Consider the following 53,999-nt stretch of genomic DNA (forward strand, 5'->3'; position numbering starts at 1 on the left):
GACCACCACAGGGTAACCCACATTCACGACAACGTCCAGCACCAAAACTACAGTCTGGGTTCCTTCTTCCGGTCGACCGGCGTCCCCAGCACCGACAGGGCCGTCGCGAGACCGGCGTAGTTCGTCACCAGCATCACCAACGCCACGATCTCTCGGTCGGAGAGGTAGCTCGCCAACGCCGACCACGTCGACTCCTCCACGTCTCCGTCCTGCACGATCTGGTCCGCGGCGTCGAGGATCACTCCCCGACGGCGCGTCTGCCCGTGCGACTCCCCCTCCATGGCCGCGATCTCCCCGGCGGTGAGCCCCACCGACGCCGCCAGCTTGCGGTGGTGCGCCGCCTCGTACTCCGAGCCTTTCAGGTGTGCGACGCGGAGAATCACCAGTTCGGTCTCCTTGCGCGACAGATAGCCGAAGGGCATCATCGTCGCCGAATACACCAGCCACGCCTTGAACAGGCGCGGCGCCCTCCCGATCGTGGAGAACACCCCCATGGTCTCCGTCCCCTGCACCTTCGCCCCGATGCGGGCGACCAGGTGGTTGACCACCCCGACCTCCCGCACCCCCGGAACCTTCTCACCGGGGCGCACGATCCGGCTCGGCCCCTCCGAGGACGTTGACTCCACGCGAGATATGTTCATACCCCAACACGCTACCTGAGCTCCGCCCCGGCGTCCGCCGGATCCGCTACTTCGCGGTCTGGTCCTTCTCGTCCTCCCGCAAGGTCAGCACGTCCACGCCGTTCTCGGTGACGACCATGGTGTGCTCGAACTGGGCGGACCATTTGCCGTCCCTGTTCTGCACGGTCCAGTCGTCGTCCCAGATGTCGTAGGGAAGCTCGCCGAGGTTGAGCATCGGCTCGATCGTCAGGGTCATCCCCGGCTCCAGCACCGTGTCATACGACGGCTCGTCGTGGTGCAGCACCACCAGACCGTTGTGGAACGTCGGCCCCACGCCGTGACCGGTGAAGTCGCGCACCACGGTGTAGCCGAAACGCTTGGCGTAGGCCTCGATCACCCGGCCGATCACGTTGATCTCCCGGCCCGGCTTCACCGCCTTGATGCCCCGCCACATCGCGGCGTAGGTCCGCTCCACCAGCAGACGGTGCTCCTCCGCCACGTCGCCGGCCAGGAACGTCGCGTTCGTGTCGCCGTGCACCCCGTTCTTGTAGGCGGTGACGTCGATGTTCACGATGTCACCGTCCTGCACCACTGTGGAGTCGGGGATGCCGTGGCACACGATCTCGTTGAGGCTGATGCACGAGGCCTTCGGGAACCCCCGGTAGCCCAGGCACGACGGGTAGGCGCCGTGGTCGCACATGTACTCGTGGGCGACACGGTCGATCTCGTCGGTCGTCACGCCCGGAGCCACCACTGCGCCGGCGGCGGACAGCGCCCCCGCGGCGATCCGGGACGACTCGCGCATGGCCTCCACGACCTCGGGGGTCTGCACCCACGGCTCACCGATGTTCTCCCGGACCGAGTCCTTCCACACGTACTCGGGACGTTCGATGCTGTCCGGGACCTTACGGACCGGGGTGGGTGTGCCGGGGGTCAGAAGCGCTCTACTCATGAGGTCCCAGCCTACTCCCCGTCCAGAGTGGCGAGGAACTGCTGGGTCACCGCCACCGAATGCTCCGAACCGCCGCCCAGGACAATCATCGTCGCGAAGGCCAGGTCGCCGCGGTAGCCCATGAACCAGGCGTGGGAACCTTCGTTGATCTCGGCCTCACCGGTCTTGCCGTACACCTCACCGGCACCGGAGATCGCCGTGCCGGACCCGCTGGTCACGACCGCGCGCATCATGTCACGCAGGTTGCCCAGGACGTGCGGGTCCAGCGGCTCCCCCTCGGTGGCCTTCTTCCCGTCGCCGTCCAGGGTGTGGGTGTCCTCGGTGTCGATGAGCTTCGGCACCGGGGTCCTCCCGTTGGCCGCGGTGGCCGCCACCAGTGCCATGCCGAAGGGGCTGGCCAGGTCGAGTCCCTGCCCGTAGCCGGCCTCGGTGCGGTCCAGCATGACCTCGCCCTCGGGTACCTGGCCGGTCACGGTGGTCAGTCCCGGGATGTCGTAGTCGCGGCCGAGCCCGAACTTCCTCGCCTCGTCCTTCAGCTCCCCCGGTGCCATGTCCGTGGAGATCCGGGCGAAGGTGGTGTTGCAGGACTGCGCGAAGGCGTTGCGCATCGAGGTCTCGCCCAGGGAGAAGGAGTTGTAGTTGGTGACGACACGTCCGCCGATGTCCTGGGTCGCCGGGCACGACACCGTCGAGTCGGCGGTGAGGTCCTCCTTCTCCAGCCCCGCCGCGGCGGTGATCACCTTGAACGTGGAGCCCGGCGGGTATTGGCCGGACAGTGCCACGTCCCCCTGCTTGTCGGCCTCCGCGGTCTGCGCGACGGCCAGCACCTGGCCCGTCGACGGCCGCATGACCACCATCATCGCCTGGTCGTCGGGGCGGGTGTCCACCGCCTTCTGGGCGGCCTCCTGCACCTGCCGGGACAGGCTCACCGTGACCGCGGGGGCGGGGTCGGCCGGGGTGCGTTCCATCGTGCGTACCACTGAGGCGTTCCGGTTCACCGCCACGACCTCCCACCCGGGCTCGCCGGCGAGTTCTGGTTCCACCAGCTGGGTCACCCGCGACATGATGTCGGGGGCGAACCCCGGGTCGGGACGGACCATGGCCGGCTCCTCGTTCAGCCGCACACCGTCGATGGCCTCCAGGTCGTCCTTCACCCGGTCGCCGAAGTCGCCCGGGATCATCGTCACCGAGTAGGAGCCCCCTGCGTCGAGGGCCTCCGTGGACGCCCGGGAGCGGTCGACGGTGGGGACCTCCTCGTCCCGGGCGTGGGCGACGTCGAGCACCCGGGCGATGCTGTCGACCGCCCCCTGCACGCCGCCGTTCTTCCGGGCCTCGTCGGTGTCCAGCAGCACGCGCCACCTGGTCCCCGGTGTCGCGAGCACCGCCCCGTCGGATCCGACGATGTCGGCGACCTGCGGCTCGACCCGGCGCAGCTCCAGGTGCTGGTCGGAGCCGAGGTCCGGGTGCAGGACGGAGGAGCGCCACCGCACCGTCCAGTCGCCGTCGGTGCGGGTGGCGGTCAGGGTGGCGTCGTAACGGAACGTCCGGTCCCCCGGCAGTGCCCACGCCATGGTGTAGTCGGCGGTGGCCACGTTGTCCTCGGTCCGGACGTCGTGGAGTTCGGCGTCCAGCGACTCCGCCTGCAACGCCGACCAGGAGTCCTCCAGCGCGGAGGACGCCGTGGTCGCGTCGTCGGTGAGCCCAGCCGCGGTGTCGAGGTCCCGCGAGCCGACGGCGGCGAGGAAGTCGCCGATGACGTCGTCGGCGACGTCGGGCCTGGGGGTGCACGCGGTGACGGCGACAGTAACCACCGTGAGGAGGAGGCACAGGACGGTGGCGGTGGTGGTGCGTCTCGGGGCCTGCGTCCCCGGAATCTGGATCATGCTCCGACGCTAGCAGCGTACGGCGCTGCTTCCGTGGACAAACACGAACGCGTCACCAGCCACGGGCCGACACCCCTCCCCCCGCGGAGTCGTGGCCGGTGAGGTGCGCAGCGGCGGTAGGCGACCTGGAGTCTAGCTGGTGACCTTGACCTGCGGTGAGCCGTTGCCCCCCGCCGCAGCGAGGACCTCGGGGTCCATCTCCTCGGCGATCTTCATGGCCTCCTCGATGAGCACCTCCACGATCTGGTCCTCGGGGACGGTGCGGATGACCTCGCCCTTGACGAAGATCTGTCCCTTGCCGTTGCCGGAGGCCACACCTAGGTCGGCGTCGCGTGCCTCACCCGGACCGTTGACCACGCAACCCATCACGGCGACGCGCAACGGCACCTCCATCCCCTCAAGGCCGGCGGTGACCCGCTCGGCGAGGCTGTAGACGTCGACCTGCGCACGCCCGCAGGACGGGCAGGACACGATCTCCAGCTTCCGCGGGCGCAGGTTCATCGACTGCAGGATCTGGTCGCCGACCTTGATCTCCTCCACCGGATCAGCGGACAGGGACGTACGGATCGTGTCACCGATCCCCTCCGCCAGCAGCGCACCGAAGGCCACGGAGGACTTGATGGTGCCCTGGAACGCCGGCCCTGCCTCGGTGACACCGAGGTGCAGCGGGTAGTCGCACTGCGCGGCGAGCTGACGGTAGGCCTCGACCATGATCACCGGGTCATTGTGCTTCACGGAGATCTTCAGGTCGCCGAAGCCGTGCTCCTCGAACAGGCTGGCCTCCCACAGGGCGGACTCCACCAGCGCCTCCGGCGTGGCCTTGCCGTACTTGTCCATGATCCGCTTGTCCAGCGAACCGGCGTTGACTCCGATGCGGATCGGGATACCCGCGTCCCCGGCGGCCTTGGCGACCTCCTTGACCCGGCCGTCGAACTCCTTGATGTTGCCCGGGTTCACCCGGACCGCCGCACATCCGGCGTCGATGGCGGCGAAGATGTACTTGGGCTGGAAGTGGATGTCCGCGATCACCGGGATCGGGGACTTGCTGGCGATCGCGGGCAGCGCCTCGGCGTCGACGGTCTTCGGACAGGCGACACGCACCATGTCACAGCCGGCCGCGGTAAGCTGGGCGATCTGCTGCAGAGTCGCGTTGACGTCGTGCGTCTTGGTCGTGGTCATCGACTGGACGCTGACGGGGTAGTCACTTCCGACGCCGACATTGCCGACCATCAGCTGGCGGGTCTTGCGACGGGGAGCCAGCACCGGCGGCGGGGCGTCGGGCAAACCGAGGGAAATTCCGGTCATGTGTGGTCTAGTCCTTCTTTCCTTGTGGATCGACGGCCCCAGTCTACGCCCGCGGCCTCTGACAGGGGAAAGCAGTGGCGCCGGCGGGACGCGTGAGGTGCCGTGGTCAGGGGAACAGCTGCAGTGGGTTCACCACGTCGGCGACGATCACGGTGAGGCCGAAGACCATCAGGACACCCGTGGCCACGTAGGTCACCGGCATCACCTTGACGTAGTCGACCGGGCCGCCTGGCTCCAGGCCGCGCAGACGACGCAGCCTGTCCCGCAGCTTCTCGTAGATCACGATGACCGCGTGGCCGCCGTCCAAGGGCGGCAACGGAACCAGGTTGAACACCGCCAGGAAGAAGTTCAGGTTCGCCAGCAGCACCAGGAAGGCCATCCACTGGTTCTGCTCCACCAGCTGCCCGCCCGCGTGGGAGGCGCCGACGACACTCACCGGACTGTCCGGCTGGCGCTCGGCACCGAAGATCGACTGGACCACCGGCCAGTAGCGCTGCGGCAGGTCGATGAGCGCCTCGACGGTCTGCCGGCCGAGGTTCCAGGTGAAGTCCGCCGTACCGCCGACAGCCGTGACCGGGTTGTAGTCGACCATCTGGCCGCTGCCGTCGAACTGCACGCCGATCGCGCCGACAGTCTCGCCCGCGCGCTCCACGACCTGGACCTGCAGGTCCAGGTCCACCCGCTGCCCGTTGCGGTCGACGGTGGCCGGCACGGTCACCGTGTCGCCCACCTGCACGCCGTCCTCCCCGGCGTCCCGGCCGATCGCCTGGACCGCCTCAATGACGTCGGGGATTCCCCCGGTCCGCTCCCCGTCGACACTGAGGAACGTGTCCCCCACCTGTACGCCGGACGACTCGGCCGACCCTTCGCCCGTGCAGGGCGGCGCGGTCTCCGCGTCCTCGTCCACCACGTCCGGGGAACACACCAGCTCCACGGCCTCCGCCTTCGGCGGCTCGGTGGACGGCAGACCGAAGCTCACGGCCACACCGAAGATGATCAGCACCCCGAGGACGATGTTGACGATGATCCCCGCCATCATCACCACTACCCGCTTCCAGGCGGGCCGGTGGATCATCAGGTAGGGTTCCTCCTCCTCGGTCCACGGGTCGTTGACCGTCATCCCGGCTATGTCGCAGAAGCCGCCCAACGGGACGGCCTTCAGACCGTACTCGGTGTGCCCGCGGGTGAACGACCACACCGTCGGTCCGAAACCGATGAAGTAACGGCGCACGCGCATCCCGCAGGCCCGGGCCGCGACCATGTGCCCGGCCTCGTGCAGGGCGATGGTGACACCGATCCCCAGGGCGAAAAGCACCACACCTAAGGCGAAACTCACAGGCCCATCCTCTCATGCGCCCTGGCGCGTGCCTCACGCTCGGCGTCGAGGACGTCACCGACATCGTGGGGACGCCCCACCCGGTCCGAGCAGTCCTCCATGACCTCGGCGATGGTGTCGACGATCCGGGGGAACGGAAGTGCCCCTGCGAGGAACTCCACCGCGGCCTCCTCGTTGGCGGCGTTGTAGACCGCCGGCATGCAGCCTCCGGCGGACACCGCCTCGCGGGCCAGCCGCACCGCCGGGAAGACCTCGTCGTCCAGAGGCTCGAACTCCCATGTGGACGCCGTGGAGAAGTCGAGGGCGCGCTGCGCCCCGGGCACGCGTTCCGGCCACCCCAGTGCCAGACTGATCGGCAGTTTCATCGACGGCGGCGACGCCTGGGCGATCGTCGCACCGTCCCGGAACGTCACCATGGAGTGCACGATGGACTGCGGGTGCACCGTGACGTCGATCTTCTCCGCCGGGACGCCGAACAGCAGGGAGGCCTCGATGAGTTCCAGCCCCTTGTTCACCATCGACGAGGAGTTCAGTGTGTTCATCTGCCCCATCGACCAGGTCGGGTGGTTCGCCGCCTGCAACGGGGTGACCTCCCGGAGCTGATCACGGGTCCACCCACGGAACGGTCCTCCTGAGGCCGTGAGCACCAGTGACTCCACGTCCTCGAAGCGCCCCGCCCACAGGCACTGGGCCATGGCCGAGTGCTCCGAGTCCACCGGGACTAGCTGGCCCTCAGCTGCGGCGCTGAGCACAAGCTCACCGCCGGCGACCAGCGACTCCTTGTTCGCCAACGCCAACCGCACCCGGCCGTTCAACGTGGCCAGGGTGGCGTCCAGCCCCAACGAGCCGACGAGGGCGTTGAGTACCACGTCGTCGGCCCCCAGCTCCAGGGCCCCGGTCAACTCCTCCACGAGCTGCCGTGCGGAGTCCACCCCGCGGACCACATGACCGTCGAGCTCACGGTCGATCTCGTCAGCCGTCCGGTCGCTGGCGACAGCCACCTGGCCCGCGGACAGGCCGAAGGTACGGATCTGATCAAGCAGGACGTCAGGCTTCGACCCGTGCGCGGACACCCCGACCAGGTCGAAGCGGTCAGGGTTCTGCGCGATGATCTCGAGCGCCTGGACACCGATCGAACCGGTGCTTCCGAGCACCACTACGCGTTTCTTCACCCGGCCCATTGTTCCACGGTGCCGTGGCCACGCGGTAGCCACGCCGTCGGTCGCCGCCCGTCCCCTGCCCCGGGCCACACAAACGGGGGAGTCCGGGCCGGGTCGCAAGTTCACGGAACCACACGGATGTGTCACAATGGGAGCGACAATTCGGCAGGTGACCACTGCCGTCCTAGTTCAGGAGGATATCGACGTGGCCGATCACGGAAATCATGGCACGAAGGTGGAAGTGTACAACGGGGTCTCCACCGAGGATGAGCCGTCGGCCGCCTGGGGCTGGCACCAGTTCCCCCGGCGGACGACGATCGTCTTCGGCTACCTCGGCGGCCTCTCCATGTTCGGCATGCTGTTCGGTAACCACCCCGGCCAGGTGGAGAACATCTGGCTCGTCGCCCTCGGCGTCCTGGTGATCGTGGGCACCTTCCTCTACGCCCGCCGCTCCTCCCCGAACTGGTCGCCGAAGCCCTCGCGCAAGACGGTGAGCGCCCACAACAAGCCCCTGGGTCACCAGGAGCCCGACTGGGCCACCGACCAGCGCAACCTCACCGGCGCCTACGCGAACCTGACCACCGCCGAGCTGCGGTCCTGGAATCTCCCGGGCGTCGGTTCCGACGGTGTCGAGCACGTCGAGACCCCGAAGCACGCGCTGCACCACTAGGTCCGCCGCGGCACACTCGAAACCCCGGCCCCACCACGAGATCGTGGTGGGGCCGGGGTTTCGCTTAGGTTCACCCACCGTCCTGCCCGGTCAACTGTGAGACCCGGGGGTGCGGTAGGTGCTAGCGCTCCTCCGCGGCGAGCTGGCCGCAGGCTGCGGCGATCTCCTGGCCGCGGGTGTCGCGCACGGTGCAGGCCACGCCCTGGGCGGTGACCCGGCGGACGAACTCGTCCTGCACCGGCTTGGGCGAGGCGTCCCACTTCGAACCGGGAGTGGGGTTCAGGGGGATCAGGTTCACGTGCACCTGGTTGCCGAGAGCACCGCGCAGCTTCTTGCCCAGCAGGTCGGCACGCCACGGGTGGTCGTTGATGTCCCGGATCAACGCGTACTCGATCGACACGCGCCGTCCGGACTTGTCGGCGTAGTAGCGGGCCGCCTCGAGCACCTCGTCCACCGACCAACGGTTGTTGACGGGGACCAGGGTGTCCCGCAGTTCATCGTCCGGGCAGTGCAGACTGACCGCCAGCCGCATGTGCATGCCCTCGTCGGCGAGCTTGCGGATCGCCGGGGCGAGCCCCACGGTGGAGACGGTGACATTGCGCGCGGAAATGCCGAAGCCCTCCGGTGACGGGGAGGTGATGCGCCGGATCGCCTTCACCACACGCTTGTAGTTGGCCAGCGGTTCACCCATGCCCATGAAGACGATGTTCGACAGGCGCCCCTCCCCGCCCTCGACCTCACCGTCGCGCATGGCCCGGGCCGCGGCACGCACCTGCTCGACGATCTCGGCGGTGGACAGGTTGCGGTCCAGCCCGCCCTGGCCGGTGGCGCAGAACGGGCAGGCCATCCCGCATCCGGCCTGGGAGGAGATGCACAGGGTGGCACGGTCGGGGTACCGCATCAGGACGGACTCGAGCATCGTCGAGTCGTGCAGCTTCCACAGGGTCTTGCGGGTCTGCCCCTCGTCGCAGGAGATGTTGCGCACCGACTCCATCAGCGTGGGGAACAGCGTCTCCTTCACCGTGGCGCGCAGGCCCTCGGGGAGGTCGGTCATCCGGGAGGGGTCCCCCTCGAGACGGCCGTAGTACTGACGGGCGATCTGGTTGGCACGGAAGCCGGGCAGACCGGCGTCGGTGACGGCCGACTTCACCTCGTCGTCGGTGAGGTCGGCCAGGTGGGTGGGCGGCATGCCCCTGGTGGGGGCACGGAACTGCAGTTGTACCGGTGTAGTCATGGTGTCGGCCATTATTGCACGTCGTGAAGGGCGTGAGCACATCGTGAGATCGCACTACACTGGAAGGCATGACGAAGAGCTCCGGTAGAGACCACGCAGACGACCTGGCCGTCCCCGCCACCGACCCCACGGAACTGTCCGGGAACGCCGAGGGCAGCCCCACCTCGGAGATCACCGCGACCACGTCGGCGGACCCCGGCCACTCCCCCTCCGACGAGGACCCCGCCGGGGACGCACGCCCACGGGGTGGTGCGAAACCCACGGTCGCCGGGTCCGTCGCCGGTTCGACCTGGGTCGCGCTGTCCATCGGCGCGGTCATCCTGATCCTGCTGCTCGTGTTCATCCTGCAGAACCAGGAGTCGGTGAAGCTGCAGATGTTCGCCTGGCAGTGGAACTTCCCCATCGGCGTGGGCATGCTCATCGCCGCCATCGCCGGGGCCCTGGTGATGGCCAGCGTCGGTGCGGTGCGGATCCTGCAGCTGCGCCGGCAGATCAACCACCCCGCCGACGGGAAGACCCGGCGCAGGGGCCGGGGCCGGAACCGCTGATCCCTCCCCCGGAGAGCGCGGCCCCCGGGGTGTCAGAAGGAGGCGACGGCCGTCATCACGATCCAGGTCAGCATCGCGGCCGGCAGCATCCCGTCCAGGCGGTCCATGATGCCACCGTGCCCGGGGATCATCGAGGACATGTCCTTGATCTTCAGGTCGCGCTTGAACTGGGACTCCACGAGGTCACCGACCGTGGCGCACAACGCCAGTCCCGCGCCCAGCGACAGACCCAGGACGTAGTGCACCGGGTCACGCAGGTCGAGCAGGAACAGCACCGACAGCGTCCCGACCACCGAGGCAAGCACCACCGAGCCGACGAACCCCTCCCAGGACTTCTTCGGGCTGATCGCCGGCACCATCGGGTGACTGCCGAAGAACACCCCGGCGGCGTAGCCACCGACGTCGGAGGCGGTGACGCACAGCATGAACGTGAGCACGAAGCTCTGCCACGGGACATCCCGGTAGCTCAGCTGCGAGAGCATCGCCGCGAAGGCCCCGCACATGGGGATCCAGACCAGGACGAACAGCGAGATGCCGATGTCCCGCAGCCAGTTGGTGGGCGGCACCGTCCTGCCGTTGTGGAAGAGCCTGGCGACGATGGTGGCCACCGCCGACAAGGCGAACGCCGAAGTCAGCCCTGTGACACCGAACGGCCACGACAACCAGATCATGGCCTGCCCGCCGACGACGAGGACGGGCAGGTTCAGCGCGTAGCCGTTCTCCCGGAGCCGGCTCCACACCTCATAGGTGGCCAGGCCCATGGCCACGGCGATCAGCGGGTACCAGACGAAGGGGATCGCGAGGCCGCCGACGACCAGTGCGCCGAGGACAACGGCACTGGCGATGGCGACGGGGAGGTTCCGCCCGGCGGAGTTCTTGGGCTGCGGCAGGCGGTGACCGTCCCGGCGTGCGGGTTTGGCGTCATTCACGGCGGCGTCTGGCTCTGATGAACGTCTAGCGGACACTAGACCTCCATCAACTCCTTTTCCTTCGACTCCACGACCGCATCGACCTGCCCCACGTACTGCTGGGTGATCTTGTCCAGTTCCTTCTCCGCGGCCTTGACCTCGTCCTCACCGGCGTCGCCGTCCTTCTGGATCTTCGCCAGGGCGTCCATGCCCTTCCGGCGGATGTTGCGGATCGCGATCTTGGCGTCCTCACCCTTGGACTTGGCGACCTTCACCAGGTCGCGACGGCGCTCCTCGGTGAGCTGCGGCACGGTGACGCGCAGCACGTGGCCGTCGTTGGTGGGGTTGACACCGAGGTCGGAGTTGCGGATAGCGTTCTCGATCTCCTGCATCGCCGACATCTCGTAGGGCTTGATGATCAGCATGCGCGGTTCGGGGACACTGATCGTGGCCATCTGAGTGATCGGGGTGCGCACACCGTAGTACTCGGCGAACACGCCGTTGAACATGGCGGGGTTCGCGCGGCCGGTACGGATGGTCGTCAGGTCCTCGCGGACGTGGTCCACCGAGCGGCTCATGAAGTCCTCGGACTCGAGCAGGGTGTCGTCAATCATTGCTGTCCTCTTGTCGGAGATGAAACTGTTGCGGGCAGGTCTTGCTGTTCCAGTGACGAATCTACCAGCCACCGGAGTGGAGTTTCCCGGAAGTTCACCACTACCGGGTGCAGTGGGCGGGTCGCCTCCGTCGGAGACGGCGCGGCGCGTCAGGAAGCGGGGGTCGCGACCAGCGTGCCGATCGTCTCCCCCGCCACGGCGCGGGCGATGTTGCCGTCGGTGAGGAGGTTGAACACCAGCATCGGCATGTTGTTGTCCATGCACAGGCTGAAGGCGGTGGCGTCGGCGACCTTGAGGCCGCGTTCGATGACCTCGCGGTGGCTGATCTCCGTGAAGAGCTCCGCGTCGGGGTTGGTGCGGGGGTCGTCGCTGTAGACCCCGTCGACCCCCTTGGCCATGAGGAGGACCTCGCAGCCGATCTCCAGGGCACGCTGGGCGGCGGTGGTGTCGGTGGAGAAGTAGGGCATGCCCATGCCGGCGCCGAAGATCACCACGCGCCCCTTCTCCAGGTGGCGGTCGGCACGCAGTGGAAGGTACGGCTCGGAGACCTGTGCCATGTTGATGGCGGTCTGCACGCGCGAGTCGATGCCCTGCTGCTCCAGGAAGTCCTGCAGCGCCAGGCAGTTCATCACCGTCCCCAGCATGCCCATGTAGTCGGAGCGGGCCCGGTCGAGACCGCGCTGCTGAAGCTCGGCGCCGCGGAAGAAGTTGCCGCCGCCGATGACGACGGCGATCTCCGCACCGGTGCTGGCCACCTCGGCGATCTGCCGGGCCACGTTCTCCACGACGTCCGGGTCGATGCCGACCTTGCCGCCGCCGAACATCTCACCCCCGAGTTTCAGCATGACCCTCTTGTAGCCGGTCGAGGCGTTTCCAGTGCTTGCAGTGCTTTCGGCCACCGTGGGATCTCCTTGTGGGGTGTGGGGGGGCGGTCTGTGTCCGATTGATCATCCTAGCGTGCCGTAGGGCTCCGGACAGCACTGAACCCGCCGACCCCGCGTGAGCGGGGATGCGACGGGTCCGGTGGGGGCCGGTGGGCTCCGCCTGTGAGGCGGGAGCCGGGGCGCGACCGGAGTCGGGCCTGAAGGCCGGTCCGGAGACTAGCTCTGGCCGACCTCGAAGCGCACGAAGCCGTTCAGCGTGACGCCGGCCTCGTCCATGACCTGCTTGACGGTCTTCTTGGACTCGGTGACGGACGGCTGGTCCAGCAGGCAGGCATCCTTGAAGTAGCCCTTGAGGCGTCCTTCGATGATGTTCGGCAGAGCCTTCTCGGGCTTGCCCTCCTCGCGGGCGGTCGCCTCGGCGATCTCGCGCTCCTTGGCGACGATCTCCTCCGGGACGTCCTCGCTGGACAGGTAGGTGGCCTTCAGTGCGGCGACCTGCATGGCGGCGGCCTTGGCCGCGCCCTCGTCGTCACCGGTGTAGGAGACGAGCACGCCGACTGCCGGGGGCAGGTCGGACGAGCGGTGGTGCAGGTAGACGGCGACCTTGTCGCCCTCGATGGTGACGGCGCGACGCAGCTCGAGCTTCTCACCGATCTTGGCGGACAGCTCCTGGACGACGGTCTCGGCGGACTTGCCGTCGACGTCGGCGGCAGCCAGCTCCTCCGGGCTGTTGGCCTTGGCGGCGGCGGCAGCCTCGGCGATGCGGTTGGCCAGCTCGATGAACTCGGAGTTCTTCGCGACGAAGTCGGTCTCGGAGTTGATCTCGACCATGGTGTTGCCGGAGACGGCGATCAGGCCCTCGGCCGCGGTGCGCTCAGCGCGCTTGCCCACGTCCTTGGCGCCCTTGATGCGCAGGATCTCGACAGCCTTGTCGAAGTCCCCTTCGGACTCTTCGAGGGCCTTCTTGCAGGCCATCATGCCGGAGCCGGTGAGCTCGCGGAGCTTCTTGACGTCGGCGGCGGTGTAGTTCGCCATGTGAGGCGATCCTCCTTCAGATGGTGGAAGTGAAAAGTACAGACGTGGGGAGAATTACTCTGCAGACTCGGCTGCGGGGGTCTCCGCAGCAGCGTCAGCCTTGGGAGCCTCGGCCTGTTCCATCTTCTCGGTCTTCTCTGCCTGCTCTGCCTTGTCGGCGGTCTTCTCGGCGTCGCCGGCGGCCTCCTTGGCTGCGGCGGCCTGGCGCTCGGCACGGGCGGCACGCCCTGCCTCGACGGCCGAGGAGATCACGGAGGTCAGCACCGTGGTGGCACGGATGGCGTCGTCGTTGCCCGGGATCGGGAAGTTGACGTCGTCCGGGTCACAGTTGGTGTCGAGGATGGCGACGACCGGGATGTTGAGCTTCTTCGCCTCGGAGACGGCGATGTGCTCCTTGTTGGTGTCCACGATCCACAGTGCGGAGGGGATCTTGGACATGTCGGAGATACCGCCCAGGACACGCTCGAGCTTGTTGCGCTCGCGGGTCAGCATCAGGACTTCCTTCTTGGTGCGGCCCTTGTAGCCGTCCTCGGCGGCCTCCATTGCCTGGAGTTCCTTGAGACGGTGCAGACGCTTGGCGACGGTCTGGAAGTTGGTGAGCATGCCGCCGAGCCAACGGTGGTTGACGTAGGGCATGCCGACGCGCTCCGCCTCGGAGGCGATGGCTTCCTGGGCCTGCTTCTTGGTGCCGACGTAGAGGATGTTGCCGCCGTGGGCAACGGTCTCCTTGACGAACTCGTAGGCCTCGTCGATGAAGGTCAGGGTCTGCTGCAGGTCGATGATGTAGATGCCGTTACGGTCGGTGAAGATGAAACGCTTCATCTTCGGGTTCCAACGACGGGTCTGGTGACCGAAGTGGACGCCGGCGTCCAGCAGTTCGCGCATGGTGACAACAGCCATGGTATTTCAGGGGAGTTCGCTGACCGGGACTGTTCCCGGCCGCCGCTCCCCTTCCTCGCTTTCAAAAGTTCAGGTTGACGGTTCTTTCACGGCCGACTCGCCGACGGGGTCCGTCAGTTCGTCGGTCGTCCTGGCAGGCATCCCCGGGTTGTCCCCGCCCAGTTAACCCCGCTCGTGGAGCGGGGACCGTTGACGGACGGGCCACAGTGTTCGGATCACGCGATACCTACGCGATGTCAGCACGCCCACCGACTCCCGCGCATCGGGCCACTCCCCCGCTCCTGGCACAGATCGCGTGTGACTGTGACATTCCCGGGAACCGTCTCCGGCAACCGACGTGGAACGCCGGCTGAGTGCCGCGCCAGACTGGCGGACATACTGCGGTAGTTGAATCTACCCGTCACCCTGGGATCCCACAACTCTTCGTCGCGCGCCTGTGCAGCGGGGACCAGCCGGAACACACCGTGGCACCACCACGTCACCACTGGCATCCCACACACCCCACACGCCCCAGTCGCCCCTTCGACGGTCCCGGCGCGCCCGGACGGACGGCGGGTTGTCCACAGGCCGCCGCCGGGCCCGGGCGCACAGGGCCCCGGTCGGCGATGATGAACCCTATGACAGGGGCAGGGATGAAAGAGTGGACGAGAACATGGGCCGGCAGGATCGCCGTGGCGACGGCAGTGGCCGTGACGGGGTCGGTGGGGGCGGTGGCGGCGGCACCCGCCACCGACGGCCCCGAGGGGAGGCCGCACACAACCGGCATCAGTACCGTCAGTGCTGTCGACCACCGGACAGCCGTCCCCCATCACCGTCCGGTACCCGGTGGGGTGATCCGGGCCGCTGACATCCCGGAGCACGACTGGCTTCCCGGCCACCGCGGGGTGGACCTGGCGGCCTCCCCGGGAGACGTGGTCGTCAGCAGCTCCGACGGCACCGTCCATTTCGCCGGGGTGGTCGCCGGGACGCCCGTGGTGTCCGTCACCCACGGGGACGGGGTCCGCACCACCTATGAGCCGGTGATCGCCGGAGTCTCCGCCGGCGACCCGGTACGGCGGGGCCAGGCCGTCGGCGTGCTGGCGGACGCCGCCAAGCTCCCGGATTCCGCCCGGCGCGACGCGGGCCTGTCCTGGGGCGCACGGACCGGCCCGGACCATGAGCGCTACATCGACCCGATGAGCCTGCTGGCCCCGGTACGGGTGCGGCTGTGGGGCTGAGGCGGTGTCACTCCTGGTATCCCGACCGGGGGTGTGCCCGGCGGTAGACCTGCCGTAGCCGTTCGGCGCCGACGTGGGTGTAGATCTGCGTGGTCTGCATGGAGGCGTGTCCGAGCAGTTCCTGGACGACGCGCAGGTCCGCCCCACCTTCCAGGACCGCGGTGGCACTGGTGTGGCGTAGGCCGTGCGGTGAGATCCCGGGCGTGCCGGCCGCTTCTGCGGCGGAGTGAACGATCTCGCGTACGCGCCGTTGGTCGATCCGTCCGCCGCGGCTGCCGAGGAACAACGCGGGGACGGTGGAGGTCTGCGCCTTCTTCCGTGCGGCGAGGTGGTGCCGGACGTCGAGCCAGGCGTCCAGCGCCTCGCGGGCGCTGGTGCCGAAGGGGACGACGCGGGTCCTGTTCCCCTTGCCTGTGACACGGAGGTCTCGGTCGCCGAGGTCGCCGAGGTCGGCGCCGCAGAGTTCCGAGACCCGGATCCCGCTGGCGTAGAGCAGTTCGAGGATCGCCCAGTCGCGTACCGCCACGGTGTGCCCGTCGGCGTCGGGACCGGCCTCCCCTCCGGGTCCGGTCTGCTGCGCCCTGCGTCGGGCGTGGTCCAGCAGGGCGTCCGCCTGCCTGTTGTCGAGGACCCGGGGCAGGTGCCGTTGCGGGGTGGGTGCCTGCAGCGCGGACACCGGGTTGAGCGGGAGTCTGCCGGTGTGGCTGAGCCAGCTGCCGAACCCGCGCATGCTGGAGACCAGCCGCGCCACAGACGCCCGGGAGGCTCCAGCCTCCAGGGCCCAGTCCAGGACGTCGCGTCCCCGCTCGAGGGTGAACTGGTCGACGTTCTCCAACCCCTCGCAGGCGGCGCGGAGGTCCCTGCCGTAGGCGGTGACGGTGTTGACGGAACGGCCCTTGACCAGTGCCAGATACTCGAGGTAGTCGTCGATGGCCTCGGCGACGGACGTCCGGTCCCCCTGTTCTACCGGGGTTGCCGGGACGCCGTCGTCTCCGGAAGGCCGCTGGCTGCTCATGACTCCGGAGTCTAACCTCACTCCCGGATCTTGATCCAGCGGTCGTGGGAGCGGGTGACCAGGTTCAGTGTCTCCAGCTCGGTGATGATCCGGACGACGGCGTTGACGGGCAGGGAGGTCTCCGCGCTGATGTGCTCCAGCGTCCCGAGGCTGTCGGAGTCGACCCCGCAGGCGTCGTAGACCCTGAGCTGGTCGGCCTTGAGCTGCTGTACCGGGGAGGCGCTGAACTCCAGACTGAGCTGCCGTTCGGCGTCGACGGTGCCCAGGGGTTCGAGGATCTCCCGTACGTCCGCGGCGCGGGTGACGAGGATCCCGGCCCCGTCGCGGATCCTCTTGTGACAGCCGATGTAGTCTGCCGAGTCGACCGGCCCCGGCAGCACCATCACCGGCCGGTACATCGTGTCGGCCCAGTTCGCCGTGTTCACCGCCCCCGAACGGTAGCCGGCCGCCAGCAGGACGGTGCCCCGGGACAGTGCGGCGACCAGCCGGTTGCGGGTGAGGAAACGGTGCCTGGCGGCCCGCTGGTGCGGCGGGTACTCGGAGATCACCAGCCCCCGCTTCGCCGCGGCCTCGAAGAGGCCCTCGTTGGACCTGGGGTAGACCTGCCCGGGCCCCGTGGCAGTGACCACCACGGTGCGCCCACCTGCACTGAGGGCCCCGGAGTGCGCCGCTGTGTCGATGCCCAGTGCTCCCCCGGAAATCACCGTGTAGCCGGCGGTGGCGAGCTCGCCGGCCATGGTGTGGGTGGTGCGGTTGCCGTAGGCCGTCGACAACCGCGTGCCGACCATGGCCACGCTGCGGCCCACGACGTCCGAGAGGCGTGCGGTCCCGGTGGCCCAGAACGCGAACGGTTGGGTCGCCTGGCCGCGGATCCCGTCGACCATCGTGTCCGGTCCGATGTTCATGAATGAGCCGGCGATGAGTTCCGTCGGCCATTCCGTGCTGTCCGGGGTGATCAACCGCCACCCGTGTTCCCGGGCGAAGGCGAGGTCCCCCCGGACCGAGGTGTCGGCCCTCCCGCTGGTCTTTTCCCGCAGCGCCGCCGGCAGGGCCGGATCACGGCGCCGGACCATGCCCGCCACCCGTTCGACGTCCGCCGGCGCACTGGTGTCCACCGAGGCCATCGCCCCGTCGGAGACGCCACCGGGCCACAGCATCTCCAGGAGCTCCATCTGGGAGGCCTCCACCACCCGGCGCAGGTACATCCACGCCGCCAACCGTGACGTCTGTGATCCTTCCCCGCCGTGCCCGCTGTGCCCGCCGTGCCCGTCTGACCCTGTCTCAGCAACCACCCTGTTCTCCCCCATCGTGCCCTCCCTCATGTTCCCCGTGTCCAGGTTCCCCGGGCCCGGTCACGGTCGACCGGGCCGGTGTACATCTCCAGTGCGTCCAGTACCGCCGAGACCCCAGGCCGGGCCGCGCCCTCCAGGTCCGCCATCGTCCAGGCGACGCGCAGGGTGCGGTCCACACCCCGGTGCGACACCACCCCCGACCGGAGTTTCTCCTGCAGCACGGCCATGCCGGCGTCATCGGCGGGATGGCCCCGTCTCAGGAACGGCCCAGGCACCGAGGCATTGGACGACCACCGTCCCCACCGGTGCACCGCGCGACGCCGGGCCTCGACCACCCGCTCCCGCACACGGTCGCTGGATTCAGGGGCCGGGCCCGCCCCGTCAGTCACGGGCACCAGTCCGGCCGTCGCCTCCGCCCTGGTGCACACCGACAGGTCGACCCTGTCCAGCAGCGGTCCCGACAGCCTCTGCAGGTAACGGTCACGGACCCCGCCACGGCAACGGCAGTCCGCCGGTTCCGCCGCACCGCAGGGACACGGGTTCGAGGCCAGCACCAGCTGGAACCGAGCCGGGAAGACAACGGTGCCGTGGTGACGCGCCACCTCGATCCGGCCGGTCTCCATCGGGGTACGCAGCAGTTCAAGCGTCCCGGCGGCCACCTCGGGGGCTTCGTCGATGAACAGCACACCGTTGTGCGCGATGCTCACCGCCCCCGGCCGTATCCGCCCGGCACCACCACCGGTCAGGGCAGCGCGGGTGACCGAGTGGTGCGGGGCGACGAACGGCCGTTCGCCCCGCCACACCCTCTCCAGCCGGTCCCGGGCGCCCGCCACCGAATGCACCGCCGCCGACTCCAGCTGTTCGCTCTCCTGCAACGGCGGGAGGATCCCAGGCAGCCGTTCCGCCAGCATCGACTTACCCGACCCCGGCGGCCCCGACAGCCACAGGTGGTGGCCCCCGGCGGCCGCGATCTCCAGGCCACGCCGGGCCTCCGCCTGCCCGCACACCTCCGCCAGGTCCGGGGGCGGGCACGACTGCGCCGCGTCCGGCAGCCCGTCCCGTCGCCCGTCCCGCCACTCACCGTCACATGAGAGGGAGTCACCGCCGTGCCCCTCCGGCAGCTCCCCGCGCAGCCACGGAACCAGTTCCCGCAGGTGCGACAGCCCCACGACCTCCAGGCCCGTCACCCGCGCGGCCCGGGACGCCTCCACGGCATTGGCCCGGGGTACCGCGGCCCGCAGGAAACCGGCGCCGTCGGCCGCCATCAGCATCGGGAGTACCCCGTCCACCGGCCGCACAGTACCGTCGAGACCGAGTTCCCCGACGACGACCGTGGCACGGGGATTCTCGGAGGGGACCACCCCCTGCGCCGCCAGAATCGCCATCACCATGGGAAGGTCGAATCCCGACCCCCGCTTCGGCACCGACGCCGGGGACAGACTCATCACCACCCGGCTCCTCGGCCAGTCCAGACCACTGTTGATCATCGCCGAACGTACCCGGTCACGGGCCTGGACCACCGCAGTGTCCCCGAGACCCACGATGCTCATCCCGGGGAGCCCCCGGCTGATGTCGCACTCCACCGTCACCGGGGTCCCGCTGACCCCGCTCAGGGCGATCCCCCGGGCCTGCCCGACCCGAACCGGCGAACGGTCGCTGAAGGTGGTCACCAGCCCACTCCCTCGTAGTGGGTGAGCTCCCCGGCCGTGATGTCCAGGACATCGAAACGCACTGTCGGCGCCCGGTGCCGCGGATTCCTGCGCAACCACTCCGCCCCGGCGTGCCGCATCGCCGCGAGCTTGGCGGGGGTCACCGCCTCCGCCCCGGAACCGAAACGGCCGTCGGTACGCCATTTGACCTCGACGAACACGATCACCCCGTCGCCGGAGAGGACGATGTCCACCTCCCCGCGGGCGGTGTAGAAATTGCGGTCCAGCAGGCGGTACCCCCGCTCGAGGAAATACCCGGCAGCCGTGTCCTCCCCGGCCGCGCCGACGTCCCTGAGATTCCTGGGCGCCTGTGGCCGCCGCTGCTGGCTGGAGCTGCTCCGCCGACCGTGGCCGGGGGTGTTCGTGGCTGCTGACATAGCTCACCACCCTGGCACGGTGGCCGGGGCCACCTGCCTGCACCGGCACCTGTTCCCCCTGGAGACTGTGGAGAACCCACCCCCTGTGGACAGGCCGCTTCCCAGGCGCCCACCACCGCACCGCCCCGCGGGGACGGACGTCCGGCACCTCCGCAGAATCAGTCAGGCATACGCAGGTCCGGCTTGTCCAGTTCCTCGATGTTGACGTCCTTGTAGGTGATCACACGTACGTAGCGCACGAAACGCGCCGGGCGGTACATGTCCCACACCCAGGCGTCGGACATCCGGACCTCGTAGTAGACCTCTCCGTTGGCGTTGCGCGGCAGAAGCTCCACGGCATTGGCCAGGTAGAACCGACGCTCAGTCTCCACGACATAGCTGAACTGGCTGACCACGTCCCGGTACTCGCGGTACATGGACAGCTCCACGTTGGCCTCGTAGTCCTCAAGCTCCTCGGCGCTCACGGTTGCTGGTCATCTCCCTTTTTGATCGGCGGTCCGGCCTGCCACCGCTGACGGGCGGCAGCCACATTGGAGTAAGTGTAACGGTGCTCGGGGGTCCCGCCGAGCAGACTCACCGAGGCCATGTGCGACGCGGTTCCGTATCCCTTGTGACCGGCCAGTCCGTAACCGGGGTACTCCCGGTCCAGTTCGACCATCAGCCGGTCACGGGACACCTTCGCCAGCACACTCGCCGCGGAGATGCACCGGGCGACCAGGTCGCCCTTCACCACCGGCAGATGCGGCCGGGGGAAGCCGTTGACCTTCATCGCGTCGGTGAGGATGTACCCGGGCCGCACGTCCAGACGCGCCACCGCCCGGCGCATCCCACCGAGGTTCGCGTGCTGGATACCCCAGGTGTCGACGTAGGACGCGGGCACGTGAACCACCGCCCAGTCCACGGCGACGTCCTTGACCACCTCGAAGAAGTGGTCCCGACGCTTCGCCGTGAGCTTCTTGGAGTCTGTCAGGCCGGACAGCTCCGGCACAGGGCCCGGTGGCAGAACGCAGGCGGCCACCGTCACCGGACCGCAGCAGGCACCTCGGCCGGCCTCGTCGACGCCTGCGACGGGACCCAGCCCCGCCTTGTGCACCGCCCACTCCAGCGTCCTGCCGTCCGGCATGGAGCGCACCGGAACCACCCCTCTACTGCTGGATGTCCGGGGAGCTGACGCCGCCGATGCGGTCCAGCGGCCAGATCTTCGCCGTGACCTTTCCGACGACGTTCTCCACCGGGACCGTGCCCTGGAGCTCGTCGCCGATGTGGAAACGCGAGTCGCCGGAGTTCGTCCGGTTGTCTCCCATGACCCACAGATTGCCCTCCGGCACGGTGACCGGCCCGAAGTAGGCGCCCTGGCAGGCGTCGGAACCGGTCATGGGGTCGACCTGGTAGGTCAACGGCGAACGGGTGTAGGAGTCGTCGACCTTCTTGCCGTCCACCATCACCCCGGGGTCACCGGCCTGACACTGCACGGTCTGACCACCCGTGGCGATGACACGCTTGACCAGGGCATTCTCATCCGGGGCGAGGATGCCTATATAGGAAAGCGCCGTCTGGACACCGCTGACGACACTGTTGTCGGACCGCTGCGAGACGTACTGGTCGTTCCAGGACTCCGGCCCGTTGAACACCACCACGTCACCCGGTGAAGGCTCACCGCCGAACCGGTAGGACAGCTTGTTGACGAAGATCCGGTCGCCGACACAGTCTTCGCACCCGTGCAGGGTCGGCTCCATCGACTCCGACGGGATCAGGTAGGGACGCCCCACGAAGGAGTTGAACAGGGCCAGCAGCACCAGCGCCACCACAAGGATGACCGGGAACTCGACCCACCAGGGGTACGTCCGCTTTCGCCTGCGCTCGGACTCCTTCCGGCGGGCGGCGACCTTCTCCCGTTCGCTCAACCGGGGCTCCTCCCCGTCGGCGTCGTCCGCCCCGCCCGGGTCCACCGCCGTCGGCGCCCCCTGCCGGGCCCCCCATGTGTCGTCCTCACCGGCAGCGCCGGCGGCACCGGCCGTGTCAGGGCCGCCCACGGTGGCGTCTGTGTCTTCGGGGCCTTCGGGATCGTTCGGATCAGTCACGGCATCAGAGGTTACCAGCAGCAGGGGCCATACCCGTCTCACCGTGACGTCGTCCTCCCCCGCCGGCGCCCCGTCCTCCGGTCAGAACCGGGTGAAGCGCCAGTAGAGCCGTTGGTCCGTGAAGGCCGCGTTGATCCAGGTGTCATAGGCGTGGATGCCCACCGGCGTGTAGGTGACCGTCACGTTGTCCCGCCCGCGAAGTCGGGTCCACAGGTCCCACGCGGCGGTGGCGCCCAGACTGCCCACCTCGATCCCCGCCCCGGCCACGGTGGTCCCCAGGTCGTAGGAACTACGCGGGTCCGGGATCCCGGTGGCGACCGCCATGTGCACCGGCATGGTCAGGTTGTCGACGTTGATCCAGGGATTGTCCCGCTTCCGGGAGTGTTCCGAGTCCCACGGGACACCCTTCGTGACCTCACCGTGGGTGTGTGCCGTGCCGTCCACCGCCAGCCTCCCTGCCAGGAGCTGATTGTTGTAGAAACCGCGGGACGACTTTCGCCACCTGGGGCGATACTTCCGCCGCTGGTCACAGCACTGTGACTCCTGCGTGGCGCATGGCATATGTGGGGTATATGGCACCCGGTGCGGGATGGATGCGGGATGGAGACCTCTCCGTCCCCCTCCCGATTTGATGTCTACAGCAGATTGCTGTACACTTAGGGATGTGAGGCAGGGAGGCAACTTCCACCCCACCGGCCCGGTCCCCACCGGAGCCGACAATCACATAGTGAAAGGAGGAATCCTATGTCCCCTGACGGATGGGCCGCGATCATCGCGGCAGTCATCATCGCCGGCCCCACGTGGATCAAGCTAGTCAGAGACTGGCCCCGCGACACCGACGACGAGGACTAGGAAACCCCCGGCCCCGGCTATCAGCACTAGCCGGGCCCGGGGGCCACCCTTTCACTATACGGACAACAGAGAGGAACGAGCCATGACCACCACCATCCGCTACATCGCCCTAATCGCCCTGTCGGTCTACCTGGTGAGCCTGAACCCCCCGGCGTGGGGAATCGCGCTCATGGCGGCCGTCCTGGTCGCCACCGTCGCCGCCGACGTCATCAACGCCCGCCAGGACGGTGCGAAGTGAGCGCCGAGCTGGAGAACATCACCGAGGTCGTCGGGCCCGACGGCCAGACCTACTGGCCGATGTCCCGCATCCTCCACCTGGCGGGCATCACCCGCAGCACCTGGACGTCCTACGTCACCCGCGAGCAGGCCCCCCAGCCCCACTACCGGGTGGACACCGTCCGCCTGTGGAGCGCCGACGAGATCCGCACCTGGCTGGACAGCCGCACCAGCCGCCCCGCCACGACAGGAACCACCGATGTCTAGCAGCGACTGTGTCCCGCGTGACGACCATGCGAAGCCCTGCGACGGACTAGGAGCCACCCGCCCTGGGGACTCTCACCGGTTCACTACCGAGGGATCCTGACGATGGACTGGGACTACATCGGGACCATCGCCAGCATCGTGGCAGCAGTCGGGACTCCGTTCGCGGTATTTCTAGCCTGGAGCCAACTGGAAGTCGCGCAACGCGGCCCAGACAGACAAGCACTCGAGGTGCGGATACGACTATTTGACCCCGTGGACGAAATGCAGAGATTTACGTATTTCATCAGAGTGGTAGGACCAGGCGCTTTCTACGACTTAGAGGCCTACGTCCATTTTGGAAACCGCTGGCACGAGATATCGGAGGGGTTGATTGAATTCAACCGATTTTATGATCCGATAGAAGGAGATATTGCCATACCCCAGAAGTACGCCAACGAAGCGAAATTGGTTCTTCATTGGGCGTCCGGAGCGAAAAGGAACCAGGGGTTGGACGATCACCTCGGAATGGTCATGATCTCCTCGAAAGAAAGGTACCGATGGAAGGAGAAGATTTTTGCGAAGACTCGTAAAAGGTGGAACAGAGTCGTCTCCCGATTCTACAGCGACGACCACTTTCTAATTCGCCCAACGGGAAAATGGGTCAAGTTGCCAAAGGATTCGGTTTCCGGCCGTAGTCATCCAGGTTGGCCAAACACCTAGTCAAATGAGAAAAAGCCCCCACCGCCTGCTGACGGTGGGGGCCTTAATCAAAATCCTGGTGATAATATCACCAGATGCAGAACTGAGTGATAATATCACTCGCGTTTTGTCCTCGGACGGGAGTCTGCGCTCGGGGCTGCGTCACAGGTCGTGCCTGATCTCCGCGGGGATATCCGCAGACGAATCCGGGTGACGACGCAGCAACGTGCGGATGAAGTGCAGCGCGGCCCGGTACCGGGACTCCAGTGACGTCACCCGCTTGTCCAGCCGCTCGATCTTATCGTCCCGCTCAGCGAGCCGCTTGTCCGTCCAGGACTGCATCTGCGTGAGCAGCTGCTGCCAGTGCTCGGCAGTCGAGGGCGCGTCCGACGCTTCACCGTCTGCGCCGTCGCTCTTGCCCTGCCGGAGTCCCACTAGTCCTGCCAGGGCGCCAATCAGCGCGGGCACGACGTACCGGATCGCGTCGGAGGCGAGGTCCATCATTCGCGCACCTCCCTGATCTTCAGTTCGAGCTTCGACCCTCGCCACAGGGACCAGACGATCGCAGCAGGGAACAGCCAGTACCAAGACGCAGTGAGCCACATCCCGGCACCGAGCAGGGACGCTCCCCACCCGGCGTGCAGACCGATGGCTGCGGCGTAGGACCACCGGTGGGCCCGGCTACCGGGACGGGTCGCGCCCATGAAGCACAGGCCCGCCAAGGTCAGCCAGATCAGCGCCCACAGGTCCATGCCGAGGTAGACCTCCAGCGGGTGGTCGGTCGGCTCGGAGTCCCAGAACGCGATACCCCGCAGCAGACAGCCGATGCCGAGCAGGACCAGGCCGGTGCCGTCGGTCATCATCGCTGCACGGAGTCGCTCGGCGGGGCGCCGCAGCCGCTTCGGCAGGTGGTCGATCGGCATCGCTCTCACGCTCCCGGGTAGCGACCGGGGCCCGCCGGGTCGTGCTCGGGCTCCCGTGCCTCGGCGTCGGCGTCGTGCTTGCCGTAGGGCTGGTCGTAGACCTCCCTGATCCCCTCGGACACTCTGCTGCGGACGGACTCCGGCAGCTCGTCGAGCTTCGCGGCGAGGATGTCGCCGACCTGGTTGGCGGACGATCGGGCTTCGGCACGAACCTGTGCGAGCATCTTCTCTGCCTCTGCGCGGGCCTCGGCAAGTGCTTCGGTGCGGGCTTCCTCGCGGGCCTTGGACCGCTCGGCGTCGAGCTTCTGTTTCGGCACGTCGACGTTGCGGTAGGCCTTGACTCCGAATAGGCCGATCAGCGGCCCGCCGACCTGGAGGATCTTCTCGACGGTGTCATCGATGGCGACCGGGTCGATCAGTCCGAACAGGGACAGTACGACGGCGGCGACCACTACCCCGGCGTACAGGGCTTTGCGTCGCCAGTCGTCGTTGTCCCAGTTGACGAGTTTCCCGTTGGTATCGCTCATGACTGCTTCCCTTCTGCGATGATGGCGCGGAGCTTGTCCTCGCCGACGATGGCGATCATCTCGGGGACGGTGCAGCCCCCGGTTTCGCGCAGCTTCTGCTTTCCGGCGGCGATGATCGAGTCGATGTCCCATCCGGCGAACGACGGCGCGCCGTCGGGTGTCCGGCCGGGCCCGGCGATCTGGTCGAGAAGTAGCCTCGGGTAGTCAGTCACGGGTGTCTCCTTCGGAGTTTCGGTGGTGGCGCGGCGCATGGCGTCGTACCAGTACTGCGCCCGCTCCATCCACTTGCGGTGGTACTTCCCGCCGTCGGCGAGGTGGAATGGACAGGCCGTCGCGCCGGTTTCCCGGTGGTCGCGGATGTTCCTGCCGAACACCGGTCGACCCAGGTTGTGCTTGATACACAGTGCGGCGGCGAGGTGCGCGCCCTCCTCGATCGTGGCGTCGCTGATCGGCCAGTCCAGGCCCGCTCCCCCGCTGTTGGCGTGCTCGATGCCGATGCTCTCCTGGTTCCGGAGGGTGTCGGCGGCGTGCCAGGCGGTGTCGGAGTCCCAGACGAGCTGACCGATCATGCCGAAGCGGTCGACCTGGTAGTGCGCGCTGGCCTGCCGTTTCTGCCACACGTCCCAGATCTGGTCGACCGACAGGATGCCGGCGTTGTGGTGCCGGACGATGTACTTGATCTGCTTGCCGCCCCGGCCCGGGGTGAAGTGCTTGTTCAGCAGCTTCGTCACCCACGCCTCACACTTCGACCAGGAGCGCATCACGCCCTGCTTGAAGTCTCCCGCGACCGTCGGGGCCGACGGGGCGCCACTGTCGCCAGGAGTGGACGACCAGTCACGGTGGTAGACGTCGTTGACGTCGATCTGGATGCCGTCTGGGCCGGGCACGTTGTGCTCGCGCTGATACAGCACCGCATAGTCCGCGCCGGTGACGCCTGCAGACCATGACCGGGTGACCCAGCCGAGGACACGGCCCGGCTCGACGACGGCGACGACGCCGTCCTCCATCGCCCAGTGCACGACCTTGCTGTGGCCGTAAATGCCGACCCGGTCGCGGCCCAGGACCTCGACCGCGGCGCGGAAGTAGTTGACCGCGGTGCCGTTCCACTGCTGAAGGGTGATGTCGAAGTCGACCGCGAAGAACACCGGGGCGTCGGGCATGCCGATCTCGGCGAGTTTCTTCTTGGCCGCCAGGGCGTCGGCCTTTCCCCCGGCAGCACCGCGCATGGCGTCGGGGCTGTCGGCGCCGCCGTACTGCCACACCGTGGCGATGCGCAGTCCAGCAGCACGATACTCGTCGACTTTGGCCTTGGTGAGCGGCTTGGCCTTCATCCAGGGCTCGCGGGCCGGGCTGATGTAGGAGACGACGCCGATGTGGCCGGCGTCCTTGATCGCCTTTCCAGACGGGAAAGACGCACTGAAGTCAATGACTGTAGCCATGTGTCACCCCTTCCAGGGCATGAGAAAACCCCCGGTGCTTTACCGGGGGTGGTTGGGTTTGAGGGGTCAGTGGGCGACGAAACGCCACCAGACACGGCCCTGACCGCCAGGGTTCCCCGCGCTCAGTGGAGCGCCGGGCCCGCCGCCGCCACCGGGCGGGTTACCGGATTGCCCGTTGCTGGCCGCGGCACCGCCGGTGAATGTCCGCCCGAATGCCGAGTGGTTCCCTGCAGCACGGCCCGGCTGGTTGCCGTTGGTGCTGGTGCCCGGCCCGCCGCCGGAGGCGCGCAGGACCTCCTGCCCGCCGATCCGAACGGTTGCGGCGCCGCCTGCCGACCCGTTGCTGGAGTTCGATGAGCCTCCGGAGCCACCCAGACCGGGTTGAGCCGTCAACGTCGCTCCGGCGGTTGCCTGCACGCTGGCGTGTGCCCAGGACCCGGATCGGCCGCCGTCGCCGGTGGAGATGATGCCGCCGCCTGCGCCACCACCGCCTGCCCCGACGGCGACGAGTTCGACCGTGTCAGCCCAGTCGGGGACGGTGGCGTCGATGGCCGCTGCCGAGGTGGTCTCGGACCAGTCAGAGACCCGGGTGGTGATCTTGATGCCGTGCTTGGCGGCGAGCGAGGAAATGTGGCGGTGGATGTTCGATGCGGTGTCTCCGTGGTGCCAGTGCATCTCGCGGACGATCATTTCCGACCACGCGTTGTTGCCGGTGTTCGTCCCGATCTTCAGTGACTTCATCCAGGGGGCGTTGCCCTCGGAGGGGCGGTCCACGCCGGTCGACTGCGGCACGAGGCTGTTGACGTAGTAGCCGATGTGGCCCGACGCCAGAAAGGTGACCGCGATTACCATCGGCTGTCCGGCGGTCGACGGGTCCAGGACGACGCCCTGGTTGAACGCTGAGTTCGACGCGCCCTTGAGCAGGCCAGCGTCGCGCTCCCGCCATGCCCATACGTAGCCGTCGTCGTCAGCGACCGAGCGGGTGAAGAACGGCTGGCTGTTCGTCCCGCTATCGCCCAGGCTGCTGGTGACGATGTACACGGTCAGCGGTAGAGAGTGGGCGCCCGGCCAGCCGACGGTCTCCATGCGACGATTGCCGCCGGTGAAGTCGAGGGCGCGGATGTTCCCGTTGACGCGCAGGGTGGGCCGGTCGTCGCCGCTGGCCCGCATGGACTCGGTGACCAGCGATCCGTCGATCGGCTGGAAGCTCGACATGCGCGTGCCGTCGGACAGGTGGTCCCATTCGGCGGCGTCGAAGCCGTAGATCCGCTCATCGTCGTGGTCGTCGAGTCCCAGCCCTGCGGCGACGGCTCGAGCCAGAAGCCAGTTACCGGTCCACAGGGCGTGGATCTTGTCGCCCTGCAGGGCCCATTCCCCGCCGCCGAGGTGCTCCCACCACAGGTTCGCGTCGAGGAAGTAGCAGTTGTCGTACTCCTCGGTCACCTCGCGTATTGCTTCGCCGTACTGGGCCCAGGTGATGCCGGTGTCGGCGCGGTCCATGCGGCGGTACGAGTGGACGAAGATGTGCTGAGCCCGGGCGTTGGTACGGGCGTCTGCGTCGAGGATGACCGACCTGATGTTGTCCTTCACCGTCGACAGCGGGACTTGCTGGGAGTAGTCGTTGGAGCCGATCATGTGGAACACCAGGTCCGGCTGCCACCCGGCGAGAAGCGTCCCACGGGTCGGGCCGTAGTAGTTCGAGGTAGTAGTTCCGCCGACCCCGGCATTGAGGAAGTGGAAACCGGTCGCGGTGCGGGCGGACACCGTGCCGGTGTTCTGCTTCACCAGGGCGGTCGCCGGGGCGCCGACCACGTGCTTCACCATCAGAGAGGCGACCTGGGTGACGTAGGACTCGTTGCGGGTCGTGCCGTAGCCGTCCGTCGTCGAACTGCCGAGGAACATCACCTTGAGCGGCCCCGTGCGGGCTCGCTCCCACCCGAGGTCAGCCTTCACCGTCGGAGGACTGGCGGACCAGATCAGGTCCGCACCGTGGTAGACCTCGCTAATCGAGTCGGATCCGTGGAAGATGGTGGCGACGTCGCGGCCGCCGATGCTGATGCCCATTCGTCACTCCCTCACCAGGTAGATCGTGTGCGGGTCCGGGTCAGCCGGGTGCTCGTCGACGACGGCGATGATCGGCACGGTCTCTGCCACCTCGTCGACGCGACTCTGGACCCAGCCGCGATTCGTGGCATGTGCGTCATCGGTCGGCGAGCCGACCTGCAGCGTGCCACCTGTTCCGCGGTACGCCAGCGTCGAGGCGTTCGGGCCCGAGGAGTACGACAGCATCGCCTGGTTCCCGCCGGCGTTGGTGCCGTACACCCGGGTGCCGAGGTTCGAGGTTGGGACCTTCTCGTCGAGCAGAGCCGTCAGCCCGTCGATGTCGTCGACGTCGTGGCTGTGGTTCTTGTCGGCCTTCTCGGCGATGCTGCGGATCAGCCCACCTGCGGCGTCCTCAGCGTCGGTGATCCAGGCGGCGATCTCCTCGAGGGTGTCGAAGGCGTCCGGGGCGTCGCCCTTGATCCGGTCGACCTCGACCCGGGCGGCCTCGCCTGCCCGGTCGGCTTCCTGCTTCGCCCGGGAAGCGTCGGCGGCGACGTCGCCGGCGAGGTCGTCGAGGTGGCCGTTGACCGCGTCGATGATCAGCTTCGTGTCGGAGGACAGTGCCTCGTACCAGCCGTGCACTTCGTCGCGGATCTCGCCGGTGTTGTCACGGATGCCCTCGGCGTCGGCGACGAGGCCCTGGACCTGGCGGACGAATGCCTCGGCCTGCTGGATCGCTTCGTCTGCGCGTTTCTGCAGATCTTCGACGCTCGCGGCGGCGCGGTTGACGAGGTCGAGGGCGTCGGCGACCTCGCGGGCCTGGCGGCGGACGGTCGCGCGGATCGCTTCCAGGCCGGAGAGGTCGTCGTCGGGGTAGCCCTTGGCGGAGATCAGTGTGGACAGCTCGACGGGGCCTTCGGTGGCGTCGACGAGCAGGGGGTTGAGGGGGACCTCGATGCCGCGGTAGTGGACGTCGAAGCGGGCCCGCCACCACAGCTCAACCTCGCCGATCTGGACGGGCAGGGGTTGCCCCTCGCGGCCCTGCAGGTCGGTGAGGATGCCGTCAGCGACGAGGGCGGTGACCGGCTGGGCCGCGACCAGGCGCAGGGGCTCGTCGTCTCCCCCGGCTGGCGCAGCGACCACTCCTTCGGGCCAGACCGGAGTGAAGGTGACCTTCCCGGTGAGGGGGACCTCGTCGAGGTAGGCGTCGTCGTCGGCGTGGGAGTCCTCGATCAGGAGGGACCATCGGCCGGTGATCATTTCGTGGCGGATGCTCATGGCTACCTCAATTCCGGAGATTGGTCTGGGAGAAGCTGCTGGTCCCGCCGTCGACGCGGTACATCGTCATCTTCATCTCGCCCTCGGTCCAGCTCTGGCTGCCCATGACGATCGGGACGACGAGCTCGCCGGGATCGTTGACGACGAGGACGTCGAAGAAGTTCCCGTAGGCGATGGTGGATCTGAATACCTGACTGGCGTCGGCGTACTTCGGGTCGGACGATGTGGTGACCTGGAAGAACCCGGAGTTGCCCGCAGGGACGCACCGGAAGTTGACCTTCACGGCCCAGACCCCGGCGTCGAGAATCCGCAGGCCCCAGTAGCCCGTGTCAGGGTGCCGCTCGGCCTCGACCCCGACGCCGGGGAATGACGAGCGCTCGCCGGTGATGCCGACGACCTCGTTGGGCCCACCGTTCATGTAGTTGCTGGTGGGCAGGTCGCCCTTGGACGGGTCGTGGTAGACGTTGCCGTAGCCGAGCATGCCGCCGATCGCGCCGAGATCATCCCGGACGGCGACCTGTTCGCCGTAGTCGATCATGGACTCCTCGAAGATGTTGGCGTCGAAGCTCCGCCGATCCGGGGAACGGTAGAACCTCATCCGGACATCCTTTCCAGCTTGACCTGCAGGTTCGACCTCCCCGAGGACGCGATGCGCCACCCGGTGCCCAGGCCGGCAGACTTCACCGCAACGACGTGGAGCTCCACCTCGGTGCCGGCCTCGACAACCCCGGCACGCAGTCCGGTGGATTCGGGGGTGACGGGGATGTCGTGGAAGGCGTCGAAGCGTTGGTGGATCCAGCCGGTGGCTTCCATGGAGCCCCAGGCGCAGCCGACGAGGGTGCCGTTGTCGGGGTCGTCGGCGAGGATCTGGACGTCGATGGTCTGTCCGATGATGGAGGAGACTTCAACGCCGCCGGAGAAGTCGAGGCGGTAGCGGAAGGGCTGGGCGGGGATGGTGACGGTGGTGATGTGGTGGCGGGAGGAGGAGATTCCGGCGGACCAGTCCTGGAAGGCGGACGGGGGCACGCTGTAGAGCTGGGGGCCGAGGTAGCCGTCGCGCCAGACCATCTTTCCGGTGTCGCCGTCGTGGACGAGGATCTGTCCGTCCTGGGGTCCGCCGGTGATGTCGGGGCTGGTGTAGATGCCGCCGGGCGGGCCTTGGTCTCCGGGGTCGCCTTTCGGGAGCTCGGGGAGGTCAAGGCCGATGGTGTAGGAGCCGTCGGATCCGCGGATGCGGACGCCGAGCGCGTCGTCGAGTTCGCCGTAGCCGGCGATGGTGACGGTGCCGGGCCAGAGCTCTGGCGGCGGGCCCTGCTCGCCTTCGGCGCCGAAGGCGTTCTCGTAGACGATGAAGGTGGAGCCGTTCCAGACGTACATGTCGTTGGTGTCGACGTTGCGGAAGGCCCAGTTCTTGTGGCGGTGGTCGAGTGCGTCGCGCAGGGCGGCGAGCTGTGCGCTGGTGCGGTCGCCCTGGTGGACGACAGGCTCGCCGGGGTCGCCTTTCTCGCCCTTGAAGGCGGGCAGGGCGAGGCGGGCGCTGCCTGCGGAACCGTCCTGGCGTCGTCGGACGTGCAGGTAGGTCTCGGTCATCGGTGGCTGTGAGGGGTCGGCCCTGATGCCGAAGATGTCGAGGTCGGCGTTGATCCGCTCGATGAATTCCTCACTGATCGACTCACGATTCGGTCGTGCCATGGTCGGCCACCTTTCTACGTAGATCTGCCCAGGCGCGGGCGGGGGTTTCGCCGAGGACGGTCATCCCGGTTGGGATGTGGGTGAGCTTGATGACGGTGCCGTCACCGATGGTTTCGGCGCGGACGTCGCCGACCTCGGGGTCGGTCGTGACGTCGCCGAGTGGCTGCCAGGTTCCGTCGCGGCGGATTTCGCCGTTCTGCCACCGCACGATTGACTCTGCGAGCAGGCGGGCGATCTCCGGGGGCATGTCCGCAGTCGTGTCGTTCGGTAGTGGTGCGGCGGTGAGGAACCGCGCGAGTGAGTCGACCTGGTCGGCTAGTTCTGTAGTGCGAGTCGGTTGATCCATCCTGTGGCCTTTCGGACCTTCTTGAGTGCGTACAGGCCGGGCTCGGACTCCTCCGGGCTGGCGACGGTGAGGGTGACGGTCGTGGCGCCGCGGCCGCCGGAGGCGGCGACGCCGGTGAGGGTATCGACGCCGATGGAGTTGTCCTCGCGCTCGACGGCGACGGGCATCCCGAGCAGGAGGTGGCGGCCGAGGAAGTACGGGTCGCCGTTGGCGACCTGGATCTCGTGGGAGACCCAGCCGCGGGTCTCGTGCAGCGTCGATTTCGCCGCCTCGCCCGCCTGCAGGGACAGCGCGGTGGTCTGTGAGCCTGCGAAGCGCTCCCGTAGTCGCCAGTCGCCGGCCTCTCGGGCGAGGTTGAGGTTCTCGACGGAGTGGTAGGCGAACAGTCGGTTCTGCGCGAGTTCCTCGAGGAATCCGATGCGTAGTCCGGGCAGCCCGACCGCGGCACCGATGGCGGAGACGCCCGCGCCGACGGTCGTGGCGACCAGGCCGTTCAGCCAGCCGGGGCTCTTGCCGCCGACGGTGGCTCGGGTGGCCTGTGGCAGGTGTGTGACCTCGTCGGCCTGGGTGGCCGGTGACCACTCCCCCGATCGGTATAGCGGGATCCGCAGCTTCTGGCGGTCCTCGAGGCGGTCCATGATGCCGGTGGGCTCGAGCAGCGGGTAGGTGATCCAGCTGAAGGCGTCGTCGGCGATCTTGATGGCCTCGCGGATCAGCCCGTCGACGAAGGTGCCGGTGAAGTTGATGTCGCGGGCCGAGGGGACCATGTCGACGATGATGCGGGGCTCGGTGAGCGTCATCCACTCTGGGAACGGTTGGGCGTCACCGGGTAGCCAGAGATCGCAGCGCACCGACATGCCCTGTGCCTCGGCGATCTCCACCGCGGCGTCCCACGCTGTCTCCATGCACCACTCGGCCATGATCCACCCCGTCGTGTCGAACAGGCCGACGCGGCGCGGGTTGATCATGATGGGGTGCAGGGCGTTGCGGACCAGGTCCCAGGACCCGGGGTCGAACGGGTTGCGGATCGGGATGGACCAGGTGTTGGCCTGCAGTCGCACCAGGTTGAGGGTCAGTGCTGTTTTCCAGGCGGTGGCGGCGGGGCCAATGGCTCGCCAGGCGCCGGAGAGCTGCACCTCAGGGGGAAACAGCGGGTTGGCCCACAGGTGGACGGCGGAGAGGTAGGCGGTGAGGGTGGCACCGGTGACCTCGAACCAGGTGCGCTTGCCGATGCGCACCCGTCGGTAGCTGGTGAGGACGAAGGCCGGCCGGTAGCCGCCGGGCCAGTCGAATGTGACCAGTCGGGCGAGGTAGCGGTCCAGGCCCTCGAAGTACTGCGTCCAGTTGTCGTCGGCCGGCAGTTTGAAGCTGCACGAGCCGTGCTCGAGGTCCTTCTCCTCGAAGCTCCAGTCGATCGCGTTGGTACAGGGTGACCAGAGCTTGAGCCGCCCCTTGCCGGTCCAGAACTGGATGTGCGGCTCAGGGGCGGTAAGGCGGTCGCGGTCGGAGTTGTCGGAGGACAGCAGGTCGTGCAGCGAGTCGGCGAGATTCACAGGAGCCCTTCCATGTGGATGCGGGTGTGCGCCAGGACCGCGGTGTCTCGGGAGCCGTCGGTGACCCGGATACCGACGCGGGTCATCTCCCCGGCCGGGATCGGTCGGGAGAGGTAGCCCTCGACGTCGGGCCACCGGTTGGTCGAGGTTCCGTCGGCGGCGATGGATCGCATGACAGAGCGTGCGGGATCGGTCTGCAGCAGTGCGCGCTCGCCGGCGTCGAGGTTCGGCAGTCGGATCTTCTCCCCCATCATCGAGAGGGTGACTTGTCCGGGGCCGTGGACGACGAGGGTCGGCCATGCCGGCCACTCGTCGCCCCCAGTGACCCAGAGGTTGCCCTTGTCCTGGTCGCCGGAGTTTCGCCACTGTGACGTTATCGGCGCGGTCTCCGCCCTGGGGTCCTCCGCGATCAGGACGATGTCCAGATGCATCGTAGAGGTCAGGTACGGAGACTTCGACAGACCCGGCTTCATCGAGCGCCGGTGGCACCGCAGCCACCGCCACCCCGTCACAGGAGTGTTCACCGCCAGCCACCCGGCGCGTCCGAGGGGGAACATGCGTTTGAGGTCCTCGCGGATTGCCTGCATGTCGGCCGGGGTCTTGCCGAGGATGGTGATGGGGAGGTCGATCTCGCCGTGGCCGTGTTCCCAGCCGGCGATGGTTTCGCCGACCTGGGTGATGGCTGCCTCGAATGCGGGTGAGGATTCGAGGCCGCCGACGCCGTCGAGTCCTTCGTCGAGGGAGACGCCCTCGCGGCGCTGGTCGGCTCCTCCTGCGAGGTGGAGCTGGCGGCCGTCGGGGGCGATCCAGACGAGGACGGCGGGGCGGTTGATGCCGAGCATGCAGGTACCTCCTGGGATCTAGAAGCGGAACGCTGCGAGTGCGCGGCGTGCCTCGCGGGCGGTTTCGCGGGCGATCTCGTTGGGGTCCGAGGTGGTGACGTTCTCCATGACGATGTTGACGACCATGTCGCGGTCGAGGGTGACTCGGTCGTTGCCGGGGGTGACCTCGCTGGCGGACGCCTGGCTGGCGCTCGTTGCGGGGACGTCTCCGACGAGGGAGTCGTTGACTGCGGCGACTCCGGCGGCCGGGTCGGCCATGAAGTCGTCGTCCGGGCCGTCGGAGGTGTCGTCCGGCTCGGGGTCGTGATCGTCGTGGTCGATCCCGTTGTCGACGGCTCCGGGTGCTTCCCAGGAGATGTCGAGCAGCGAGGGGTCGGCCATCCACGTGTTGGAGAGCCCGAAGAAGTCGAGCAGTTCGTCTTCGATGCTGCCGCGGATGGCGGCGACGTCGGTGACGAGCTGCTCGGCGTGATCGGCACCGAGGATGTCGGCGAGTTCGTCGAACATGCCGGTGTTGCCGTTGAAGGCGGCGGTCAGTTCGTCGGCGATGCGTGCCCAGGACTCGGCGGACGGTGCTGCGGCGAGTGCGAAGTCGAGGTTGCCCTTGACGTCTCGCCACTGCTGTCCGGTGAGCACGGGCTCGGGCTCGCTGGTGTGGTTGTACACAGCCTGCGCGCCCTCCATCGGCTCAAGCCACCCGCCCTGGTCGTACCCGGCGCGGGTAGGCCAGATGTTGGCGGGTCCGCCGTACTTGTAGCGGGTCCAGCCGATGCCGGCGGTGAGGTTGGACTCGGGGTGGTATCGGTCGTTGGGCAGTCCCTCGAATGCGTCCGGGTACATGCCGCGGATCATGTCGTAGGTGGCCTGCCGGACCTGTAGGAGTCCGACGGTGGGGTCGCCGATGGCCGCGTTCTCGTCCCAGTCGTTGAACGCATTGGGGTCGCCGGTGGACTCGATGTCGACCTGTTGGAGGGTGATGTCCGCGAGCTCTTCGCCGTAGCCGTGTCGGGCAAGGGCGGAGATGACTTGCGGGCGCCACTGCTCTGCGCCTGCGGAGGTGTCCCAGTCGATGGCCTCGCCGCCGCCGGGGCCGGAGGCGAACGGTACTTTGTCCATGATCCAGTTGAAGACCTTCTGCTCGGTCTCGTCGTAGATCTTGGAGGGCATCTCGGCGAACTTGGAGTCGCCCCAGGATGCGGTGGAGTCGCGGATCCAGTCGCCGATCTTGCCGACGGTGGAGTCCCAGACGTCCTTGGCCTTGTTGTACAGCCAGTTGCCGCCGCCTCCTCCCCCGCCGCCGGGACCATCCTGGGAGATGATCTCGCCGGTGTAGGGGTCGGGCATGGACGCCATAGCCCAGTGGACGTGGTCGGAGTGTCCGCCGATCGCGCCGGTGGGTGCCCCGTTCTTGAGGTTGGGGCCCGGGTCCCAGAACAGCTCGGCGGACCCCGGGTACTCCTTGGCGATCCAGTTGGCGAGCCCCTGGTCGGGCGCGAAGTCAACGGCGCGGCCGGCCATGTGGTTGTCGTATCCGGATCCGACGTCCTCGTACCGGGTCGCGCTGGTGACGATCTGGTTCGGGAACGCCTTGGCGACCGCGGAGATCATCGCGCGCTGGATGTCGGTGGTGACGTCCACGCCTGGGTTCATCTGCAGCGTGCCGCCCTGGGCGTAGCTGCCCAGGTCTTCGCGGTCGAGGTAGTCGTTTCCGATCACCCCGCCGGTGGCGAAGCTGCCGAGCTCCTCTCGTACGGCGGACGCACCGCGGGTGCGACCGACGTGGTTGAGGTGGTCCCAGTTCGACCGGCCGATACCGTCGACGACGTGCTGGTGGGCGATGCCCTCCTGGCCGGCGAGGCTGATGCCGTAGCGGCCGTCAGTCGAGACGAAGTCCATGTTGTCCCGGCCGACGCTGCGGGCGCCGGGCACGATGCTGCTGGTACCGGTGTGGTAGTCACCGAGCCAGTCGGGCTCGTACGGGTCGACAGGGTCCAGTCCGGGCACGAAGTCGGCGATCAGGTTCCAGGCCTTCAGAATGCCGTCGTTCCACACCTTGTCGATGACGAACTTCACCGGCTTCGCAGCGGCGGCACGCAGCCCGTCCCAGACCTTCTCAATGCCGGAGACCGCGGTCTCGAATACTCCCTTGAGGACGTCCAGGCCGGTGGCGATGGAGTCGAACACCGGCTGGATGACGTGGTCCTTCACCCACTGGATGGCGGTTCCCATCTGGTCCCACCGGTCCTGGATCCAGCCGAGGACCGGCTGCACGACGAAGTCGTTCAGCCAGTTCAGAGCAGTTCCCAGGGCGTCCCAGGTGGGCTTGATGATGGTGTCGTAGACCCACTGGATACCGGTGGACATGGCCTCCCACCCGGCGCGGATCCAGCCGAATACGGGTTGGAGGACGTTCTCCCAGAGCCAGATGGCTGCGGTCTGCAGGGCGTTCCAGGCGACGAGGATGACGTTCTCGTAGTACCACTGGATGCCGGCGGAGAGGAGCTCCCAGCCGGTGCGGATCCAGCCGAATACGGGCTGCAGGACGTTCTCCCACATCCACAGTGCGACGTTCTGGAGGTTCTCCCAGGCTGGCTGGATGTGGTTCTCCCAGCCCCACTGGATTCCTGCGGAGAGGAGGTTCCAGGCGACGAGGAGGGGGCCGAGGACCGCGGTGCCGACGATGGCGAACAGGATCTTTCCTGCCTCGACCAGAGCGTCGAATGCGGGTTTGACCAGGTTCTCCCAGCCCCACTGGATGCCGGTCCAGACGCCCTCGACGATGGTGCCGAGTGCGGAGAAGGCGGTGCCGAGGACGGTCCCGAAGATGCGGGCGACCTCGCCGCCGACGCTGATCAGTGGGGACAGGGCGTTCTCAACGAGCCAGGAGAATACGCCGGCGGCGATCTCGACGGCCTTGGCGACGAACTGCAGGCCCTTGGCGACGCCCATGATGGCGCCCAGGACCAGTCCGCCGAGGACGCCTCCGACGACCTTGAGGACCGGTAGCAGCAGCGGAGACAGGACCTCCCAGAGTTTGGTGACTCCGTCCCACAGTCCGCTGATGGCGTCCCAGACGCCGATGGCGGCGTCGAGTAGGGATCCGCCGAGAGCCTGTCCGACCTCGAGGAGGGCGGGGCCGACGTCCTGTAGTGCACCCCAGAGTGACGAGAGTGCGCCGCCGAGTGTGTCGCGGAGGAATCCGCCGACCTCGATGGCGGTGTCGCGGAGGGTGAACAGGAAGTCCACGATCGCCGAGTCCTCTTCGAGGCCGAAGGGCAGGCCGGTGTAGTCGCCGTTGAACAGGATGTTCCAGACCCCACTCGCGAGCTCGGGGATCTGCTTGAGCACGTCCAGGACGGTGCCGAACGCGTCCCGCAGTCGGTTGATGGTGTCGAATACCCACTCGGCGTTGTCGAGGCCGATCAGCCCGGCGAGGTTGCCCCATCCGTCAGCGAGGTCACCGCCGGTGACCATTTCCCACAGTTCGCGGAATGCTCCGCCGATGCGGCCGACGATATCGAAAATCCATTCGGCCTTGTCGAGGCCGATCAGCTCGGCGAGGTTCGGCCAGCCTCCGGCCATCTCGTCGCCGGAGATCATGCCCCACAGCTCGGAGAATGCGCCGCCGAGCAGTGAGAGCTTCTCGCCGATCCAGTCGAAGACCGGGGCGAAGGTGTCTTTCAGCCAGGACCAGGCGGATTTCAGGGAGTCCATGAGGGAATCCCAGACGCGCTGTCCGGTCTCGGTGGAGGTGAAGAACCAGGTGAGCGCACCGACGACTGCAGCGATTGCGGCGACGATCGGGTGACCCTTCAGCAGGTCCAGGGACCCGCGGAATGCGTCGGTCGCCTTGGTGGAGAGCGCGGAGGCTGTCGAGTACGCCGCGTTCGCCAGGGTCAGTCCACCGATGGCGGCCCCAGTCGTAATGGCGGCCGCGGCGATCGGCTTGAGGATCGGGGCGATGGTCTCCAGCACGCTGCGGAAGGCGCCCATGACCCCCTCGCCTTCGACGAAGCCAGAGATCAACCCGCGGACCACGCCGATCAGATCGGAGCCAGCAGAGGCGAACTGCTTGATGGCTGGCATCGCCAACTTCATGATGTCTCCGCCGAGGTTGACGAAGCTCATTTTCAACAGGCCGAGCTGACCAGAGGTGGTCTGCGACATCTCGTCCATGACGCCGGTCATCGCCATCGTCGATCCGGCGATGCCGTCCGATCCCTCCATGATCCCGGTCGTCAGTGCCTCGAATGCCTGCTCGACCGGCACCGTTCCGGCGGAAATCATCTTCTGCATCTCAGCCGTCGTGACGTCGAATTCGTTCGCCAGGATGGTCAGGCCGTTCACGCCGCCGGCGGACAAAGAGTTGATCAGGTCCATGCTGATCTTGCCGGATGCCGCGGCCTTACCGAAGGCATCACCCATCGACGCCAGGGCCTGCTCGCCCTTGCCGGAGGCTGCCGCAGCCTCACCGAGCGCCATGACGGTGTCGGTGACGTCCGAGGCGTCCATACCGAAAGCAACGAGGTTCTTTCCTGCCTCTGACCAGGCATCGAAGCTATACGGGGTCTTCATGTTCGACTCGGTCAGATCGTCCATGAGGTCCGCCGCTTCGTCCGCAGATCCCATCAGGATGCCGAGTGATGCGGTGGTGTCCTCAATCGCTGTGACCTTGTCGAAACCGGCGGAGATGGTGTCGCCGATTCCGCGTACGCCGACGAATGCCGCCGCGGCGAGGCCCGCGTTCTTCGCCAGGGATCCGAGCCCGCCGGCGAGGCCGTGGGCCGGGTCCTCGGCACCGTTCATCTCGTCGCCGAGTCCGCGGATGTCTTGTGCCGCGCGGTCGGCTTCCTCACCGGCCGCACGCTCGGAGGCTGCGAGATCCTCCTGCACGGCCTTGTGCGACAGCGTCGCCGCGGCGACTCCCTCGTTCGCGGTCTGCAGTTCGCCCTTCTTCTTCGCCAGGGCGGTCTCGGTGTCGATCACGCCGCGCGCAGCCGTCTCGGCCTGCTTTCGGGCGGCCTCCACCTGGCGCTCGGCGGCGGCGGCCTGCTTGGAGTCCTCGCCGAACTCCGCGCGTACAGACGCGAGGTTGTCCTCGGCGGACTGCAGAGCCGCGGCCCGGGTCTCGGACTTCTCGCGTGCCTCGATGACTCGCAGATCGGCGACACGGACCTCGCCAGTCGCTTTCTCGACCTTGTTGCGAGCATCGACAACCCGGTCCTCGGCAGAAATGAGCTTACGAGAGCTGGCCTCGCCACCGTCGCGGACGGTGGCGTGCTCCTGCTCGGCGCGGGTAAGCCGCTCGCTGGCCGTCTCCGCCTTGCGCTTCTTGTCGGCCACGTCCTCCTCGGCCTTGGCGATCTTCGACGCCGAGGCGTCGCCGCGCTCGCGGAGTCGCTGCAGCTCCAACTCGGCGGTTTTCACTGCACCTGCTGCATTGGCCTCCGCGGTGCGAGCGTCGCCGAGGGTCTTGGACGCCGCCGAAACCAGGGCCTGCTGCCGCTTGAGACCGTCGGCCAGCGAGCGCCCGGAGGCTTCTCCGGCCTTGCCGAATTCCTCGGTCGCCACCTTGCCGCCGCGCTGGGAGGCACTGCGCGCTTCTCCCTCGATCTTCTGCGTGAATCCCTTGAGGGACGGCAGAATCGGGACCCAGACTGACGACATGGTGAACTCCTATTCGTCGAGACCGAGCAGGTACTCGATCGCTTCGTCCTGGCGGTCCTCGGAAACCCCGCCCAGCGTCTGGCTGTTGGGATTCTCGGGCTTGCGCCAGGGGAACTTCGGCTGCTCTTCCCACGGCATGACGGCCTTCTTGTTGCCGCCGAGCCGGGCGAGGTTGACGTTGGTGCGCAGGGTGGCGCCGTAGAGCTGCCACAGCAGCGCATTGTCTTGCGACCACGGTCGGTCGTCAGAGGCGTGCCACCGGGCTGGTGCGTCCTGCGGCAGGTACGTCACGAGCACCCGGAGCTTGCGTAGGGTGATTTCACCGCGGTGGTAGGCACCGACGACGTCCCACCCGTACGCCTGCTCGCAGGCTGCCTCTACTGCTTCCGGCGACGGCGAGAGGAGCGATTCGGCCGTGTAGGGCGCCCCTGCGGGTCCACCCCCTGGACCTCCTTGGTGTACTCCTTCATGATCTCGGCGAAGATCCAGGACTCACCGCCGGCCTCGCGGAAGCGGTCGTACTCGTCGTCGCCCATGTACCACATGGCCTGGTCCGGCCCGAACCGGGGAACTTCGAGCAGATCCTCCTGCTCCTCGTCGGTCAGGCGGGCGGGGTCGCGGAAGGTGAAGACGAGTCGCTCTCCCTTCTGCTCGCCGCGCAGGGCGGTGAACTCGAAGGCGATGCGGTTGCCGTCGACGCCCGTGGCTTCTTCTCGCTGGGCAATCAGTTCGTCGGCGTTGATCATGGCAGATCCTTTCAGGGTTGAAGTGTGGGGTGGCAGATCCCTTTACGGCGTTGAGGTTCGGGTCGGCCCCGGGCGGATCTGCCAGGTGTCCCTCCCGGGGCCGGGGTCGTCACTTGGACGGGGTCAGCTCTTCGCTGGGGACGGTGAGCGCGCTGGCGAGGGTCTGGCCCTCGGTCGGCTCGCCGTCGTCGCCGCCGTTGACGTCGTCACCGGGGCCGTCCGCCGACCAGCTGTTGGAGAACAGCCAGCGGTTGGTCTTGCCCTCCAGGGACTTGCCGTTCTCGCCTGCGGAGGCGTACTCCGGGCCCGCCGGGTAGCCCGACAGGGTGATCTGCAGGCCGATCATCTCGTCGCGCTTGATCGTCAGACCGGAGCGCTCGGTGACCTGGGCGTCGTACATCGTCAGGCGCATGGCCTTGTTGTTGTCGACGACGTCGAGGATGACCTGCTGGTGCTCGAACTCGGGCACGCCGCCCTCGTCGAAGTACCAGGTGCCGTCCTCCTCGTTGACGACGATCTCACCGCCGGGGACGCCGAAGTACATCGCGGCGTTCTCCTTGGTGAACTGCCACAGCGTGACCTGGACGGTCTTGACGGACTGGGTGATGTCGCGACGGATCGCGGTCATCTCCTGCCAGGGGATGTACTCCTGGGTGGACTCGTCGAAGTTGATCGTGACGCCGTCCGGGGACAGGTATCCCAGGTTGCGGTAGGTCTCGGTGTCGTACTTCGACTTCAGGTCCGTCTTGGGCTTGGTGCCCAGCGGGGCGACGCGCATGGCGCCGGTGACGCCGACGCGGGCTGCTGCGGCCTTGAAGCCTTCGAGTGCAGACTGCTCTGCCATGGTTCCTCCTTGGGTTAGTCCCGCTCGGAGCGGGTCATGATGGTTGCCTCGACACCGATGCGCCGTACGTACGGCGAGATGTCAGGGCGGGTGGCGAATCGGGGGCACTCCACGGAGCTGACCGCGGACCCCTCGATGTGCGGTAGGGCGTGCAGGATCTCCCGTACCTTGTCGGCGACCGGGACGGCCTCAGCGCGGGACGGGGCGACGACGTCGATGTCGAGGGCGATGCCCTCGATCATCGGGCCGCCGAATCCGCCCCAGGACGAGCTCTCGGAGCTGGGCAGCAGGTCGATCGACACGGCCGGCAGGTTGTCCTCGAGCTCGTCCGGCCGGGGCATCCGGTCTGCGACCCAGATGTCGTCGCCGATGTTGGCCCCGACGATGCCGATCACCCACTTCAGCGGGTCGGTCATCGGGTCCTCCTGCGTGCGGCGGAGCGCAGTGCACGGATGCGCTTGGCCTCGGTAGAGCCGTACTCCTCGTCGTCAGAGTCGGAGACGACGTCCATCGCATAGCGACCGTTCGGCTGCGGCGCTTCGCGCAGCGTGATGGTCGCCTTGCCGCCCTCCTTCGCTGTCGTCCGGCGTGCGTCGGCAGCGACCTGGGTCGCGACTTTCCGCACGCCGGCACGTAGCTGGGTGGACTGGTTGGCCTGGGCGAAGATCTCGTCGTAGTCCAGGTCGACGTTTCTGTCGGGCATGGGGCCTCACTTCCGTGCGCCGCGCACGAGGACGAGATCGGCCTCGGTGTGCGGCAGGATCTGGGTGCGCCACCGGAGAGGGTTGCCGTCGAATATCAGCGTGATCCCCCACGAGTCGACCCGGAGACGGTCGCCGGAGACGACGTCCTCGGGCAGCTGGTGCGGTGGCGGGGTGTACAGGCGGTAGGAGTCGGTGACGGCACGGTCTGTGGTCGTCTCCTCGTCCTGTGACGACTGCGGCTGAACGGACACCGGGTAGTCGACGGGGATCTCCGTCGGGTTGTCCCAGTCGTCCTCCCAGCCGCCGTAGTCGCCGCGCTTGCGGCCCGGGCGCACTATGGTGACCTGCTCGCTGAAGATCACGGCTCGGCCCCCAGCTCGTACGCGGAGAGCACCCGCCACTCCGAGGACTGCGGGGTGACTCCCTGGGCCGCACCGACCGAGATTCCACCGACCTGCATCTGCTCGGCTGGGCGGGCTGCCCGGCCGATCATCTGCACGACCACCCCGATCAGATCCAGTGGCCTGTCAAAGCCATGCCGGATCTCCACCTCCACTGCCCGCAGCCCGGCGCGGTGTCGCGGGAGCTGGAGCAGGCCGTCGGTGGACCAGGTGTAGTCGGTGGTGGGTGCGCCGTGGATGCGTACGGCGGTGACGTCCTCGACCTGCAGTGTGGGCAGGGTGAGGAGGGTGTCGCCGGCGGTGTCGAGGTGGAGTGTTTCGGTGCGGACGGGCCAGACGTGCCAGCCGCAGAGTGAGCGGACGGCGGCGACGGCGCGGTCGATCTGGCCGGGGGTGGGGGTCTGCTTGGTGGCGTTGGCGACGTCGTCGGGGGTGATGCCGTGGTCGGACATCGGCATCACCTCCTACTTCGTCTCGGGGCGCCAGGCCTCGGTGATCGGCTGGTGGGCCTTTTCGGTCTCGTCGAGGGTGGCGTCGGGGTAGTCCCGGGCGGCAGCCTCGTCGGTGAGGTAGCGGTAGACGTGGCTGCCGCCGGGGAGGTCGAGGCGGTAGAGCCTGCGGTTACTCACCGGACTCGCCGCCGTCTGCTGCCTCGAGGGCGTCGAGTCGTGCGGAGAGGGCGTCGACGGAGTCCTGGGAGGCCAGGCCGGAGATGTCGGGGATGTCGCTGGCGGCGGCGAGGCCGTCGACAGCGCTGTCGATGTCGGACTGTGTCGCGTAGCTGGACGTGTCCGGGATGTCGGAGACTGCGGCGGCACCGATGATGTCCCGGGTCTGTTCCGGGGTCTCGGAGCGCATGACGTCGCGGGAATGCGGCGTCGTTTCGCCGATCTGCCGCATGTCCAGCGTTGAGGAGCTGGTCAGTGCGGAGCCTTCGACGTTCTCGAGTCGCTTACCGTGGTCGACGGTGGCAGAGTTCCAGTCGTTGAGGACGCTGGCCTCGAGTGGGGTGTCGGGGTCGTCGTTGCGGAACGTGGTTCCGTCGTATTCAGCCATGGTGGCCTCCTACTTCTTCTTGGACTTGGGCGTGGGCTTGGCCGTGGGTACGGTCCCGGCGCCGGGCAGTGTCTGGGTGCCCGGCGTCAGGATTCCCCCTGGCCGTCACCCTCTCCGCCGTTGTCGCCGCCGCCGGTGGTGGAGCCGAGCTGGCCCTGGACGAAGGCGGCGGGGACCGGGACCATGAGGCCCAGACGCTCCTCGGCGCGGAGGGTGACGAGGTTGTGCTCGAAGTCGAGGTCGTTGGTGTTGGTGGAGTCGACGCGCAGGCCGCCCTTGCGCAGGACGGTGGCGCCCTGGCGGAAGGCGCCGAGGACGTAGCGTCCGCGGGGGACGGCGTTGGTGGCGACGGTGCGCAGGCCCCAGACCGGCGGGTCGACGAGGACACCGCCGACGCCGTACTGGCCGTTGGCGAAGGGGCCGCCGGCGATGTACTGGCCGTTGGCGTCCTTGTGCAGACGCAGCTCGGCGTAGTCGACCGGGTTGACCATGAAGGCATCGGCGGTGAGGTTCGTGGCTGCCGGGATCATCTGGATCGCGCGGAACAGCCCGTCGAACTGATCGGACGTGTCATCGGTGTCGATGTCGAAGGTCTGCAGGCCCTCGCGGTTCAGCAGGCCGGTCAGGTTGGAGCCGGTGCCGTCACCGCGGAGCAGCTGCTCCTCCTCGACCACGGACAGCTCGTAGATCAGCTGCTGGTTGATCCAGTCGGCGACGAAGCCGTAGTCGGCGATCATCTCGTCGGACAGCTTGGTCAGCGCGGCGATCTTGGACAGGGACTCGGTGACGACGTCGAACTCGTCGAAGCGGACGTACGGCTTCCGGCCGCCCTCGGCGACGGTGGCCGGCGCGCCCTCGATCATGCGCTTTGCCTTCTCGACGAGGTACTTGATCGTCGGGAGGGTGACGGTGGCAGCGCCCATGAGGTCGGCGGCGACGAGTCGCTCACGGCGCGCGTTGACGATGCCGCGCTCGACCTGGGTGCCGTAGAGCGTGTTGAACTCGTCAGACAGGTTGGTGGTCTTGTGCGGGTCGTCGGCGGCCTTGGTGCCGTCGAACTCGGGGGCGCTGAACTCGAGGCGATGCCCGGAGGACTGGTCGCGCAGGAGGTCGCGGGCCGACTTCACGAAGTGGCCGCCGATGGACTTGGCCTGGGGCTCGTCGTCGTGCTTACGGCCGTCGGCGCCGCTGTCGAGGTTGAGGGAGCGCAGACGGTCGAGGGTGGCGGACTCCTCCTCGGCCTTCTTCAGCTTCTCGCCGAGGGTGTCGACCTCGGTGAGTGCGGCCTTGACCTCAGCGAACTGCTCGTCGGTCATGTCGGTGCCGTACTTGGCGTGGAGGTCGCGGGCCTTCTTGACTGCGGCCTCGTACTGTTCCTTCAGGTTCATGGTGCGGTCCTTTCCAGGAGTGCGAATTTGGCCTGCAGCCAGTTGGTGCGGCCCTTGGTCTCCGCGGACTCGGACGAGTCCGGGGTATGCGAAGACCCCGGGGACGTGGTGTCCTCCGGGGTCTCGGGGTCGGTGTCGTGCTTGCCGCCGCCGGGCGGCGACAGCGCCTGGCGGAGTTGATCGACGGCTCCCTTTCCGGCGGCGTCGAGGTACCGGGCCATCGCCTTGACGGCGAGGATCTCGGTCTCCTGGTTCGCGCCGATCGGCACGACGGAGCACTCGTAGAGCGTGAGCTCCCGGAGCTCGTAGACGCTCTCGCCTTCGACCTCCGCCATGCCGCCTTCCTTCACGTCGAAGGCGAAGGACATCTGGCTCAGGCGTTTCTCCTTGAGCAGGCGGTAGACTTGGGCGCCGGTGGGGTTGTCCAGGTCGATCTTCGCGCTGATCTTGAGACCGTGGTCGTCCTCTTCGGCCTTGGTGATCGCGCCGATGTTGCTGAACGGGTCGCTGAAGTTGTGGCCGTAGAGAAGCGGCATGGTGTTGCCGCTGGCCTCCCAGTCCTCCAGCGTCTTGGTGAAGGCTCCCTTGCGGATGACGTCTCCGTAGGAGTCGATGTTGTCGAACACCGATGCGTAGGCGGAGAACTCGCCGTCGCCGGCATCCGCGTCGTCGGCTTTGACCTGGACGGTCATGTCCTTGACTCGCATGGACTCACCCCCTTTCTCCCCCGGCAGGTCCGGTGGGTTCTCGTACCACTGCTTGATCCGGTCGATGGTGTGCTCGGGTCGCCCTTCGCGCTCGGCGCGGGCGATGCACTCGTCGACGCCGGGGTCGCAGAGGTGGAACTGAGCCCCGGCGGCAGCCAGGGCGTTGATGGTGCTGTCGGTGGGTCTGGCGTTGATCAGCCAGAGCTCGTCGACGGTGGTCTCGGCGTCGAGGGCCCAGCCCATGAGTCCGCGGCGCATCGCCAGGACGGTGTCGACGACCGGCTGAGGTGCGTCGTGCTTCACCTCGGTGCCGGCGATGGTGTCCGCGACCCGGTCGAAGTCGAACCGGGGGGTGCCCGTCGGCGCGTTCTGCTCGACGAACGTGGACTTCCCGGAGGCGGGCGGGCCGACGACTACGTGGATCGTCATGACGCTCGCCTCCCGAGGTCGCGGTGGAACACCGTTCCCTCCTCCCCCAGCTCGGTGATGTAGGCCAGCAGGGCCTCGGCGCCGGCGACGGAGCGGTGGATGCCCTCCGAGCATTCGATGACGACGGTGACCTGGTCCTGCTCCTGGGCGAGTCGCTGGGCGAACTGCGCGGCGAGCAGGAGGTAGGAGAACAGCACCGGGTTTCCGGTGAGTACGCTGGTCTGGATGACGCCGTGGCGTCCGTCGAGCTTGCGGTATCCCGGCGGTGGGGTCGGCCACTCGGTGGCGTCGAGGTGGATGTCGCAGGGCTGCGGCTGGTCGTACTTCTTGCCGATGGAGATGATCGTGATCATGTCTCCTCCTCCCCTGCCGGGCCCTCGTCGCCGAACGTGGTGTTCAGCGGTCGGGCGAGGACGTCGCCGCCGTCGATGTGCGGCAGGTTGTTCATGCCCCTGGCTTCGTTGACGGTCATCCACGGGGCGCCGACGGCGGTCGAGGTGACCGCGGCCTTCTCCTCGAAGCTGCCGCGGAGCTTCTCCTCGAGGTTGAACTCGACGTAGATGTCGTCGTCGACGCCGAGGATCGGCAGGGCCCACTGGTTCAGGGCGTCCTCGATGCGCTTGATCTGAGGGCCGAGGTTGTCGCCGTACAGCGAGCGGCGGAACTCTCTGACATTCGAGTAGTTGGCGTTGTCGAGCAGACCGATCATCGTCGGGTTGATGTGGTAGACGGACGCGACGGTCTGCAGGGACAGCTTGGTCATGTCGACGACCTGCTCGTCCTGCGCTTTGAGGTGGGCCGGTTTGAAGTCCATGCCGTCCTCGAGGACCGGGGTGCCGCCGGCGACGGATCCGCGGCCCGTGTACTGCGACTGCCACTGAGCCTTGAACCGGCCCCGGGCCTTGTTGTCCCACTTCGGTGCGTCGTGTGGGCGGGTGATGACCCCGCCGAGGCGGGCGCCGGACTTCCAGAGCTGCGAGCGGTAGGCCGCCCCCTCGAGTTGCTCGCGAAGCGTGTCCTTCAGTGCTTCGACCGGTGACGATCCGGTCTTCATGGTGAACGGGTCATAGCCGTGGACCCGGACGACCTTCTCGGCCGGTACCTCGACCTGTTCGCCGGAGGACGGGTCGGTCATGACCATCGAGCGCATCGTCCAGGGGTCGCGCCATCGGTAGCGGATCTGCCAGGTCGGCGAGATCGGCGTGATCCGGTAGCCCTCGTCGGGGTGATTCTCCACGATCCAGATGAACTCGTCGTACAGGGACAGGTCCATCAGGCTTCGGTAGATCAGGTCGTAGGTCAGCATCGACGGCGACGCCTTCTTCATCAGCCAGGAGACCGGTTCCCCGCGCACTCGTTCACGGCCGCCGTCGGCGTCGTGCCGGTAGGCGTGCAGGTTCACGCTGGCGACCGAGCGGGCGATGAAGTCGGTGACGGTGCGTAGGTGCGGTTGCTCGCGCCAGAGCTGCTCGACGCCCATCGTGTCGATGTCGCGGGCGATGCCGGCGAAGATCGGCGCGGCGAGCTCGTCGGGCTCGGGCGCGCGCAGGGGTGCGGGGCGCAGCCCGAAGTAGCTCAGCAGTCCCATGTGGGGTGCCTCCTCACACGATCATCAGATCGCCGTCGTCGAAGTCGTCGAGGTTGTCGTCCAGGTCGTCGTCGTCCCAGTCGTCGCCGGAGTAGGCGGACTCCTGCTCGTCGGTGACGCGGTTGCCCATCCACCAGGCGATGTTCGATGCCACGAACGGGGTGACGTCGCCGGTGGATTTGTCGCGGTCCCAGATGAAGGTGTCGCCGGACTTCCTGTCCTTGACGCCGTTGGCGGCGGCCTCGAGCAGCGTCGGGGTGGTCGGGGCTTCGGGGTCGCGTCCGAGCCAGCGCACGGTGCGCTCCTGGATCGCGGTGAAGTAGCCCAGGACACTCGACGTCATGTCGGTGCCCTGCCACTCGGCGACCTCGATACCTGCCTCGCGCAGCAGCGGAGCCAGAGCATTCGACGGACTGCCCTTCACCTGAAGACCGACGGTGCCGGAGAACCAGGTGGACTCGCGTGCCTTCAGCCAGGCGGGGACCCATCGGTAGCCGGCGCGGGAGGCGACGACCTCGATGTGCCACTGGCCGTCGGGCCGCTGGGCGGCGATGACGACGTGGGCGTGGGTTCCTTCGGTGGCGACGTCGACGCCGCAGTAGATCGGGGCGTCGACAGCCGGACGAGAGTTCGGATCAGCGAGAGCATCCCAGAGCTCCGGGGGGATCTTGCCCGGGTCGAGGGATTCGACCCACTGGCAGAGGTTCTCGGTGCGGAACTCGTCATCCTCTTTGCCCTCCCTCTCGGCGCTCACGTCGCGCTCGGTCATGCGGCCGTGCCCGAGGTCGGGGTTGGCCTGTGCCCACCCCTCGCGGTCGTCGATCGACAAGTCGGGGTGGGCCGACCACTCGAAGATGCCGACGGTGACCTGGTCGGTGTCGCCGGAGTTGATCGCGTTGATGCAACGGGTGCGCAGGCTCTTGAGCACGACCGAGCGGGCGTCACCGGCGTTGGACGTCGCGACATTGAAGCCGATCACCGGTGACATCGTGGTCGACGACAGCGCCGTCCAGCCCGTCCAGGTCTTATGCTCGCGCAGCTCGTCGAGGTAGAGCATGTTGACCGTCTTGCCGCGGCCGGCGTTTCGGTCCAGTCCGGCGATCCGGTAGACCCCGGTGCGTGAGCGCAGCGCCTCGAAGCCGTGAGCCTTGGAGGTCCTGCGCATGCGCTTGCGCAGCTTCGGGTGTGCCTCGCACTCGTCGACGACCTCCTCCCACAGCTCGTAGGCATCGTTCTTCGTCTGGGCGGCGCCGAGGATGTACGGCAGCCGCTTGCGGAACAGCGCCCACTTCAGCAGCACCTTCGCCCAGTGCGTCTTGCCGTTCTGCCGCGCGACCAGGACGAGGATCGTCTTGAAGCGCAGGATCTCCTCGCCCCACAGCTCGGGCTGGTCCGGGTACTGGTCCCGGATCCGCTCGGGCGGCAGCAGCTCCAGCGCGTGGATCGACAGCCACTCCTGCCACGCAGTCAGCGGCTCGCGCAGGATGTTCTTCGCGAACCAGATGACGTCGTAGCCCCACGACGTTTCCTCAGTGAGCTCTCGCAGCGGCGGGGTGTACAGGCGCGGGGCCGTTGCTCCCACAACCGCCATGCGTCACCAGTCCTCGTCGTCATCCTCGCCGTCGAGGCCGAGATTCTTGCGCCCCTCCGGATTGAGCCCCAGTGAGGTCAGGATTTTGTGCAGCGTCGGCATCGGCACGCACGACGCCCGGTGGATCATCTCGGGATTGCCCGAGTCGACCGCCGTGTCGATGACGCTGGCGAGCTCGTAGGCCAGGGCGATGTCACCGGCGTCGGTGTCCTCGAGGTGGTCAGCCAGCTCGATTGATGCCTTCACCGCGGCGTACATCTTCCCCGTCATCGGCTCGGTGCCGGAGACCTCGTAGGCCGGTTCGATGTCGGACATGCCCACCTCCTTTCTCGGACGATCCCTCTATCCGCGCGCGACCCCCCTTCGCTCACGGGGAGAGAGGCCCCTCCACCCCACGTCACTCGCCGCCCGAAATCCGATTCGTGATTTTGACCGCCCCTCCCCCGCCGAGCTGCACACCTGCTACCCGCGCCGGGGTCACCAGGCGCGGGTCTGCGGGCCGAGCGGCAGGGGCACGTCCCGCTTGCCGCGGGCTCGGTTGCACGAGCAGTGCGCCGGCCGGAGGTTGTCCCAGTCGAGGGCGAGCTCCGGGGCGACGTCGCGCGGCACCGCGTGGTCGGGCTCGAAGGCGTCCGAGGTCTGCGCCGGGGCGTCGTAGGCGATCGGCTGATGACACAGCCAGCAGACGGCGCCGAGTTCTCGGCAGTGCGCCTTGAACTTCCGGGCGAGGTCCTTGCCGGCCCTGTCGCCCCATTGGTCAGTCACGGTTCACGATGTCGCCGTACTCGCTGCGCTTCTCGTCCCCGATGATGCTGGCAGAGTTCCAACAGCCGCGGTTGTACAGGGCGAGCTCCTTCCTGTCCTCGCCACGGACCAGGAGGAGCCCATCGTCCTCGCGGTAGTCCACGGCCGCGGAGTGGAGGCGGCTCTCCGTTTCGCCCGGAGCGTGCGGGATGTTCACTCGTACTGCCATGACAGAACTCCTCGTCCTCGGTGGGGGTTGATACGGATCGACACCAGCCACGCTCGTGCGCGGCTGGTGCCTGACCGAACCTATCCCCATAGATCCACTGCTCACACTGACCATTTGCTCGGGACACAGAACCTGTGCCCCTGCATGACGAAACCCCGGTCCACTCACCGCCGACCGCGAGGGTCGAGGGAGTGGCCGGGGTCCACATCACACTGACGACAGTCTAGCTCTGGCAGCGTGACAGCTGTCAAGTCAGCTGGTCACGACATGAATCGGTAGAGAGCCACGATCTCGCCGCTGGACATGAGCTGACTACCGACCTCGACCAGGATGCCGCGGTGCCGCCACTGCCGAACAGTGGCAGCCTTGAACCCACGAGCAACGAGGTAGTCGACGGTGACGATGCTCGGCATGTCGACAGCCCGCGCGGCCGGCGCGGGGTGGATCTCCTCGCGCAGCTCGGCCTCCAGGTCCGACAGCTCGACGACACAGTCATCCGCCCAAGGCTGGTCGAGCAGCTTGGTCCGGTGCCGGTTGAGCCACGCGCACCATGCCGAGCCGTGAGCCTCATGCTCGATCAGGTGGATGCCGCGGTGGTCGACCAGCCGCAGCGACAGGTCCTCGGACAGGTTGACGCACCAGCCCCAGACCTTGGCCTCGACGTCCTCGACCATGCGGCTCAGACTGGTCAGGTTGCAGGGGTCCCGAGGGCCGGGCGCCTTCGACCGCGCACCCGAGCTGGTGCCCGATGCCGGAGGCAGTCCCGAGTCCTGGAGATCCTCGCGGATGGTGTGGATGTGATCAGCGAGACGACGCAGGACGTCACGCAGGTCATCAGGTGTCATGCAGTCCTTCCCGGCGCGATAGGCCCAGGGTGGTGGTGGGGTACGATGGGGCTGCTTGCCGAAAGCATCTCGCCGGTAGCCTGCTACCTGCCACCCCGTCTCTTGCTGCGAACAGGAGGCGGGGTTTCGTCATGTCCGGAGCGTCGGGGTCTCGACGTCATGGACGTCTCGGCTGATGCAGTAGCCCCGGATGTATGAGGCACCGACGGCGACGAGTGTGAGGGCGATGACGATGAGGTTTTGGGCGATGAGGCCGATGGTGAAGAGTGGGGCCGCCATGAGCAGCCAGGTCATGGCGTCTTGTTTCCAGCTCACTCCTCCACCACTTCCACGGGGCCGACGAGTCGGCGGACAAGGCGGTACTCCACGTCGTATGGGTTGGTTGCCCAGAAGTACGGGCGGCGGGTGCGGGCTCGCTCGGGGGTGGGTTCCCATGTCTGGTTTCGCCAGCGGGCCACTCCGGGTGCCCGGTACTGGTGGTTGTATTCCCACCGGAGTGCGGCGATGGTGGCGGCCATGTCCTCTTCGAGGGAGTCGTGCATGTCGTCGGGGCACCAGTCCCACCCGGCGGCGAGCCTAGCGTCCTGGACCTTCTGCGCTTCCTCGGGCGTCATCCTTCCTCTCCTTCGAGTGCTTCCCGGCAGGCGCGGAGGTGTGCACCCTCTGCCACCTTCACGGCGGGGAGCCACGGACCTTCCCATGTGCGGATGGCGCCCAGGAGTACTGCGGCGGTGATGATCTGGGGCCACTCACTGAACGCGGTGAGCGGCGGCTGGATCAGCGTGTCCGGGTCGAGTGCTTCGAGTTCGGCGGGCGTGCGGATGATCTGCGGGTCGGGGGCGAGCAGTCCGGCGTCCGCGAGGGCGTGCAGCCACCGGCGGAGGTCGTCCGGGTAGATGTCGCAGTTGTGGCCCCGGTACTTTTCCTCGGCGTCGAGGATGCACTGCATAGCCTTGTCGATGCGGGTCATGCCGTCACCTCGTTGATGTCCAGGCCGTCGAGGTCGATGGGTCGGACGAGGGTCACGTCGTCATCGATACACCACCGGGGGACACCGTTACGCACACGGAGCAGATACCACGATGCCACTCTCTTCGGTTCGCACCGCAGTCCCAGGCAGAGTCCCTGGTCGTCGCGCACCAGCCACGGCTGCGCAGTCGGCACGTCGGCGGGGTCGGGAAGAGTGGCACTCGATGCAGTGACGGGGGCCCGATCCGCGGCGAGTAGGTCGGGGTTGAGACGGTCGAAGGTCCTGGAGAGGTGTTCCACCGCCTCAGCGACGGTCATCCCCGGCGGCAGCGACCCTCCGTCGTACAGAAGGGCGTTGCGGATGGCTTCCACCTCGGCGTTGAGTCGGGCGAGTTCGTCGCGCTGGTGCTTCCGGATCTCGCGGTACTTGTGGAGCTCGTCCTTTCGGGCTTCGTCCTTCTCTTGCAGCCGCTCGACCTCGGCGTTGAGTCGTTCGATCTCGTCGTCACGCTGCTGTAGGTCGGCTGCGGAGCCGTCCACTATGTCCTGCAAGTCGTCGCGCTCGGCGCGGGCCTCGTCTCGCTCGCGGGTGAGGCGTTTGGCGGTTACCTCCCACTGATCAGCCTTACTGGCGTTCTCGCGGCTGTCCTTCGCAACGGCGTCCACACGATCAGCGAGGGCGTTCAGGTCGTCGGCGTATGCGCCGAAGTCGGACGAGATGCCTCCCGCAATGTCCAGCATCTGCTCGGCGAGACTCTTCGGCGGGGCGGGGACGTGGGTGAGGATGGAGCGGGACACGGCGGCGAGGGTTTCGTACGTGTCGTTCTGGTGCGTCTCCGCCCAGCGGTACGCGGTCCGGTCGTCGTCGGTCACGGGGGTCTGGTCAGTCATCAGGGGACTCCTTCGATTTCGCGGCGGCAGCCAGCGCGTCGGCTGCGTTCTTGGCCTGCCATGCGGGCATGTTGATCGTGACGATGTTGCCGAGCTTGTCGACAGCGAGGACCTGGACCCCGCCACCGTTGGTGCGGATGATCTTGTGAATCGCTCCCCGCAGGTTCCACTCAGCACTTCCACGCAGCGGACGGCGATTCCGGCCGTGCCAGTCAGGCATCGCGACTCCACCTCTCGAAGTCCGACCCGACGACGAACCCCCCAGCAGCGATTCCCGCCGAAGCACTCATGGCCGTCATCGCCGAAGCATCAGACAGCACCAGCGAAACAACGCCCGCCACTACCGCAATGAGACCCAGAATCGTCGAATTCATATCACTCACCTGTCCCGGTAGACGTCGCCCGGGATACCGGCACTCCCGGCGCGCCGGGTGCGTCGGAGGAGGTCTCGGGCTGTGCACCGGATGGTGTTTCCGATGCGGGTGAGGGCGTCGCGGATGTGGTCGGGCATGGGGTGGTCTCCTTGTCTGGGATGGGCTGTGCGTCGGTGTCAGGGACGTCCAGGTCCTCGTGTGCGTCCGTGGGGGTGTCGTGCTGGTTCTCGAGGGTCCACAGGCGGGTGTTCACTTCCCTGTGCCACTGGGTGCATGTGGAGCGGCGGTTGCCGGCCTCGCGGGCGATCTGGGTTTCCAGCGTCTCGACGTCTCGCTCGACGTCCCAGCGGAGGCGGTCGTTGTCGTGTTTGAGGTCGTCGATGCGGGTGGAGAGCCACGACTGTCGGATGATGCTGGTGAAGTAGCCGCA

The 53,999-nt window shown here is 67.6% G+C and carries 63 protein-coding genes (1 of these 63 running past the window's edge); 6 read left to right on the plus strand and 57 right to left on the minus strand.

Translation table 11 applies throughout. The features are described from left to right. Window positions 1–47: 47 nt before the first annotated feature. From Q0A34_RS09665 to dxr, 6 genes are all read right to left on the minus strand, one after another. Window positions 48–641 (minus strand): carboxymuconolactone decarboxylase family protein, encoded by a 594-nt coding sequence (locus tag Q0A34_RS09665; protein ID WP_291479785.1) that lies wholly within the window; start codon window positions 639–641, stop codon window positions 48–50. Window positions 642–687: 46 nt separating this feature from the next. Further along, on the minus strand, window positions 688–1,572 hold the full coding sequence (map, locus tag Q0A34_RS09670) for a type I methionyl aminopeptidase (RefSeq protein ID WP_291479786.1): 885 nt from the start codon (window positions 1,570–1,572) through the stop codon (window positions 688–690). Window positions 1,573–1,583: 11 nt separating this feature from the next. After that, complete coding sequence (locus tag Q0A34_RS09675; RefSeq protein ID WP_291479787.1) at window positions 1,584–3,455, minus strand: penicillin-binding transpeptidase domain-containing protein; 1,872 nt, start codon at window positions 3,453–3,455, stop codon at window positions 1,584–1,586. A 132-nt stretch (window positions 3,456–3,587) separates the two neighbouring features. Further along, entirely contained in the window at window positions 3,588–4,760 is a 1,173-nt protein-coding gene (gene ispG, locus Q0A34_RS09680) for a flavodoxin-dependent (E)-4-hydroxy-3-methylbut-2-enyl-diphosphate synthase (RefSeq protein ID WP_291479788.1), read from the minus strand. 106 nt (window positions 4,761–4,866) lie between these two features. Then, the gene (locus Q0A34_RS09685) at window positions 4,867–6,096 is read right to left on the minus strand and encodes a site-2 protease family protein (RefSeq protein WP_291479789.1); all 1,230 of its coding nucleotides are present in this window, start codon (window positions 6,094–6,096) and stop codon (window positions 4,867–4,869) included. Next, on the minus strand, window positions 6,093–7,277 hold the full coding sequence (gene dxr, locus Q0A34_RS09690) for a 1-deoxy-D-xylulose-5-phosphate reductoisomerase (RefSeq protein WP_291479790.1): 1,185 nt from the start codon (window positions 7,275–7,277) through the stop codon (window positions 6,093–6,095). Before dxr ends, Q0A34_RS09685 begins: the two co-directional genes overlap by 4 nt. A 184-nt stretch (window positions 7,278–7,461) precedes the next feature. On the opposite strand from dxr, the gene Q0A34_RS09695 reads away from it, so the two are divergent. Continuing rightward, window positions 7,462–7,926, plus strand: coding sequence for a DUF2631 domain-containing protein (locus Q0A34_RS09695; RefSeq protein WP_291479791.1), 465 nt, complete (start codon window positions 7,462–7,464; stop codon window positions 7,924–7,926). 121 nt (window positions 7,927–8,047) lie between these two features. On the opposite strand, the gene rlmN is transcribed toward Q0A34_RS09695, so the two are convergent. After that, a complete protein-coding gene (gene rlmN, locus Q0A34_RS09700) occupies window positions 8,048–9,160 on the minus strand; it encodes a 23S rRNA (adenine(2503)-C(2))-methyltransferase RlmN (protein WP_291479792.1) in 1,113 nt (370 codons plus the stop codon). A 68-nt stretch (window positions 9,161–9,228) separates the two neighbouring features. Between rlmN and Q0A34_RS09705 the strand changes: the two genes are divergently transcribed. After that, window positions 9,229–9,708, plus strand: a complete 480-nt coding sequence (locus Q0A34_RS09705; protein ID WP_291479793.1) for a lipopolysaccharide assembly protein LapA domain-containing protein — start codon at window positions 9,229–9,231, stop codon at window positions 9,706–9,708. A gap of 32 nt (window positions 9,709–9,740) precedes the next feature. Here the strand turns inward: Q0A34_RS09705 and Q0A34_RS09710 are convergent, their stop codons facing one another. From Q0A34_RS09710 to rpsB, 5 genes are all read right to left on the minus strand, one after another. Further along, complete coding sequence (locus Q0A34_RS09710) at window positions 9,741–10,637, minus strand: phosphatidate cytidylyltransferase (RefSeq protein WP_291479794.1); 897 nt, start codon at window positions 10,635–10,637, stop codon at window positions 9,741–9,743. A 35-nt stretch (window positions 10,638–10,672) separates the two neighbouring features. Beyond that, window positions 10,673–11,230, minus strand: a complete 558-nt coding sequence (gene frr, locus Q0A34_RS09715) for a ribosome recycling factor (protein WP_291479795.1) — start codon at window positions 11,228–11,230, stop codon at window positions 10,673–10,675. A 149-nt stretch (window positions 11,231–11,379) separates the two neighbouring features. Then, window positions 11,380–12,075 (minus strand): UMP kinase, encoded by a 696-nt coding sequence (pyrH, locus tag Q0A34_RS09720; RefSeq protein WP_244805525.1) that lies wholly within the window; start codon window positions 12,073–12,075, stop codon window positions 11,380–11,382. A gap of 255 nt (window positions 12,076–12,330) precedes the next feature. Continuing rightward, window positions 12,331–13,149 (minus strand): translation elongation factor Ts, encoded by an 819-nt coding sequence (tsf, locus tag Q0A34_RS09725; protein WP_291479796.1) that lies wholly within the window; start codon window positions 13,147–13,149, stop codon window positions 12,331–12,333. Window positions 13,150–13,203: 54 nt separating this feature from the next. Continuing rightward, entirely contained in the window at window positions 13,204–14,049 is an 846-nt protein-coding gene (gene rpsB / locus Q0A34_RS09730; RefSeq protein WP_291479797.1) for a 30S ribosomal protein S2, read from the minus strand. Window positions 14,050–14,681: 632 nt separating this feature from the next. Between rpsB and Q0A34_RS09735 the strand changes: the two genes are divergently transcribed. Next, window positions 14,682–15,266: a M23 family metallopeptidase gene (locus Q0A34_RS09735; protein ID WP_291479798.1), complete on the plus strand. Its 585-nt coding sequence runs from the start codon at window positions 14,682–14,684 to the stop codon at window positions 15,264–15,266. A 7-nt stretch (window positions 15,267–15,273) separates the two neighbouring features. On the opposite strand, the gene Q0A34_RS09740 is transcribed toward Q0A34_RS09735, so the two are convergent. The 8 genes from Q0A34_RS09740 to Q0A34_RS09775 form a co-directional block, all read right to left on the minus strand. Beyond that, on the minus strand, window positions 15,274–16,281 hold the full coding sequence (locus tag Q0A34_RS09740; RefSeq protein WP_291479799.1) for a tyrosine recombinase XerC: 1,008 nt from the start codon (window positions 16,279–16,281) through the stop codon (window positions 15,274–15,276). A gap of 17 nt (window positions 16,282–16,298) precedes the next feature. Beyond that, complete coding sequence (dprA, locus tag Q0A34_RS09745; protein ID WP_291479800.1) at window positions 16,299–17,603, minus strand: DNA-processing protein DprA; 1,305 nt, start codon at window positions 17,601–17,603, stop codon at window positions 16,299–16,301. Beyond that, entirely contained in the window at window positions 17,600–19,243 is a 1,644-nt protein-coding gene (locus Q0A34_RS09750; protein WP_291479801.1) for a YifB family Mg chelatase-like AAA ATPase, read from the minus strand. The genes dprA and Q0A34_RS09750 overlap by 4 nt, the downstream gene beginning before the upstream one ends. Further along, window positions 19,240–19,659, minus strand: a complete 420-nt coding sequence (locus Q0A34_RS09755) for a YraN family protein (RefSeq protein ID WP_291479802.1) — start codon at window positions 19,657–19,659, stop codon at window positions 19,240–19,242. The genes Q0A34_RS09750 and Q0A34_RS09755 overlap by 4 nt, the downstream gene beginning before the upstream one ends. A gap of 158 nt (window positions 19,660–19,817) precedes the next feature. Next, entirely contained in the window at window positions 19,818–20,123 is a 306-nt protein-coding gene (locus tag Q0A34_RS09760) for a DUF2469 domain-containing protein (RefSeq protein ID WP_038548047.1), read from the minus strand. Beyond that, a complete protein-coding gene (locus Q0A34_RS09765) occupies window positions 20,120–20,782 on the minus strand; it encodes a ribonuclease HII (RefSeq protein WP_291479803.1) in 663 nt (220 codons plus the stop codon). Before Q0A34_RS09765 ends, Q0A34_RS09760 begins: the two co-directional genes overlap by 4 nt. Window positions 20,783–20,804: 22 nt before the next feature. Beyond that, a complete protein-coding gene (lepB, locus tag Q0A34_RS09770; protein WP_291479911.1) occupies window positions 20,805–21,563 on the minus strand; it encodes a signal peptidase I in 759 nt (252 codons plus the stop codon). Between the two features lie 258 nt (window positions 21,564–21,821). Next, complete coding sequence (locus tag Q0A34_RS09775; protein WP_291479804.1) at window positions 21,822–22,184, minus strand: hypothetical protein; 363 nt, start codon at window positions 22,182–22,184, stop codon at window positions 21,822–21,824. 490 nt (window positions 22,185–22,674) lie between these two features. On the opposite strand from Q0A34_RS09775, the gene Q0A34_RS09780 reads away from it, so the two are divergent. The 3 genes from Q0A34_RS09780 (at window position 22,675) to Q0A34_RS09790 (ending at window position 23,774) form a co-directional block, all read left to right on the plus strand. Beyond that, window positions 22,675–22,830: a hypothetical protein gene (locus Q0A34_RS09780; RefSeq protein ID WP_291479805.1), complete on the plus strand. Its 156-nt coding sequence runs from the start codon at window positions 22,675–22,677 to the stop codon at window positions 22,828–22,830. Beyond that, window positions 22,827–23,075 (plus strand): hypothetical protein, encoded by a 249-nt coding sequence (locus Q0A34_RS09785; protein WP_291479806.1) that lies wholly within the window; start codon window positions 22,827–22,829, stop codon window positions 23,073–23,075. Before Q0A34_RS09780 ends, Q0A34_RS09785 begins: the two co-directional genes overlap by 4 nt. A gap of 102 nt (window positions 23,076–23,177) precedes the next feature. Beyond that, window positions 23,178–23,774: a hypothetical protein gene (locus tag Q0A34_RS09790; RefSeq protein WP_291479807.1), complete on the plus strand. Its 597-nt coding sequence runs from the start codon at window positions 23,178–23,180 to the stop codon at window positions 23,772–23,774. A 141-nt stretch (window positions 23,775–23,915) separates the two neighbouring features. Here the strand turns inward: Q0A34_RS09790 and Q0A34_RS09795 are convergent, their stop codons facing one another. The 37 genes from Q0A34_RS09795 to Q0A34_RS09975 form a co-directional block, all read right to left on the minus strand. Beyond that, window positions 23,916–24,257 (minus strand): hypothetical protein, encoded by a 342-nt coding sequence (locus Q0A34_RS09795; protein ID WP_291479808.1) that lies wholly within the window; start codon window positions 24,255–24,257, stop codon window positions 23,916–23,918. Further along, window positions 24,254–24,676 (minus strand): hypothetical protein, encoded by a 423-nt coding sequence (locus tag Q0A34_RS09800; protein ID WP_291479809.1) that lies wholly within the window; start codon window positions 24,674–24,676, stop codon window positions 24,254–24,256. Before Q0A34_RS09800 ends, Q0A34_RS09795 begins: the two co-directional genes overlap by 4 nt. A gap of 5 nt (window positions 24,677–24,681) precedes the next feature. After that, window positions 24,682–25,203 (minus strand): hypothetical protein, encoded by a 522-nt coding sequence (locus Q0A34_RS09805; RefSeq protein WP_291479810.1) that lies wholly within the window; start codon window positions 25,201–25,203, stop codon window positions 24,682–24,684. Next, window positions 25,200–26,642, minus strand: coding sequence for a glycoside hydrolase domain-containing protein (locus Q0A34_RS09810; RefSeq protein WP_291479811.1), 1,443 nt, complete (start codon window positions 26,640–26,642; stop codon window positions 25,200–25,202). Before Q0A34_RS09810 ends, Q0A34_RS09805 begins: the two co-directional genes overlap by 4 nt. A 66-nt stretch (window positions 26,643–26,708) precedes the next feature. Further along, a complete protein-coding gene (locus tag Q0A34_RS09815; RefSeq protein WP_291479812.1) occupies window positions 26,709–28,706 on the minus strand; it encodes an SGNH/GDSL hydrolase family protein in 1,998 nt (665 codons plus the stop codon). A gap of 3 nt (window positions 28,707–28,709) precedes the next feature. Further along, the gene (locus Q0A34_RS09820; protein ID WP_291479813.1) at window positions 28,710–29,963 is read right to left on the minus strand and encodes a hypothetical protein; all 1,254 of its coding nucleotides are present in this window, start codon (window positions 29,961–29,963) and stop codon (window positions 28,710–28,712) included. A gap of 7 nt (window positions 29,964–29,970) precedes the next feature. Next, the gene (locus tag Q0A34_RS09825) at window positions 29,971–30,561 is read right to left on the minus strand and encodes a hypothetical protein (RefSeq protein ID WP_291479814.1); all 591 of its coding nucleotides are present in this window, start codon (window positions 30,559–30,561) and stop codon (window positions 29,971–29,973) included. Further along, the gene (locus Q0A34_RS09830; RefSeq protein WP_291479815.1) at window positions 30,558–31,655 is read right to left on the minus strand and encodes a hypothetical protein; all 1,098 of its coding nucleotides are present in this window, start codon (window positions 31,653–31,655) and stop codon (window positions 30,558–30,560) included. Before Q0A34_RS09830 ends, Q0A34_RS09825 begins: the two co-directional genes overlap by 4 nt. Further along, complete coding sequence (locus Q0A34_RS09835) at window positions 31,636–31,902, minus strand: hypothetical protein (protein WP_291479816.1); 267 nt, start codon at window positions 31,900–31,902, stop codon at window positions 31,636–31,638. The genes Q0A34_RS09830 and Q0A34_RS09835 overlap by 20 nt, the downstream gene beginning before the upstream one ends. Before the next feature lie 68 nt (window positions 31,903–31,970). Next, the gene (locus tag Q0A34_RS09840; RefSeq protein WP_291479817.1) at window positions 31,971–33,554 is read right to left on the minus strand and encodes a hypothetical protein; all 1,584 of its coding nucleotides are present in this window, start codon (window positions 33,552–33,554) and stop codon (window positions 31,971–31,973) included. After that, window positions 33,551–34,396, minus strand: a complete 846-nt coding sequence (locus Q0A34_RS09845; protein WP_291479818.1) for a hypothetical protein — start codon at window positions 34,394–34,396, stop codon at window positions 33,551–33,553. Before Q0A34_RS09845 ends, Q0A34_RS09840 begins: the two co-directional genes overlap by 4 nt. Window positions 34,397–34,414: 18 nt before the next feature. Then, entirely contained in the window at window positions 34,415–40,063 is a 5,649-nt protein-coding gene (locus Q0A34_RS09850) for a tape measure protein (protein ID WP_291479819.1), read from the minus strand. 9 nt (window positions 40,064–40,072) lie between these two features. After that, window positions 40,073–40,360 carry a hypothetical protein gene (locus Q0A34_RS09855; RefSeq protein WP_291479820.1) on the minus strand — a complete coding sequence of 96 codons (288 nt, stop codon included), beginning with the start codon at window positions 40,358–40,360 and terminating at the stop codon, window positions 40,073–40,075. A gap of 80 nt (window positions 40,361–40,440) precedes the next feature. After that, window positions 40,441–40,809 (minus strand): hypothetical protein, encoded by a 369-nt coding sequence (locus Q0A34_RS09860; protein WP_291479821.1) that lies wholly within the window; start codon window positions 40,807–40,809, stop codon window positions 40,441–40,443. A 109-nt stretch (window positions 40,810–40,918) separates the two neighbouring features. Further along, entirely contained in the window at window positions 40,919–41,653 is a 735-nt protein-coding gene (locus Q0A34_RS09865) for a hypothetical protein (RefSeq protein WP_291479822.1), read from the minus strand. 14 nt (window positions 41,654–41,667) lie between these two features. Further along, entirely contained in the window at window positions 41,668–42,069 is a 402-nt protein-coding gene (locus Q0A34_RS09870; RefSeq protein WP_291479823.1) for a hypothetical protein, read from the minus strand. Continuing rightward, the gene (locus Q0A34_RS09875; protein ID WP_291479824.1) at window positions 42,066–42,356 is read right to left on the minus strand and encodes a hypothetical protein; all 291 of its coding nucleotides are present in this window, start codon (window positions 42,354–42,356) and stop codon (window positions 42,066–42,068) included. The genes Q0A34_RS09870 and Q0A34_RS09875 overlap by 4 nt, the downstream gene beginning before the upstream one ends. A gap of 6 nt (window positions 42,357–42,362) precedes the next feature. Continuing rightward, window positions 42,363–42,719, minus strand: a complete 357-nt coding sequence (locus tag Q0A34_RS09880) for a hypothetical protein (protein WP_291479825.1) — start codon at window positions 42,717–42,719, stop codon at window positions 42,363–42,365. Next, window positions 42,716–43,210, minus strand: coding sequence for a hypothetical protein (locus tag Q0A34_RS09885; RefSeq protein ID WP_291479826.1), 495 nt, complete (start codon window positions 43,208–43,210; stop codon window positions 42,716–42,718). Before Q0A34_RS09885 ends, Q0A34_RS09880 begins: the two co-directional genes overlap by 4 nt. A 12-nt stretch (window positions 43,211–43,222) precedes the next feature. Continuing rightward, on the minus strand, window positions 43,223–43,387 hold the full coding sequence (locus Q0A34_RS09890) for a hypothetical protein (protein WP_291479827.1): 165 nt from the start codon (window positions 43,385–43,387) through the stop codon (window positions 43,223–43,225). Beyond that, window positions 43,380–43,814 carry a hypothetical protein gene (locus Q0A34_RS09895; protein ID WP_291479828.1) on the minus strand — a complete coding sequence of 145 codons (435 nt, stop codon included), beginning with the start codon at window positions 43,812–43,814 and terminating at the stop codon, window positions 43,380–43,382. Before Q0A34_RS09895 ends, Q0A34_RS09890 begins: the two co-directional genes overlap by 8 nt. An 86-nt stretch (window positions 43,815–43,900) precedes the next feature. Further along, window positions 43,901–45,202, minus strand: coding sequence for a phage major capsid protein (locus Q0A34_RS09900; protein WP_291479829.1), 1,302 nt, complete (start codon window positions 45,200–45,202; stop codon window positions 43,901–43,903). After that, window positions 45,199–46,338 carry an HK97 family phage prohead protease gene (locus Q0A34_RS09905; RefSeq protein ID WP_291479830.1) on the minus strand — a complete coding sequence of 380 codons (1,140 nt, stop codon included), beginning with the start codon at window positions 46,336–46,338 and terminating at the stop codon, window positions 45,199–45,201. Before Q0A34_RS09905 ends, Q0A34_RS09900 begins: the two co-directional genes overlap by 4 nt. Next, window positions 46,335–46,691 (minus strand): RNase adapter RapZ, encoded by a 357-nt coding sequence (locus Q0A34_RS09910; protein ID WP_291479831.1) that lies wholly within the window; start codon window positions 46,689–46,691, stop codon window positions 46,335–46,337. The genes Q0A34_RS09905 and Q0A34_RS09910 overlap by 4 nt, the downstream gene beginning before the upstream one ends. Further along, entirely contained in the window at window positions 46,688–47,926 is a 1,239-nt protein-coding gene (locus tag Q0A34_RS09915) for a phage portal protein (RefSeq protein ID WP_291479832.1), read from the minus strand. The genes Q0A34_RS09910 and Q0A34_RS09915 overlap by 4 nt, the downstream gene beginning before the upstream one ends. Window positions 47,927–47,939: 13 nt before the next feature. Then, window positions 47,940–49,517, minus strand: a complete 1,578-nt coding sequence (locus Q0A34_RS09920; RefSeq protein WP_291479833.1) for a terminase — start codon at window positions 49,515–49,517, stop codon at window positions 47,940–47,942. A 3-nt stretch (window positions 49,518–49,520) separates the two neighbouring features. Beyond that, entirely contained in the window at window positions 49,521–49,832 is a 312-nt protein-coding gene (locus Q0A34_RS09925; RefSeq protein ID WP_291479834.1) for a hypothetical protein, read from the minus strand. A 162-nt stretch (window positions 49,833–49,994) separates the two neighbouring features. After that, the gene (locus tag Q0A34_RS09930) at window positions 49,995–50,282 is read right to left on the minus strand and encodes an HNH endonuclease (protein WP_291479835.1); all 288 of its coding nucleotides are present in this window, start codon (window positions 50,280–50,282) and stop codon (window positions 49,995–49,997) included. Continuing rightward, window positions 50,275–50,490 carry a hypothetical protein gene (locus Q0A34_RS09935; protein ID WP_291479836.1) on the minus strand — a complete coding sequence of 72 codons (216 nt, stop codon included), beginning with the start codon at window positions 50,488–50,490 and terminating at the stop codon, window positions 50,275–50,277. The genes Q0A34_RS09930 and Q0A34_RS09935 overlap by 8 nt, the downstream gene beginning before the upstream one ends. 260 nt (window positions 50,491–50,750) lie before the next feature. Further along, the gene (locus Q0A34_RS09940) at window positions 50,751–51,335 is read right to left on the minus strand and encodes a hypothetical protein (RefSeq protein ID WP_291479837.1); all 585 of its coding nucleotides are present in this window, start codon (window positions 51,333–51,335) and stop codon (window positions 50,751–50,753) included. A 129-nt stretch (window positions 51,336–51,464) separates the two neighbouring features. Next, on the minus strand, window positions 51,465–51,650 hold the full coding sequence (locus Q0A34_RS09945; protein ID WP_291479838.1) for a hypothetical protein: 186 nt from the start codon (window positions 51,648–51,650) through the stop codon (window positions 51,465–51,467). Further along, the gene (locus Q0A34_RS09950; RefSeq protein ID WP_291479839.1) at window positions 51,647–51,949 is read right to left on the minus strand and encodes a hypothetical protein; all 303 of its coding nucleotides are present in this window, start codon (window positions 51,947–51,949) and stop codon (window positions 51,647–51,649) included. Before Q0A34_RS09950 ends, Q0A34_RS09945 begins: the two co-directional genes overlap by 4 nt. Next, a complete protein-coding gene (locus Q0A34_RS09955; RefSeq protein WP_291479840.1) occupies window positions 51,946–52,305 on the minus strand; it encodes a hypothetical protein in 360 nt (119 codons plus the stop codon). The genes Q0A34_RS09950 and Q0A34_RS09955 overlap by 4 nt, the downstream gene beginning before the upstream one ends. After that, entirely contained in the window at window positions 52,302–53,195 is an 894-nt protein-coding gene (locus tag Q0A34_RS09960) for a hypothetical protein (protein ID WP_291479841.1), read from the minus strand. Before Q0A34_RS09960 ends, Q0A34_RS09955 begins: the two co-directional genes overlap by 4 nt. Further along, entirely contained in the window at window positions 53,188–53,415 is a 228-nt protein-coding gene (locus Q0A34_RS09965; RefSeq protein ID WP_291479842.1) for a hypothetical protein, read from the minus strand. The genes Q0A34_RS09960 and Q0A34_RS09965 overlap by 8 nt, the downstream gene beginning before the upstream one ends. After that, window positions 53,408–53,569 (minus strand): hypothetical protein, encoded by a 162-nt coding sequence (locus Q0A34_RS09970; protein WP_291479843.1) that lies wholly within the window; start codon window positions 53,567–53,569, stop codon window positions 53,408–53,410. Before Q0A34_RS09970 ends, Q0A34_RS09965 begins: the two co-directional genes overlap by 8 nt. Before the next feature lies 1 nt (window position 53,570). Further along, window positions 53,571–53,999 carry the 3' portion of a hypothetical protein gene (locus Q0A34_RS09975; RefSeq protein ID WP_291479844.1) on the minus strand. 36 nt of this gene lie beyond the right edge of the window, so 429 of the gene's 465 nt are visible here — the last part of the coding sequence; the start codon falls outside the window, past its right edge — the gene reads right to left on this strand; it ends in the stop codon at window positions 53,571–53,573.

Origin of the sequence: Corynebacterium sp. (genome assembly GCF_022712195.1) — a bacterium.
GTDB lineage: Bacteria > Actinomycetota > Actinomycetes > Mycobacteriales > Mycobacteriaceae > Corynebacterium.

Excerpts from the sequence above, each read along its gene's own strand:
- Q0A34_RS09665 (WP_291479785.1), bottom strand. The coding sequence starts at position 641 with ATGAACATATCTCGCGTGGAGTCAACGTCCTCGGAGGGGCCGAGCCGG.
- map (WP_291479786.1), bottom strand. The coding sequence starts at position 1,572 with ATGAGTAGAGCGCTTCTGACCCCCGGCACACCCACCCCGGTCCGTAAG.
- Q0A34_RS09675 (WP_291479787.1), bottom strand. The coding sequence starts at position 3,455 with ATGATCCAGATTCCGGGGACGCAGGCCCCGAGACGCACCACCACCGCC.
- ispG (WP_291479788.1), bottom strand. The coding sequence starts at position 4,760 with ATGACCGGAATTTCCCTCGGTTTGCCCGACGCCCCGCCGCCGGTGCTG.
- dxr (WP_291479790.1), bottom strand. The coding sequence starts at position 7,277 with ATGGGCCGGGTGAAGAAACGCGTAGTGGTGCTCGGAAGCACCGGTTCG.
- rlmN (WP_291479792.1), bottom strand. The coding sequence starts at position 9,160 with ATGACTACACCGGTACAACTGCAGTTCCGTGCCCCCACCAGGGGCATG.
- Q0A34_RS09705 (WP_291479793.1), top strand. The coding sequence starts at position 9,229 with ATGACGAAGAGCTCCGGTAGAGACCACGCAGACGACCTGGCCGTCCCC.
- frr (WP_291479795.1), bottom strand. The coding sequence starts at position 11,230 with ATGATTGACGACACCCTGCTCGAGTCCGAGGACTTCATGAGCCGCTCG.
- pyrH (WP_244805525.1), bottom strand. The coding sequence starts at position 12,075 with ATGCTGAAACTCGGGGGTGAGATGTTCGGCGGCGGCAAGGTCGGCATC.
- tsf (WP_291479796.1), bottom strand. The coding sequence starts at position 13,149 with ATGGCGAACTACACCGCCGCCGACGTCAAGAAGCTCCGCGAGCTCACC.
- rpsB (WP_291479797.1), bottom strand. The coding sequence starts at position 14,049 with ATGGCTGTTGTCACCATGCGCGAACTGCTGGACGCCGGCGTCCACTTC.
- Q0A34_RS09735 (WP_291479798.1), top strand. The coding sequence starts at position 14,682 with ATGAAAGAGTGGACGAGAACATGGGCCGGCAGGATCGCCGTGGCGACG.
- Q0A34_RS09740 (WP_291479799.1), bottom strand. The coding sequence starts at position 16,281 with ATGAGCAGCCAGCGGCCTTCCGGAGACGACGGCGTCCCGGCAACCCCG.
- dprA (WP_291479800.1), bottom strand. The coding sequence starts at position 17,603 with ATGAGGGAGGGCACGATGGGGGAGAACAGGGTGGTTGCTGAGACAGGG.
- Q0A34_RS09755 (WP_291479802.1), bottom strand. The coding sequence starts at position 19,659 with ATGTCAGCAGCCACGAACACCCCCGGCCACGGTCGGCGGAGCAGCTCC.
- Q0A34_RS09765 (WP_291479803.1), bottom strand. The coding sequence starts at position 20,782 with ATGCCGGACGGCAGGACGCTGGAGTGGGCGGTGCACAAGGCGGGGCTG.
- Q0A34_RS09780 (WP_291479805.1), top strand. The coding sequence starts at position 22,675 with ATGACCACCACCATCCGCTACATCGCCCTAATCGCCCTGTCGGTCTAC.
- Q0A34_RS09790 (WP_291479807.1), top strand. The coding sequence starts at position 23,178 with ATGGACTGGGACTACATCGGGACCATCGCCAGCATCGTGGCAGCAGTC.
- Q0A34_RS09795 (WP_291479808.1), bottom strand. The coding sequence starts at position 24,257 with ATGATGGACCTCGCCTCCGACGCGATCCGGTACGTCGTGCCCGCGCTG.
- Q0A34_RS09800 (WP_291479809.1), bottom strand. The coding sequence starts at position 24,676 with ATGCCGATCGACCACCTGCCGAAGCGGCTGCGGCGCCCCGCCGAGCGA.
- Q0A34_RS09805 (WP_291479810.1), bottom strand. The coding sequence starts at position 25,203 with ATGAGCGATACCAACGGGAAACTCGTCAACTGGGACAACGACGACTGG.
- Q0A34_RS09810 (WP_291479811.1), bottom strand. The coding sequence starts at position 26,642 with ATGGCTACAGTCATTGACTTCAGTGCGTCTTTCCCGTCTGGAAAGGCG.
- Q0A34_RS09815 (WP_291479812.1), bottom strand. The coding sequence starts at position 28,706 with ATGGGCATCAGCATCGGCGGCCGCGACGTCGCCACCATCTTCCACGGA.
- Q0A34_RS09820 (WP_291479813.1), bottom strand. The coding sequence starts at position 29,963 with ATGAGCATCCGCCACGAAATGATCACCGGCCGATGGTCCCTCCTGATC.
- Q0A34_RS09825 (WP_291479814.1), bottom strand. The coding sequence starts at position 30,561 with ATGAGGTTCTACCGTTCCCCGGATCGGCGGAGCTTCGACGCCAACATC.
- Q0A34_RS09830 (WP_291479815.1), bottom strand. The coding sequence starts at position 31,655 with ATGGCACGACCGAATCGTGAGTCGATCAGTGAGGAATTCATCGAGCGG.
- Q0A34_RS09835 (WP_291479816.1), bottom strand. The coding sequence starts at position 31,902 with ATGCCCCCGGAGATCGCCCGCCTGCTCGCAGAGTCAATCGTGCGGTGG.
- Q0A34_RS09845 (WP_291479818.1), bottom strand. The coding sequence starts at position 34,396 with ATGCTCGGCATCAACCGCCCCGCCGTCCTCGTCTGGATCGCCCCCGAC.
- Q0A34_RS09850 (WP_291479819.1), bottom strand. The coding sequence starts at position 40,063 with ATGTCGTCAGTCTGGGTCCCGATTCTGCCGTCCCTCAAGGGATTCACG.
- Q0A34_RS09860 (WP_291479821.1), bottom strand. The coding sequence starts at position 40,809 with ATGATCAACGCCGACGAACTGATTGCCCAGCGAGAAGAAGCCACGGGC.
- Q0A34_RS09865 (WP_291479822.1), bottom strand. The coding sequence starts at position 41,653 with ATGGCAGAGCAGTCTGCACTCGAAGGCTTCAAGGCCGCAGCAGCCCGC.
- Q0A34_RS09870 (WP_291479823.1), bottom strand. The coding sequence starts at position 42,069 with ATGACCGACCCGCTGAAGTGGGTGATCGGCATCGTCGGGGCCAACATC.
- Q0A34_RS09875 (WP_291479824.1), bottom strand. The coding sequence starts at position 42,356 with ATGCCCGACAGAAACGTCGACCTGGACTACGACGAGATCTTCGCCCAG.
- Q0A34_RS09885 (WP_291479826.1), bottom strand. The coding sequence starts at position 43,210 with ATGTCCGACCACGGCATCACCCCCGACGACGTCGCCAACGCCACCAAG.
- Q0A34_RS09895 (WP_291479828.1), bottom strand. The coding sequence starts at position 43,814 with ATGGCTGAATACGACGGAACCACGTTCCGCAACGACGACCCCGACACC.
- Q0A34_RS09900 (WP_291479829.1), bottom strand. The coding sequence starts at position 45,202 with ATGAACCTGAAGGAACAGTACGAGGCCGCAGTCAAGAAGGCCCGCGAC.
- Q0A34_RS09905 (WP_291479830.1), bottom strand. The coding sequence starts at position 46,338 with ATGACGATCCACGTAGTCGTCGGCCCGCCCGCCTCCGGGAAGTCCACG.
- Q0A34_RS09910 (WP_291479831.1), bottom strand. The coding sequence starts at position 46,691 with ATGATCACGATCATCTCCATCGGCAAGAAGTACGACCAGCCGCAGCCC.
- Q0A34_RS09915 (WP_291479832.1), bottom strand. The coding sequence starts at position 47,926 with ATGGGACTGCTGAGCTACTTCGGGCTGCGCCCCGCACCCCTGCGCGCG.
- Q0A34_RS09920 (WP_291479833.1), bottom strand. The coding sequence starts at position 49,517 with ATGGCGGTTGTGGGAGCAACGGCCCCGCGCCTGTACACCCCGCCGCTG.
- Q0A34_RS09925 (WP_291479834.1), bottom strand. The coding sequence starts at position 49,832 with ATGTCCGACATCGAACCGGCCTACGAGGTCTCCGGCACCGAGCCGATG.
- Q0A34_RS09935 (WP_291479836.1), bottom strand. The coding sequence starts at position 50,490 with ATGGCAGTACGAGTGAACATCCCGCACGCTCCGGGCGAAACGGAGAGC.
- Q0A34_RS09940 (WP_291479837.1), bottom strand. The coding sequence starts at position 51,335 with ATGACACCTGATGACCTGCGTGACGTCCTGCGTCGTCTCGCTGATCAC.
- Q0A34_RS09950 (WP_291479839.1), bottom strand. The coding sequence starts at position 51,949 with ATGACGCCCGAGGAAGCGCAGAAGGTCCAGGACGCTAGGCTCGCCGCC.
- Q0A34_RS09955 (WP_291479840.1), bottom strand. The coding sequence starts at position 52,305 with ATGACCCGCATCGACAAGGCTATGCAGTGCATCCTCGACGCCGAGGAA.
- Q0A34_RS09960 (WP_291479841.1), bottom strand. The coding sequence starts at position 53,195 with ATGACTGACCAGACCCCCGTGACCGACGACGACCGGACCGCGTACCGC.
- Q0A34_RS09965 (WP_291479842.1), bottom strand. The coding sequence starts at position 53,415 with ATGCCTGACTGGCACGGCCGGAATCGCCGTCCGCTGCGTGGAAGTGCT.
- Q0A34_RS09970 (WP_291479843.1), bottom strand. The coding sequence starts at position 53,569 with ATGAATTCGACGATTCTGGGTCTCATTGCGGTAGTGGCGGGCGTTGTT.